This window comes from Paracoccus sp. (in: a-proteobacteria) (assembly GCF_039808215.1).
GTDB lineage: Bacteria > Pseudomonadota > Alphaproteobacteria > Rhodobacterales > Rhodobacteraceae > Paracoccus.
Map to the genome: position 1 here is coordinate 1 of NZ_JBDHSP010000001.1, position 55124 is coordinate 55124.

The window sequence follows — 55124 nt, forward strand, 5'->3', positions numbered from 1 at the left end:
GGGATCGGCCGCTATCTCAGCTTCTACAACAGCCGCCGCCCGCATTCATCGCTTGACGGGAAAACCCCCGATCAGGCTGAATTGGCCCCCGTTTCGACTGGGCACTCAGGCATAGCCATGGAGGCTCAGGGATATGCCTGAGCATGTGCTTATGTCTGAGATCGAGATCATCACGGATGGCGGCCGGTGCCGCCGCTGGAGCGCAGCCGAGAAACGGCAGCCTGCGCGACGAGTGCCTCAACGAGGAGATCTTTGACAGTCTGGCCGATGCCCGCCGCAAGCTGGCCGTCTGGCGTTACGACTACAACCACGTCAGGCCGCATCTCTCGCTGGGCAACAAGACCCCCGTCCGATGCGCGCCGGGCGCTTGAGCAAACTGGGGGCTCCGCGCCCGGCGCGCTTGCCCAACCCGAAAACGACCACTATCAACCCAAAGGACTCTCGTTATGAACGAGGGACGACCGCGGGCAGGTCAGCCGGGCCAGATACTCAGAGTTAAGGATACTCCCCCTGCGAGACGCGAGCCTCCAACGCAACTTGTTGACAAGGGAGTGATTGCATGATCCGCCCCGCCCATATCGCTATCGTCAGTGTCTCGGACCGCGCCGCGCGCGGCGAATATGAGGACAAGGGCGGGCCGGGAGCCGAGGACTGGCTGCGCGCCGCCATCACCAGCCCGATGACCATCACCCGTCGGATCATCCCCGACGGCCGCGACATCGTCGCCGACACCCTGCGCGAACTGGCCGACCGCGAGGGCGCCGACCTGATCCTGATCACCGGCGGCACCGGCCCCGCGCCCCGCGACCTGACCCCCGAGGCCATGGCGGATGTCATGGAAAAGGAGTTGCCCGGCTTTGGCGAGGAAATGCGCCGTGCCAGCCTGCGCGAGGTGCCGACCGCGATCCTGTCGCGCCAGACGGCGGGCATCCGCGGCGGGACGCTGATGATCACCATCCCCGGCAAGCCCTCGGCCATCGCCACCTGCCTTGATGCGGTTTTCGCCGCCGTACCCTATTGCCTCGACCTGATCGGTGCCGCCTGGATCGACACCGATCCCGCGCGCATCAAGGCGTTCCGGCCAAAGAAATAGTCAGGCATCCGCCAGCAGCAGGTCGGCCGGCAACGATTCCCCGGCCACGATGCGGGCATTGGCGAGGTCGTTTTCCAGATGCGCCGCAACCTGATCGGGGGACCGTCCCAGCCCCTGCCAGCGTTCGGTCAGACGGCGGCGCAATTCCGCCTGCCGCACATCCAGCATCACCGACAGATCCCACAGCCCGGCCAGGTCACGCCATTCCGGGCGGTCCAGCAACAGGTAATTGCCCTCGACCAGCACCAGCGCCACATCGGCACCGATGCGGCCGGCGCCTGCGATGGCGAGGTCGCGTTCGCGGTCGAACAGCGGGTGGATCGCCGCGCCCCCGACCTTCAGCCGCCGGATCAGCGCGACAAGGCCGGCGGCGTCGAATGTCTCGGGCGCACCCTTGCGCAGCCGCAACCCGTCTGCATCCAGCAGGCGGTTGTCCAGGTGAAACCCGTCCATCGGCACCAGCGCCGCGCCCGGCAGTGCCGCCACCAGCCGCGCCGCCAGAGTCGATTTTCCCGAACCCGGGGGGCCGGCGACCGCGACCACCCGCCGTCCGGGCGGCAGCGCCGCAATCCGATCCAGTATTTCTTTCATGCACAAATATCCCGGGGGAGTCCGCGAGGACGGGGGCAGAGCCCCCATCCCCTGCAAGGTCAGGCGGCGCTGGCGGCCTCCTCGGGCAGCTTGGCGCCGGTCATGAAGGCCACCGCATCCGACATGGAATGATCGCCGGGCCGGATCACGCACAGCCGGCTACCCAGGCGGTGGATATGGATGCGGTCCGCCACCTCGAACACATGCGGCATGTTGTGCGAGATCAGGATGATCGGGATGCCGCGGGCGCGCACGTCGCGGATCAGCTCCAGCACGCGGCGGCTTTCCTTGACCCCCAGTGCCGCGGTGGGCTCGTCAAGAATCACCACCTTCGAGCCGAAGGCCGCGGCGCGCGCCACCGCGACGCCCTGGCGCTGGCCGCCCGACAGGGTTTCCACCGCCTGGTTGATGTTCTGGATCGTCATCAGCCCCAGCTCGGTCAGCTTCTCGCGGGCGAAAGCCTCCATCGCCGGGCGGTCCAGCATGCGAAACCACTTGCCCAGGATGCCGGGCTTGCGCAGCTCGCGGCCCATGAACATGTTGTCGGCGATGGACAGCGCCGGCGACATGGCCAGGGTCTGGTAGACGCATTCGATGCCATGGCCGCGCGCCTCGAGCGGGCTGGCAAAGCGCACCGGCCGACCTTCCAGCATGATCTCGCCCTCATCGGGATGGATCGCGCCGGACAGCGCCTTGATCAGCGAGGATTTCCCCGCGCCATTGTCGCCGATCACGGCGAGGATCTCGCCCGGCATCAGCTCGAAGTCGCAGTTGTTCAGCGCCGTGACCTTGCCATAGCGCTTGACCAGGCCGCGGGCCTGCAGAAGCGGCGCCTGTGTCATGCCGATGCCTTTCTGATCCACTGGTCCACCGCCACGGCGAGGATGATGAGCAGCCCGATGAGGAAGAAGGTCCATTGCGGATCGGTGCCGACCATCTTCAGCCCCATCTCGAACACGCCGACGATCAACGCGCCAAAGAACATGCCGACGATCGAGCCGCGCCCGCCGAACAGCGAGATCCCCCCGATCACCACCGCGGTGATCGACTGGATGTTGCCCAGCTGCCCCGTCGAGGCCGAGGGCGAGACCGAGCCATAGCGCCCGATCATTACCCAGCCCGCGATGGCGCAGAACAGTCCGGCCAGCGCATAGACCTGGATCAGCACACGGCTGGTGCGCACGCCGGCCAGTTCCGCCGCGTCCGGGTCGTCGCCCACGGCATAGACATGCCGCCCCCAGGCGGTATGGCGCAGTACATAGGACAGCACCATGACCAGCGCGATCATCAGGAACACCGCGTAAAGCACCTTCACCCCGCCGGGCTGGATGGCATGGCCCCAGAACTGCAGCGCCGGCGCCCGCTCCTCGATGGCCGAGGAGCGGATGGTCTCATTGGCGGAAAAGATGTAGTTCGCCGCCAGGATGATCTGCCAGGTCCCCAGCGTGACGATGAAGGGCGGCAGCTTGACCCGCGCCACCAGCCAGCCATTGGCAAAGCCCATGGCGGTGCCCAGCCCCAGGCCCGCGACGATGGCCAGCGGTGCCGGAATGCCGTAGCGAAAGGTGAACTGCCCCATCAGCACCGATGAAAACACCGCGATGGCGCCCACCGACAGGTCGATGCCCGCGGTCAGCACCACCAGCGATTGCGCGCAGCCCAGGATGCCGACGATGGCGATCTGCTGCAGGATGGTCGAGAGCGTCACCGCCTTGAAGAAATTCGGCGAAAGCAGGCCGAAAACGATCAGCGCCGCGACCAGCACGATCATTGGCACCGCCGAGGGCGTCATGTGCAGCCAGTGCTGCAGGCGTTTCAGCGCCGATTTCGGCTCGTGGAATTCGGCGACCTTTTCCGAGGCGCCCTTGAGCCCTTCCTCGAAGCTGCCGGCTGCCTTGCTGTCGGATGACATGAAGGGTCTCCTTGCTGATGCCGGGATCCGGCAGGCGACGGGGGCAGCGCGCGGCGCCGCCCCCGGATGCCAGTCTTTGTCAGCTGCGGGATTCGATCAACGCCGAATCAGCCCCAGCACAGGTCCGTGCCCTTGGCGCTGTCGATGGAATCGACGCCGGCTGCGGGCTTGTCGGTCACCAGCTGGACGCCGGTATCGACAAAGTTCTTGCCCTCGGTCGGGGTGGGCTTGGTGCCGTCCTTGACGAAGGCGGCGATGGCCTCGATGCCCTTTGATGCCATGTCCAGCGGATATTGCTGCGAAGTGGCGCCGATCACGCCTTCCTTGACGTGCTCGACCCCTGGGCAGCCGCCGTCGACCGAAACGATCACCACGTCCTTGTCGCGTCCGGCGGCCTTGAGCGCCTCATAGGCGCCGGCGGCGGCGGGTTCGTTGATCGTATAGACGAGGTTGATCGCCGGATCCTTGGCGAGCAGGGTCTCCATCGCCTTCAGCCCGCCCTCCTCGTTGCCCGAGGTGACCTCATGGCCGACGATGCGCGGGTCGGTCTCGTCGCCCCATTTGGCCGGATCGCCCAGGTCGATGCCGAAACCCTGCAGGAAACCCTGGTCGCGCAGCACGTCGACCGAGGGCTGCGAGATGCCCAGATCCAGCATGGCGATCTTGGCATCCGCCGCCTTGTCGCCCAGCGTGGCCTTGGCCCACTCGCCGATCAGCTCGCCCGCCTTGAAATTGTCGGTGGCAAAGGTCGCGTCGGCGGCATCGACCGGATCCAGCGGCGTATCCAGCGCAATGACCAGGATGCCCGCATCGCGCGCCGGCTTCACCGCATCGACGATGGCCTTGGTGTCCGAGGCAGTGATCAGGATGCCCTTGGCGCCATCGGCGATGCAGGCTTCGACCGCAGCCACCTGCGCCTCGTGGTCGCCGTCGATCTTGCCGGCATAGGCCTTCAGCTCGATCCCCAGCTCCTTGGCCTTGGCCTCGGCGCCTTCCTTCATCTTCACGAAGAAGGGGTTGGTGTCGGTCTTGGTGATCAGGCAGGCGGTATCCGCGGCCTGTGCCATGCCGGCAACCAGGCTCAGGGCAGTTCCCGCCAGCGCCGCGCGCAGCAGTTTCGTCTTGGTCATGGCTTTCCTCCTCCGGGCGGGTCTCGCCGCCGCCTCCGCGCGCAAGGCAGCATATCGGACGGGGGCTTGTCAATAAATCAATCATGTTGATTTATGTGATGACGCAAGGAGGGCGCCATGTCCGATTCCCTTCCCGCCACGGCCGGGGGGCGCAGCCCGAACGAACGTCTGATCCTGTGGCTGGTGCGCCGCCACGGGCCGCTGCCGCGGGCAGCGCTGGCGCAGGCGACCGGGCTTTCGGCGCAGGCGGTCAGCAACATCACCCGCAACCTGATCGCAGCCGGGCTGCTGGATGCCGGGGGCGAGCCGCAGCGCGGCAAGGTCGGCCAGCCGCTGCTGCCGCTGGCGCTGGCGCCGCAAGGCGCGCTGTTTCTGGGGCTGAAGGTCGGGCGGCGGCTGGCGGAACTGGTGCTGGCCGACTTCGCCGGCCAGATCCGCCAGGCGCTGGAACTGCGCTATGACTGGGCGCATCCCGACGCCATCCGTGACTTTGCCATCGCCGGCGTGGCGGAACTGCTGGCGGGGCTTGAGCCCGGGTTGCGGGCGCGGCTCTCGGGCCTGGGCATCGCCAGCCCGTTCTTCCTGTGGGACTGGGCCGAAGAAATGCAGCCCTGGCGCGGCCGCGACCTGCGCGCGGAACTGGCCGCGGCGCTTGCCATGCCGGTCTGGCTGGAAAACGACGGCTCCTGCGCCTGCGGCGCCGAGATGGTCTTTGGCAGTGCGGAACTGCCTGCGGATTTCCTGTATTTCTACATCGCGCATTTCGCCGGCGGCGGCGTGGTTCTGGACGGGCGGCTGCGGCTGGGCCCCTCGGGCAATGCCGGGGCCATGGGCTCAAGCCCGGTGCCGGGCGGCGGGCAGGTGCTGGACATCGCCTCGGTCTCGGTGCTGGAACGCGCGCTGGGCCATGCGCTGCCGCCAGGGGACGCGGGCTGGGACCTGCCGGCAGCGGTCCTGCACGACTGGCTCGAGGCCGCGGCGCAGGCGCTGGCCCATGCGGCGCTGGCGGCGGTGGCGGCGCTGGACGTGCCGCTGGTGGTGATCGACGGCGCGCTGCCGGCGGCGCTGCGCGCGGGTCTGGTGGCGCGGGTGGCGGCGCGGCTGGCGGCCATGCGCCATCACGGCATGGCGCTGCCCGAGCTGCGCGCCGGCACGCTAGGGCGGCGGGCGCGGGCGCTGGGGGCGGCGGCGCTGCCGCTGGCCGACGGCTTTCTGCCCGGCGGCCAGCTTGCCACGCCGCGCCCGATGCGGCAGATGCATGAAACCGCGGCGGTTCCGGCGCGTTCCGCTGGTGTCAGGTGAAAGGAAGCCCGGTCATGGCCGACGATCCATACAAGGCATTGGGGCTGGGCAAGACCGCCAGCCAAGACGAGATCAAGAAAGCCTATCGCCGCATCGCCAAGACCGACCATCCCGATCTGAACACCGACCCCGCCGCGCATGAGCGCTTCAAGGCCGCCGCTGCCGCCTATGACCTGCTGAAGGATCCCGCGCAGCGCGCGCGTTTCGACAAGGGCGAGATCGACGCCGCCGGGCAGGAGCGGCCGCAGCGCCACTACTATCGCGAATATGCCGAACAGGGCGACAATCCCTATCGCCAGAGTCACGGATTCGAGGACCTCTCGGGCGTGTTCTCGGACCTGTTCGGCCGCGGCGGCGGCCGGCGGGGCGGGGCGCATTCCTTCGACATGCGCGGGCCCGACCAGCGTTTCACCCTGGAGATCGATTTCATGACCGCGGCGCGCGGTGGCTCGACGCGCATCACCATGCCCGATGGCAGCGTGCTCGAGGTGAAGATCCCCGAGGGCGCCCGCGACGGCCAGGTGATCCGGCTGCGCGGCAAGGGTGGCCCCGGCATGGGCGAGGGAGAGCCGGGCGACGCGCTTCTGACGCTGATTGTGGCCGAGGATCCGGACTGGCGCCGCGACGGCGACGATGTCGAGACCACGCTGCCCATCAGCCTCGACGAGGCGATCCTCGGCGGCAAGGTCGAGGCGCAGACCATCGACGGGCCGGTCAAGCTCTCGATCCCGCGCGGCGCCAGCTCCGGCCAGAAGCTGCGCCTGAAGGGGCGCGGCATCCGGGGCGAGGCCGGGCGGCGCGGCGACCAGCATCTGGTGCTGAAGATCGTCATGCCGCCCCGCATCGACGACGACCTGGCGCGCTTCATCGAGACCTGGCGCCAGAGCCATGCCTATGACCCAAGGAGGGGGCGATGACCCGGCGCCATTATACCCTGAGCGAGACGCTGCTGGCCGTCGAGGGGCTGACCGAGGCCCAGCTTGAACGCCATATCCTGGCCGGTGTCGTGCTGCCGGTGCAGTCCGAACAGGGGCCGCTGTTTCGCGAACTCGACCTGGCGCGGCTGGGGCTGATGGTCGATCTGGCCGAGGGCTATCAGCTCGAGGAGGACGCGCTGGCGCTGGTGCTGTCGCTGGTCGACCAGCTGCACGGGCTGCGTGGCGACTTGCGCGCCATTCTTGACGCGGTGGCGCGCGAGCCGGCCGAGACCCGGCTGCGGCTGAAGGCGGCGATCCGCGAGATGCGCCTGGTCAGCCGCTGACCGCGCCGCGCCTTGCCGGCAGTTGCGCCATGATCGCCCGGCGCTCGGGCTCGGACATGGTGGACCAGCGGGCGATTTCCTCAAGGCTGCGCAGGCAGCCCCGGCACAGCCGGCTGGCGGGCTCGATGCGGCAGATGCCGGTGCAGGGGCTGGAGGCGCTCATCCCAGATGGCCCAGCCGGTCCAGCGCGCCCTGCAGGATATAGCCCGCCGCCACCTGGTCGATGACCTCGGCCCGGCGCCGGCGCGAGGTGTCGCCCTCGAGCAGCGCGCGTTCGGCGGCCACGGTGGACAGCCGCTCGTCCCAAAAGCCGATCGGCAAGGGCGTCAGCCGTTCCAGATTGCGGGCGAAGGCGCGGGTCGATTGCGCGCGCGGCCCCTCGCTGCCGTCCATGTTGCGCGGCAGGCCCAGCACCAGCCCGACCAGCGCGCGATCGGCCACGATCTTCAGCAGCGCCTGCGCGTCGGTGGTGAACTTGACCCGGCGGATCACTGTCAGCGGCGAGGCGACGCCACGCCGCCCGTCGCTGACCGCGACGCCGATGGTCTTGGTGCCCAGGTCCAGCCCGGCGATGGCGCCGGCACGGGGCAGGGCCTCGGCAAAGGCCTCGATCGTCGGGCAGATCATTCCAGCCCCGCCTGCCGGGCGGCGGCCTCGATCAGATCCGCCGCGGCGGCATTGCTGGCGAAACGCTTGCGCGCCTCGTCCAGGATGCCGGCGGCGCGGTCCTTCTGCCCCAGCACCCCCAGCGAGGCGATCAGCCGCGCCCATTCCTCGGGCGTGCCGCCCTGGGTGGCCAGCCGGTCCTCAATGCCCTGGACCATGCCCTCGATCATCTGCTGGCGCTCGGCCGGGTCCATGTCCTCTGAGGCGGCGACGCTGCCCTCATCGGGCGCGGGCAGGGCGGCGGGTTCGGGCGGGGTATAGCCCGGCTGGCCGGCAAACCAGGCCAGATCCTGGATCGAGGCGCGGATCGGCGCGATCCAGGGCGCGTCCTGCGGCCCCTCGGCCAGAAGCCCGGCCCAGATCGGAAAGGCGCGGTCCGGGCGGCCGTTCTGGATCTGCAAGAGCCCGGCCATGAAGCGCGCCTGCGGATTGCGCGGATCGCGCTGCAGGGCAGAGGCGATGGTGTCCTCGCTTTCGCGGGTGATCAGCCCGCCCGCCGCCTCGATCATCAGCGCCGCCAGTCGCGCAAGATCTGCGCCGCTTGCCTGATCTCCCTTCAGCGCCACCAGCTGCGCCTGCGCCGCGCGCGCGGCGGCCAGATTGCCAAGGCGCTCCTCGTGCTGGGCCAGCAGTTCCAGCCCGCGCGCGTCATTGCCGTTCCCTGCCACAGCCTCGCGCAGCTTGGCGATCAGCGCCACATATTCCGGGTCGGGCGCCGGGCGCTGCGGCTTGGGCGCCGTGGCCTCGGCCTCGGCCTGGCCGGGGCGGGCGTCATAGATCGCCTGTGCCGCGGCGATGCGCGCCGCCATCGGCTCATCCGGGCGGCCCTGCTGGCCGAGGCGGGCATAAAGGCCAAAGGCGCCGGCAAGGGCAAGCACCAGCAAAAGCAGGGCCACGCGCCCGCCGGCGCTGCGCGCGCCGGTGTCGGCGTCGCGTTCCAGCGCCCGGTCGGCAGCCAGCACCTTGCGGCCGATCTCGGCGCGCAGGCGCTCGGCGTCGCCCGCGTCGATGACGCCGCGTTCCAGATCGCGCTCGACCTCGCGCAGCTGGTCGCGATAGATGCGCAGGTCATAGGCGGCGGCCCGCTCGGCGCCCTCGCCACGGCGGCGCAGCAGCGGCAGCGCGATGGCTGCGGCCACGATCCCGGCCAGCGCGGCGCAGATGATCCAGAACATGTCGTCCCCCTGTTGCGTCGCGGCGGTGATAGCGGGTTTCGCCGGGGGGAAAAAGTCAAACCCCTGCGACTCGGACGCCTGCGACAAAGGGCGCTGCCGCCCGCGGCCGCGATCGGCGCAAAGCGACAGTCAGCAGGTCGCAAGCCGGCTTGCCGAAGCGCCGCCGCCACGCCAATCTGGCAACCGACGAGTCGAGGGGGGGCCCGCATGTCCGCATCCGCCAGTTCCAGCACCGGCCGCTATTCGGTCTTTGCCATCGCGCGCGAGGCGATGCGGCTGCACAGCGGCTGGCGGCGCGCCTGGGCCAGCCCCGAGCCGCGGGCGAAATACCAGGTGGTCATCGTCGGGGCCGGCGGCCACGGCCTGGCCACCGCCTATTACCTGGGCCGCAACTTCGGCATCACCGATGTCGCGGTGCTGGACAAGGGCTGGCTGGGCGGCGGCAATACCGGCCGCAACACCACCATCATCCGCTCGAACTACCTGCAGGACCCTTCGGCCGCGATCTATGACAAGGCGCTGAAACTTTATGAGAACCTGTCGCAGGATCTGAACTACAACATCATGTTCAGCCCGCGCGGCCTGGTGATGCTGGCCCAGACCGAACACGAGGTGCGCGGCTATCGGCGCACCGCCATCGCCAACCAGCTGCAGGGCGTCGACACGGAATGGGTCAGCGCCAGGCGCATCAAGGACATGCTGCCGATCATCAATATCGACGGGCCGCGCTATCCGGTGCTGGGCGGGCTTTATCAGGAACGCGGCGGCACCGCACGCCATGACGCCGTGGCCTGGGGCTATGCGCGGGCCTGTTCGGCCATGGGCATGCACATCATCCAGAACTGCGAGGTCACCGGCATCGAGACCGCGAATGGCCAGGTGGCGGCGGTGAACACCGGCCGCGGCCGCATCGCCTGCGACAAGCTGGTGCTGGTCGCCGCCGGGCACAGTTCCGTGCTGGCCGACATGGCGGGGTTCCGCCTGCCGATCGAATCGATCGCCCTGCAGGCGCTGGTCAGCGAGCCGATCAAGCCCTGCTGCGATCTGGTGATCATGGCCAATACCGTGCACGGCTACCTGTCGCAGTCCGACAAGGGCGAGATGGTGATCGGCGGCGGCACCGACGGGTTCAACAATTACACCCAGCGCGGCAGCTGGCACCATGTCGAGGAAACCGTGCGCGCCCTGGTCGAGACCTTTCCCATGCTGTCGCGGCTGAAGATGCTGCGGCAATGGGGCGGCATCGTCGACATGACCGGCGACCGCTCGCCCATCCTGTCGGCAACGCCGGTGGGCAATCTCTTCGTGAACTGCGGCTGGGGCACTGGCGGCTTCAAGGCGATTCCCGGCTCGGGCTGGGCCATGGCGGAACTGGTGGCGCAGGGCAGGCCGGGGCCCCTGGCCGCGGCCTTCGGGCTGAACCGCTTTGCCCAAGGGCGCTTCATCGACGAAAGCGTGGCGGCGGGGGTGGCGCATTGAGGCGGATCGCGACCCGCAGGCCGCCGGCGCTTGCGCGGCTTTCCGCCCATCGCGGCCGGGCGGGGGCAAATTTCGCGCGCGATGCCGGAACTTCTTTCGCATGTCGGGAATTGTCAGGCCATAACCTCACCTCCAAGGAGTTTCATTCATGGCCGAACAGAACAAGAGCAACCTCTGGCTCATTGTTGGTGCCGTGGTCGTTGTGCTGGCCATCGTCTACTGGTTCTTCTCGTCGGGGACCGCGCCGGACGCGACCGCTCCGGCCGAGCAGCCTGCGGCGACCGCCCCGGCACCTGCCGCCGAACCCGCTGCTCCGGCCGCAACCGAGCCTGCCGCAGCCCCCGCGGCGAGCGAGCCCGCAGCCCCGGCCGCAAGCGAGCCGGCTGCCCCTGCGACCGAACCGGCCAGCACCGAACCTGCCGCCCCGGCTGGCAGCACGCCGCCGGCCAGCAACTGAGGCGACGCCTCGGGCGCCCTTGGGCGCCCCTGCACCGGGCCGGAGGGGCGCAGGTCCGTCCGGCCTTGGTGCCTGCCCGCCTTGCCGGGCCTGTGTCCCGATCCCGATCCGCACCGCGCCGGCCCAACCGCCGGCGCGGTCGCGCGCATGCCTGCCCGCCACCCGACAGGCATGCCCGCCCACCGCCCGAGGAGTTGCGCCATGCTGAGCCTGACCTGTCCCTGCTGCGGCATGAACGCCGAGGAAACCGAACTGCAGCCGGGCGGCGAGGCGCATCTGAAGCGCCGCGGCCCCGGGGCAAGCGACGCCGAATTCGAGGCCTATCTCTTTGCCCGCAAGAACCCGCGCGGGGTGCATTTCGAACGCTGGCGCCACGCCTATGGCTGCGGCAAATGGTTCCTGGCGGCGCGCGACACCGCCACGCTGCAGGTCTTTGGCACCTATCCCGCGCAGACCCCGTGCCCGCCGCCGGCGATCACCGCCGCGATCCGCGCCCACCGCCCCGACTGGCAACCTGACTGGCAGCCCGACATCCCAGCCGAAAGCACCGAAGCATGACCGAGTCCGGACCCTTCCGCCTGGCCCAGGGCGGGCGCCTGATCGACCGCGCCTATCCGCTGCCCTTCCGCTTTGACGGTCGCCGCCTGCGCGGGGTGCAGGGCGACACGCTGGCCTCGGCGCTGCTGGCCAATGGCCAGCTGATGCTGGGGCGCAGCTTCAAGTATCACCGCCCGCGCGGCCCCCTGGCCTCGGGCGCCGAAGAGCCGAACGCGCTGCTGGGTCTGGGCCAGGGCGGCAGGTTCGAGCCGAACCAGCGCGCCACCACCACGCCGCTGGTCGCGGGCATGGTCACCACCAGCCAGAACTGCTGGCCGGCGCTGAACGCCGATATCGGCGCGGTGAACGACTGGTTCTACCGCTTTCTGCCGGCGGGGTTCTATTACAAGACCTTCATGCGCCCGCGCGGCTTCTGGAAACATGTGTTCGAGCCCTTCATCCGCCGCTCTGCCGGGCTGGGCCGGGCGCCAAGCGAAGCCGACCCCGACCGCTATGAACAGGCCTATGCCCATGTCGATGTCGTGGTCGTGGGCGGCGGCATCGCCGGGCTTGCGGCGGCGCTGCAGGCAGGGCGGGCGGGCAAATCCGTCTGGCTGCTGGAACAAAGCCCGCATTTCGGCGGCCGTACCCCCACCGACCACGCCGAAGGCCCCGCGCGCGTCGCGGCCCTGCTGGCGGAATTGCGCGGCCTTGCCAATGTCACCCTGCGCCGCGCCACCATGGCGAGCGGGCTTTACGACCACGGCTATCTGCTGGCGCGCGAGGCGCTGGCCGATCACGACCCCAATGCCGGCATCCCGCGCCAGCGGCTGTGGCGCATCCGGGCGGGACATGTGGTCATCGCCACTGGGGCACTGGAACGGCCGCTCAGCTTTGCCGGCAATGACCTGCCGGGGGTGATGCTCGCCTCGGCGGTGCGCGACTATATCTGCGACTATGGCGTGGCGCCGGGGCGCAGCGTCCTTGTCGTCACCAATAATGACGACGCCTATCGCACGGCGCTGGCGGCGCTGGATGCGGGTCTGACGGTTCCCGCGGTGATCGACGCGCGCAGCAAGGCCGATGGCGCGCTGCCGCAGGCGCTGCGCGCGCGCGGCGTGCGCGTGCTGACCAATGCCGCCATCGCCGGCGTCAAGGGCGGCAAGGCGGTCGAGGCGGTGGCGATCTGCGACCAGTCCGGCTCGGGCGAGGTCACCGAGACCATCGCCGCCGATTGCGTCGCCATGTCCGGCGGCTGGTCGCCGGTGGTGCATCTGTGGAGCCATTGCGGCGGCAAGCTGCTCTGGAGCGAGACGCAATCCATGTTCGCCCCGGACCCGGCCCGGCCGCCGACCGGCGCCGACGGAAGGGCCATGGCCAGCTGCACCGGCGCTGCCGCGGGCGATCTGCTGCTGGCCGATGCCACCGGCGCCGGACCCGAGGCGATGACCATGCCGGTCTGGGTCATGCCCCGCCATGCCACGCGCCGGATGAAGTTCAAGATGTGGCTGGATTTCCAGAACGACGTGAAGGTCTCGGATGTCGAACTGGCGGCGCAGGAGGGCTATCACAGCGTCGAGCACACCAAGCGCTATACCACGCTGGGCATGGCCACCGACCAGGGCAAGGTCAGCAATATCAACGGTCTGGCCGTGCTGTCGACTGCGCTGGGCCAGCCGATCCCGCAGACCGGCACCACCACCTTCCGCCCGCCCTATGTGCCGCTGACCTTCGGCGCCATCGCCGGCGAGGCGCGCGGCGAGATTTTCCAGCCGCTGCGCAAGACCCCGATGCATGGCTGGCATGCCCGGCGCGGCGCGCATTGGGAGCCGGTGGGCCTCTGGCGCCGGCCCTATTGCTATCCGGCGCCCGGCGAAACCCATGCCGAGGCCGTGGCGCGCGAGATCCTCGCGGTGCGCGCCGGCGTCGGCACGCTGGACGCCTCGACGCTGGGCAAGATCATCGTCAAGGGCCCGGACGCCGGGAAATTCCTCGACATGATCTATACCGGCATGATGTCCAGCCTGCCGCTTGGCAAATGCCGCTACGGGCTGATCTGCAACGAGAACGGCTTTCTCATCGACGACGGGGTGGTGGCGCGGCTTGGCGAGGATACCTGGCTGGTCCACACCACCACCGGCGGCGCCGAGCGCATCCATGGCCACTTGGAGGACTGGCTGCAATGCGAATGGTGGGACTGGCAGGTCTGGACCGCCAATGTGACCGAGCAATGGGCGCAGATCGCCGTGGTCGGCCCCAAGGCGCGCGAGCTGCTGGCGCGGCTGGGCGGCATGGACCTGTCGGCGGCGGCCCTGCCCTTCATGTCCTGGGCCGAGGGCCGGATCGCCGATATCCCGGCGCGCGTCTATCGCATCAGCTTCTCGGGCGAGCTGTCCTTCGAGGTCGCGGTGCCGGCCGGACGCGGGCTGGAGCTATGGGAAAAACTGCACGAGGCCGGTGCCGATCTGGGCGTCACCCCCTACGGCACCGAGGCCATGCATGTCATGCGCGCCGAAAAGGGCTTCATCATGATCGGCGACGAAACCGACGGCACGGTGATCCCGCAGGACCTTGGCCTCGACTGGGCGATCTCGAAGAAAAAGCCCGACTATCTGGGCAAGCGCGCACAGGAACGCAGCCACATGACCGACCCCGAGCGCTGGCGGCTGGTCGGGCTGGACAGCCTCGACGGGCGTGTGCTGCCCGATGGCGCGCTGGCGGTGGCCGAGGGGGTGAACGCCAATGGCCAGCGCAACACGCAAGGGCGCGTGACCTCAAGCTATCATTCGCCGACGCTGGGGCGGCCCATCGCCATGGGGCTGGTGCTGCACGGCCCGGAACGCATGGGCGAGGAGCTGGAATTCCCGGTGGCGGGCAAGGAAAGCTTCCGGGCGCGCATCGTCGATCCGGTGTTCTATGACAAGGAAGGGGGTCGGGCCAATGGCTGAGGCGCTGGCAAGGATCACGCAGATCGAGGGCCGCGGCATGATCCAGATCCGCGCCGATCTGGCACGCGACGGCCAGGCGATCGCCGCGGCCGCCGGGCTGGACCTGCCGGCGCAGGGCCGCATCACACTGGCTGGCGCCCGCGCTCTGGGCTGGATGTCGCCCGATGAGCTGCTTTTGCTGCTGCCGCGGGCCGAGGTCGCGGCGGCGCTGGCGGCGCTCGGGACGGCGCTGGCCGGCCGCCATGCGCTGGTTCTCGATGTCAGCGACATGCGCGCCAGCTTTCGCATCGAGGGTGCGCGCGCGCTGCAGGTGCTGATGAAGCTGTGCCCCGCCGATCTGGCCGCCATGCCGCCCGACGGCCTGCGCCGTTCGCGCGCCGCCCAGGCCGCCTGCGCCATCTGGCGCGAGGACGGGGCATATGTGCTGACCGGCTTCCGCTCGGTCGCGGATTACCTGCGCGCCATCCTGACCGAGGCCGCCGCCGCCGGCACCGCGCTTGACCCGCGCTAGGGCTTGCCGGCGCCGGGGCAGGGGTTATGCAGGATGCTGACACCAGAAGGTTTCCCGCGCATGCGTCCTGTCCCCGTCCTGCCCTTGCGGATCCTGCCGCTGCTGTTTCTGGCCGGCGCCGCCGTGGCGCAGGAAACGCCGCCCGTGGTGATGCTGTGCCAGATCACTGACGAAAGCGGCACCGGCTGGGTACCCGAGTTCATCATGCTGACGCGCCAGACTTCGGGGCCGCAGCGCGGCCGCATCGAGGTCTTCGACCCGATCCTGCAAAGCCTGGTCGGCCGGCCGATCGAGGCCCGGGTGGTGGCGGACGGCTCTGGCAGCCGCACCTATGGCTGGGCGCTGGCCGGGGTCAGAAACCAGTCCGGCCAGCGCAGCGAAAGGCTGGATTTCCGCCTGACGGTGCAGCGGCCCGAGGGCACGGCCCGCGTCACCGTCACCGCGCTCGGTTATGACAATCTGATGACCGGCAGCGGCGTCTGCGGTGCGCCCCCCGGCGGCTGAGCGCCGGAACCGCCGCCCGCCAGCCCGCGTTCCACCCTCGACAGGGCTTCCCCCCGCCTGGCTTCCATGCCAGAACCCTTGTCCGAAACCGCTGGAAAGGAAACGCAAATGGCCTTCACGCTTCCCGATCTTCCCTATGCCCACGACGCGCTGGCCGCGGGTGGCATGTCGAAAGAGACGCTCGAATTTCACCACGACAAGCACCACAAGGCCTATGTCGACAAGCTGAACGAACTGGTGGCCGGCACCGAATGGGCAGGCAAAAGCCTCGAGGACATCGTCACCGGCACCTACCAGTCCGGCGCCGTGGCCCAGAACGGTATCTTCAACAACGCCAGCCAGCACTGGAACCATGCGCAGTTCTGGCAGATGATGGGCCCGAAATCCGGCGCCATCCCCGGCGCACTGGAGAGTGCACTGGTCGAATCCTTCGGCTCGGTCGAGAAGTTCAAGCAGGATTTCGCCGCCGCCGGCGCCGGCCAGTTCGGCTCGGGCTGGGCCTGGCTGGTCAAGGACAAGGACGGCAGCCTCAAGGTCACCAAGACCGAGAATGGCGTGAACCCGCTTTGCTTCGGCCAGACCGCGCTTCTGGGCTGCGACGTGTGGGAGCACAGCTATTACATCGACTTCCGCAATGCCCGCCCGAAATACCTGGAGAACTTCCTGAACAATCTGGCGAACTGGGACAACGTGGCCTCGCGGCTCTGACCTGGCGCACACGGCCTCGCAGGCCCGCCCTGACCGGCGGGCCTGTGTCTTTCTTGCCCAAATATCCCGGGGGACGCCCTGCCAAGGGCAGGGCGGGGGCAGAACCCCCATTCCCGCTTGCCCCCGGCGCGACAAGGCCCCATTCCTGCCGCACGGAAAAGGAATGACGCATGAGCGAATGGACCAGGGGCTTTGCGGCGGTGATCGGGGTCTGCCTGGTCTGGGGCCTGTCACCGATCTATTACCGCCTGCTGGTCGATGTGCCGGTGGTCGAGGTGCTGGCGCAGCGCACCATCTGGTCGCTGCTGCTGTTTTTGCTCATCCTCGGCCTTCAGGGCCGGCTGGCGCTGTTGCGCGATGCGCTGGCGGGGCCGCAACTGGGCCGCATCGCGCTGGCCGCCACCGCGGTCTCGGTGAACTGGGGCATCTTCATCTGGGCGGTGCAGGCCGGCCATGTCGTGCAAAGCTCGCTGGGTTACTACATCTTTCCGCTGGTCGCGGTGCTGATCGGCCTGGTCCTGTTCGGCGAGCGCCTGTCGCGCGCGCAGGGGCTTGCGGTCGTGCTGGCGGGGCTTGCGGTGACGGTGCTGACCTGGGGCCTGGGCGTGGTGCCCTGGATCAGCCTCGGCCTTGCGCTCAGCATGGGGCTTTACGGTGCCGCCAAGAAGGCGCTGACCATGGACCCGGTGGTTTCGGTGGCGGCCGAGGTGGCGCTGCTGACGCCTTTGGCGCTGGGCTGGCTGGCGCTGCAGGGCGCGGGGCTGATGCCGGCGGCCCTGGCGCATCCGGTGGCCTTCGGTGAAAGCCTGCGGCTGGCGCTGCTTCTGGCCTTTACCGGCCCGATCACGGCGGTGCCGCTGATACTGTTCAGCTATGGCGCGCGGCGGGTGCCGCTGGCGACGCTGGGCCTGACCTTCTATCTGAACCCGACGCTGCAATTCCTGTGCGCGGTGCTGCTCTTTGCCGAGCCGCTGACGCGCTGGCATGTGATCGCCTTTGCGGTGATCTGGGGGGCGCTGGCGCTTTACTCGGCATCGGCGTTGCGGCAGGCGCGTCGCGCCGCGCCATTGGCAAACGGGTGAAAGCCCGTATAAAACGGCGCAAAAGCACATCCGGGGGGCGACATGGCCAATCAGAACGACAGCTTCATCGACGAGGTGACCGAGGACCTGCGCCGCGACCGGCTGTTCGCCTTCTTCCGCCGCTATGGCTGGGTGGCATTGCTGGTGATCCTGGGCATCGTCGCCGGCGCGGCCTGGCGCGAATATTCGCTGTCGCGGGCCGAGGCCCGGGCCGAGGCCTGGGGCGATGCCATCCTGGCCGCGCAACAGGCCGAGGATCCTGCTGCGGCGCTGGCCGCGGTCGATGCCGCGGGCTCGGCCGGGCGCAAGGCGCTGTCCGAAATGCTTGCCGCCGGCGCCGAGGCCGATGCCGGCCGGGGCCAGGCCGCGGCCGAGCGGCTGAAGGCCGCCGCCGCCGGCATCGCCAGCGATCCGGTGCTGCATGACCTGGCGCTGTTGCAGGCGGTGATGGCCGCTGGCGCCGGCATGGACGCGGCCGAGCGCGACCGCCTGCTGTCGGACCTGTCGCGCCCCGGCGCGCCCTATGAGTTGCTGGCGCTGGAGCAGAAGGCGGTGGCGCTGATCGGCGCCGGGCGCAAGGACGATGCGGTGACGCTGATCCGCCAGATCCAGCAGAAGGACGGGCTTTCCGAACCCTTGCGCCGGCGCCTCTCCGAGATGATGATCACGCTGGGCGCCAGCCCCGACCGGCGCGAGGGGCCCGGCCCGCAGACCATGCCGGCCCCGGCCGCGAACTGAAGCCGGCCCGCCGGCAAGCCCGAACACACCCCGCGGCACGCGCATCCCCGCCCGGCCCGGACAAAGGAGAGAGCGATGACGAGGCTGCCCCTGATCGCCGCGATGGTCGGCCTGACCGCCCTTTCGGCCTGCCAGCAGCGCGAGACCATCCTGCCCGGAGAGCGGCTGGACACGCGCGCGGTGCTGTCGCCCGACGCGCCGGTGCCCGAGGCGCCGCCGGCCCCGACCGGCAGCGCCTTGGCGCTGCCGCCGGTGCGCGGCAATGCCGACTGGCCGCAGCGCGCCGGCAGCGCGGCGCATGTCTCGGGCAACATGGCGCTGGGCGCCGGCACGAACCGGGTCTGGGCGGCGAATATCGGCGCGGCATCCGGCAAGCGCCACCGTATCACCGCCGATCCGGTGGTGGCGGCGGGGCTGGTCTTTACCCTTGACAGCCAGTCCACCGTCACGGCGACCAGCACCGGCGGCGGCCGGGTCTGGAGCGTGGACCTGCGCCCCGCGGGCGAGGGCGACCGCAGCGTTTCCGGCGGCGGCCTGGCCTATGAGGGCGGCCGCGTCTTCGCCACCACCGGCTATGGCGAGCTGGTGGCGCTGGACGCGCGCAGCGGCGGCGTCGCCTGGCGCCAGCGCGTCGATGCCCCGATCAGCGGCGCGCCCACGGTGCAGAACGGCATCGTCTATGTGCTGGGCCGCGACGCCACCGGCTGGGCGGTGCGCGCCAGTGACGGCCGCGTGCTGTGGCGCAGCTTCGACAATGACGCCATGGCCGGGGTCATGGGCGCCTCGGCCCCCGCCGTTTCCGGGGACACCGCGGTCTTTCCCTCGGCGACCGGCGCGCTGGTGGCGGTCGAGACCGGCAGCGGCAACCGCATCTGGACCGCCGATGTCGCGGGCTCGCGGCTGGGGCGGGCGATCACGCTGTTTCGCGACATGACCGGCGATCCGGTCATCGCCGGGACCACGGTCTATGCCGGCACCAGCTCGGGTCGCGTCGGCGCCTATGACCTGGCCAGCGGCGCGATGAAATGGGAGGCGCGTGAGGGGGCCTCAAGCCCGGTGCTGCCGGTCGGCAATTCGGTGTTCCTGGTGAACGACCAGGCGCAGCTGCTGCGGCTGGACGCGGCGAATGGCGCCCGGGTCTGGGCCGAGAAACTGCCGCTGTTCACCCGCCAGATCGTGCGCAAGCAGGACAAGGTCTGGAACCATTACGGCCCGGTGCTGGCCGGAAACCGGCTTTACCTTGCCAGTTCGGACGGCTATCTGCGCGTCTTCGATCCCGCCACGGGCGTCCTGACCGGCCAGGCCGCGATCCCGGGCGGCGCCGCGGCGGCCCCGGCCGTCGCGGGCCAGACCCTTTACGTCGTCACCCATGACGGCCAGCTGATAGCATACAGATGAGCTTTACCCTCGCCATTGTCGGGCGCCCGAACGTCGGCAAGTCCACGCTGTTCAACCGCCTCGTCGGCAAGCGGCTGGCGCTGGTGGACGACCAGCCCGGCGTCACCCGCGACCTGCGCGAGGGCCAGGGCCGGCTGGGCGACCTGCGCTTCATCGTCGTCGATTCGGCGGGGCTGGAAATGGCCGATGACGACAGCCTGCAGGGGCGCATGCGCCGCCTGACCGAACGCGCCGTCGATGAGGCCGATGTCTGCCTGTTCGTGGTCGATGCCCGCGCCGGGATCACCGCGGCGGATGAATATTTCGCCGACATCCTGCGCCGGCGCGCCAGGCACGTCATCCTGGCCGCCAACAAGGCCGAGGGCCGCGCCGGCGAATCGGGGGTGCTGGAAGCCTATGCCCTGGGCCTCGGCGAGCCGCTGCGCCTCTCGGCCGAGCATGGCGAGGGCATGGACGATCTCTATCGCGCGCTGCTGCCGCTTTCCGAGGAATTCGCCGCCCGCAACGTGCAGCAGGCACCCGAGACCGATGTCGAGATCCCCGAGGATGGCGGCGAGGAGGAGGGCGACGAAAGCTGGCGCCCCTCGGCCGCAAGGCCGCTGCAGATCGCGGTGATCGGCCGTCCGAATGCCGGGAAATCGACCCTCATCAACAAGATCCTCGGCGAGGAACGGCTGCTGACCGGCCCCGAGGCCGGCATCACCCGCGATTCGATCAGCGTCGGCGCCGATTTCATGGGCACGCCGGTGCGCATCTTCGACACCGCCGGCATGCGCAAGAAGGCGCGGGTGACCGACAAGGTGGAAAAGCTGTCCGTGGCCGACGGGCTGCGCGCCGTGCGCTTTGCCGAGGTGGTGGTGGTGCTGCTGGACGTGGACATTCCGTTCGAACAGCAGGACCTGCGCATCGCCGATTTCGCCGAGACCGAGGGCCGCGCCGTGGTCGTCGCCGCGAACAAATGGGATCTGGAAGAGGACAAGCCCGCCAAGCTGAACGAGCTGCGCGAGGCCTTCGAGCGCCTCTTGCCGCAGCTCAAGGGCGCGCCGCTGGTCACCGTCTCGGCCCGCACCGGCAAGGGGCTGGAGCGGCTGCACAACGCCATCCTCAAGGCACATGAGGTGTGGAACCGCCGCGTGCCGACCGCGCGGCTGAACCAGTGGCTGGGCGCCATGACCGAGGCCCATCCGCCGCCCGCGCCGGGCGGGCGCCGCATCCGGTTGCGCTACATGACCCAGGTCAAGACCCGGCCGCCGGCCTTCGTGGTCATGGCCACGCATGTCGACAAGCTGCCCGACAGCTACCAGCGCTATCTGATCAACGGGCTGCGCACGGATTTCGACATGCCGGGCACGCCGATCCGCCTGACCTTCCGCGATCAGGGCACCAAGAACCCCTATCGCGCCAAGGCCGAGAAGATCAGCCAGTCGGGGGCGCTGTCCAAGCACAAGCACCGGCAAAAGCCCAGGGGCGAATAGGCTCAGGTCGTGACGCGCACCAGCGCCACGGCGACGATCGCGATGGCCAGCACCGTCACCGTGGCCAGGGTCGCGTCGCTGGCCACGGTGCTGGCGGCAATGCCGATCAGCCCCCAGATCAGCGCCAGGGAAAAGCCGATGCGCCGGCCCAGCCGCAGCTGCACACTGACCGCGGCCACGGCGCCGACCAGCAAGGCCAGCCCGGCCGCGGCCTGCGGCGGAATGCCCAGCCGGCCCTGCAGGAGCGTCGCCAGCAGGCCAAAGCTGACCTGCAGCGCCCAGCCGGCGGCGAAGCCCAGGGCCGAGCTGCATTCGATCGGCACCGCCGCCTGCCTGCCCTCAAGCGCCCCGACCAGGAATCCCGCCAGCATCAGCGCCGCCAGAATCAGCGCAATCGTCGGCTGGTCGCGCAGCAGCCAGGGCCAGGCTGCCCCGGCCAGCAGGCCCACGATCAGCGGCGCATGACCGCGGCGCCGGGTGCTGGCGCCGTCCTCGATCCAGCAACGCAGCGCGTGATAGGCCAGCGCCGCGCAGGCCAGCAGCATCAGCAGCGCCAGCGCCGGCTCGCGCGGTTGCAGCAGCAGCGCCGAGAGATCGACCACCGCCGTCTCCGGGGCGCCATAGGCCAGCACGGCCAGCGTCCGCGCCTGCGTGCCGGGCTGCGGCAGCGCCGGCAGCAGCGCATGCGCCAGCACACTGCCGACGAAGGCTAGCGTGGCAAGGGTCAGAAACAGGGTGCCTGCACGGGACATGGGCGCAAAACGCCCGGGCCCCGCGCCGGGTTGCATCCCGGGCGGCGCCGGCCCGGGATTTCGCCACTCAGGCCAGCACGCCGTCCGCGCCCAGCCGGGTCTTGCCGCCCAGATAGGGATGCAGCGCCGCGGGCAGTTCGACCGAACCATCCGCCTGCTGGCCGTTCTCCAGCACCGCGATCAGCGTCCTGCCCACCGCCAGACCCGAACCGTTCAGCGTATGCACGAACTCGGGTTTGCCGCCGGCCTGCGGGCGATAGCGCGCGTTCATCCGCCGCGCCTGGAAATCGCCGCAATAGCTGACGCTGGAGATCTCGCGGTATTTGCCCTGGCCGGGCAGCCAGACCTCCAGATCATGGGTGATGCGGGCGCCAAAGCCCATGTCGCCGCCGCACAGCACGATGGTGCGATAGGGCAGACCCAGGTGTTCCAGCACCGTCTCGGCGCAGCGGGTCATGCGGGCGTGTTCGGCCAGACCGTTCTCGGCATCGGTGATCGAGACCATCTCGACCTTCTCGAACTGGTGCTGGCGCAGCATGCCCGAGGTGTCGCGCCCGGCGCTGCCCGCCTCGGAACGAAAGCACTGGCTGTGGGCGACATAGCGGCGCGGCAGGTAGTCGTGCTCGATCAGGCAGCCATTGACGATATTGGTCAGTGTCACCTCGGCGGTGGGGATCAGCCACCAGCCCTCGCGGGTCTGATAGCTGTCCTCGCCGAATTTCGGCAATTGCCCGGTGCCCTCCATCATCTCGGAGAGCACCAGCACCGGAGTCCAGGTCTCGGTCAGCCCATGCTCGGTGGTGTGCAGGTCCAGCATGAATTGCGCCAGCGCCCGGTGGATGCGCGCGACCCCCCCCGAGAGCAGCACGAAACGCGCCCCCGAAAGCTTTGCGGCGGTCTCGAAATCCATGCCGGGCCTCACGCCCGCGATCTCGAAATGCTCGCGGGGGGTGAAATCAAATCTGCCCGGCTCGCCCCAGCGGCGGATCTCCAGGTTGTCATCCTCGTCCTCGCCGGCGGGGACGGCATCGACGGGCAGGTTCGGGATGGTCAGCAGCAGTTCGCGCAGCTTGGCATCCAGCGCCGCGGCCTCGCCCTGGAGGCGCGCGGTCTCGTCCTTCTTGGCGGCCACCAGGGCGCGCAGCCGCTCGAACTCGGTCTCGTCGCCGCGGCCCTTGGCGGCGCCGGCCTCCTTGCTGGCCTTGTTCTGCTCGGCCTGCGCGGTCTCGGCGGCGCTGATGCGGGCGCGGCGGTCGGCATCCAGCGACAGGATATCGGGCGAAACCGGGGCCAGGTTGCGCAGGGCCAGCCCGGCGTCGAAGGCGGCGGGGTTTTCGCGGATGGCGCGGATGTCGTGCATGATCGTCCCTCAGGCAAGGTTGTGGGGTTGCGATAGCGCAAAGCGGCGCCACGCGAAAGCCTCAGCCGGGCGCGCGCGCCAGGGCGATCATGTCGCGCAGCACGGCAAAGAACCGGTCGCGGCCGGGATAGCCCTCAAGGCGCGTGACCTCGATGCCGTCCTGCAGCAGGATGAAGCCCGGCGTCAGCCAGGGCCGGCGCGCCAGGGCCAGCCCGTCTGGAAAGGGCCCGTCGCGATCGACGGCCAGCAACGGTGCCGCGCGCCCCTCGGGGCTTTGCGCGTAAAGCGGGCCGATCTCGCGGTCCCATTGCGCGCAATAGGCGCAGCCGCGGCGGCGCACCATCAGCAGCCGCAGTCCCGGCGCCGCCCGCGCCGGCCCGGCCGCCAGCGCCGCAAGCCCCGCCAGCATGATCCGCCGTGTCAGCATCCCGCCCTCCCGCATTGCGCCGGACCCTAGCGCCGGCCAGGGCGACAGACAAGCGCCCGGCGTTTACTTGTCTTCCTTGTACAAATATCCACGGGGATGCGGGGGCAGTCGGCCCCCGCGTCGCAACGGGGACGCCGGAAACAAGATGGACGATTTGACCACCCCCCTGACGCAAGGCAACCGCCGCGCGCTGTCGCGCGCCATCACGCTGATCGAAAGCACGCGCCCCGACCACCGCGCCCGCGCCGTGGCGCTGCTGGCGGAACTGCCCGAGCGGCGCGCGCTGCGCATCGGCCTGTCGGGCACGCCGGGCGTCGGCAAGTCCACCTTCATCGAGACCTTCGGCAAGCTCCTGACCGGGCAGGGGCTGAAGGTGGCGGTGCTGGCGGTCGATCCCAGTTCGGCGCGTTCGGGCGGTTCGATCCTGGGCGACAAGACGCGGATGGAAACGCTCTCGCGCGATCCGAACGCCTTCATCCGCCCCTCGCCCTCGCGCGCGGAACTGGGCGGCGTGGCCCGGCGCACGCGCGAGACCGTGCGCCTGTGCGAGGCGGCGGGTTTCGACGTGGTGCTGATCGAGACGGTGGGCGTCGGGCAAAGCGAAACCCTGGTCGCGGACATGTCGGACCTCTTCGTGCTGCTGCTGGCCCCGGCCGGCGGGGATGAATTGCAGGGCGTCAAGCGCGGCATCATGGAAATGGCCGACATCATCCTGGTGAACAAGGCCGATGGCGAATTGCGCCCGGTGGCGCTGCGCACAGTGGCGGATTACTCGGGCGCGCTACGGCTGATGCGGCATCGCCCGCATGACCCGCGCGGCTATCCCAAGGCGCTGCCGGTCTCGGCCCAGACCGGTGAGGGGCTGGACAAGGCCTGGGCCGCGATGACGCATCTTTCCGACTGGCGCCGCGACCAGGGGCATTTCGACGCCATCCGGGCCGAGCAGGCGCGGCAGTGGTTCCTGTCGGAACTGCGCGCCGGGCTGCTGGCCCGGCTCGAGCGTCCCGCCACCCGCGCGCGCCTCGAGGCGGTCGGTGCCAGCGTGGCGCGCGGCGAGACCGATCCCGGCAGCGCCGCCGCCGACATGCTGGCCTGGCTGGACGCCGAGGGCGCGCATGTCTGACGGCGCCGCGGGCTTTGCCGAACTGTTTCGCGCCGCGCTGGGCCAGACGGCCATGGCCGGGGCGGCGCTGCAGGCGGGCTGGATCGACACGCCGCTGGGCGGCATGGTGGCGGTCACCGATGCCCATCGCCTGCATCTGCTGGAATTCGCCGATCGCGAGGTGCTGGCCGCCGGCCTGCGGCGCCTGCCGGGGCCGGTGGGTCTGGGCTGGACCGCGCTGACCGCCCGCCTCGAGGCGCAGCTCGATGCCTATTTCGCCGGGCGGCTGCGCGGCTTCGAGCTGCCGCTGGCCATGCGCGGCACGCCCTTTCAATGCCGGGTCTGGCAAGAACTGCTGGTGATCCCCTTTGGCCAGACCATCAGCTATGCGGAACTGGCGCATCGCATCGACCGTCCCCGCGCGGTCAGGGCGGTGGCGCAGGCCAATGGCGCGAACCGCATCAGCCTGGTGATTCCCTGCCACCGGGTGATCGGTGCGAATGGCACGCTGACCGGCTATGGCGGCGGGCTGTGGCGCAAGCGGCGGCTGATCGCGCTGGAATCCGGCCAGATAATGCTGTCGGACAGGCCGCCGGAGGGGCGCGGGGCGGCTGGCCCGGGCGAAAAGGCTTGACGCCGGGCGGCGGTGGCCGTATTTCCCCACAACGGATTTCCGGGCGCTGCCACGCGGCGCCCTTTCATATTGCGGGTCCGCCCGCACGGATCGAATCGAAGGAACAAGATCATGTCGCGCGTTTGCGAACTGACCGGCAAGGGCCCGATGAGCGGCAACAACGTCTCTCATGCCAACAACAAGACGCGTCGCCGGTTTCTGCCGAACCTGAACGATGTCTCGCTGCTGTCGGACAAGCTGGGCCGCAGCTACCAGCTGCGCATCTCGGCGGCGGCGCTGCGCTCGGTCGATCACCGCGGCGGGCTGGATGCCTTTCTGGCCAAGGCCAATGACGCCGAACTGTCGGACCGCGCGCTGAAGATCAAGCGCGACCTGGCGAAAGCCTGACCCACGCCATCCCGAACCGGGCCAGGTCGATTCGAGGCCCGGTCAGGGATGCGATGAACCCCGCCTAGGCGGGGTTTTTGGCGTTTCTGGCGCCGGCTCAGCGTCGCGATTCGGCTTCGGAGATCAGCGCCTCGACCTTGGGGCCAAGCGTCTCGACGATCAGCCCGACGCCCCGGGCCGAGGCATGCAGCCCGTCCGGCTGAAGCATGTCCGCGTAATTCCCGCCCGGGCGGTCATAAAGCGGCTGATACAGATTCGGCAGCAGCAGCGCGTCATGGGCTTTCGCCACCCGCGGCCAGATCGCCGCCCAGTCCGCGCGCCCCGGATCGGCGGCATCGGGCGTGGCGATGCCGACCAGCAGCAACGGTTTGTCGCCCTTGCCGGCCCGGGTCAGGATCGCATTCAGGTTCTTCTCGACCGAGGCCGGGGAAAAGCCCAGCAGCAGGTCATTGGCGCCCAGTTCGACGATCACCGCATCGGGCTTGTGACGGGCCAGCGAAAAGCCGATCCTGACCCGGCCGCCGGCGCTGGTATCGCCCGACAGCCCGCCGTTCAGCACCACCACATCATGGCCGCGCGCCTCCAGCCAGTCCTGCAACTGCGCCACCAGCCCGTCCTTGGGCGGCAGGCCGTAACCTTCGGTCAGGCTGTCGCCAAAGGCCAGGATGCGCAGCGGCGCGGCGCCGGCGGGCAGCGCCACCAGCGCCAGGATCAGGGCAAGGGCGTGCAGCCTCATCCGGCGCGCCGCAGCCGCAGGGCGTTGCTGACCACGAAGACCGAGGACAGCGCCATCGCCCCCGCCCCCAGCATCGGCGACAGCTGCGGCCCGCCGAACGGCACCAGCACCCCCATGGCCACCGGGATCAGCGCCACGTTGTAGCCGAAGGCCCAGAACAGGTTCTGGCGGATATTGCGCATCACCGCCCGCGACAGGCGGATGGCGCGCAAGACGCCGCCGGTGTCGCCGCCGATCAGCACCACCTCGGCCGATTCGATGGCGACATCGGTGCCGGTGCCGATGGCGATGCCGGTCTCCGCCGCGGCCAGCGCCGGGGCGTCGTTGATGCCGTCACCGACAAAGACCGTGCCGGCGCCCATCTCACGGATGGCGGCCAGCTTGCCCTCGGGCAGCACGCCGGCGGTGATGCGGTCGATGCCAAGGCGCGCGCCCACCGCCTGCGCCGTCGCCGGCACGTCGCCCGAGATCATCGCCGTCTGCAGATCCAGCGCGTGCAGCCCGGCGATGGTATCGGCGGCCTCGGGGCGGGGCGGATCGGCCAGCGCCATGGCGGCGACATGGCGGGCGTCCACCGCCAGATGCACCGGCGTCGCGCCGTCCTTCGCCCAAGCCTCGGCCGCGGCCAGCAGCGCTGGGGCCGGGGCAATGCCGGCCTCGCGCAGCGCCGCAGCATTGCCGATCAGCAGCGCATGCCCCTCGACCCGTGCCGTCAGCCCGCGCCCGGCGCTGGCACTGACGCCCTCGGCCGGCGGCAGGTCGAGGCCGCGCTCGTGCGCCGCCCTGACGATCGCGGCTGCGAGCGGGTGTTCGGACCGCGCCTCGGCCGCGGCGGCCAGGCGCAGCGCGTCGTTTTCGCCCATCCCTTCGCTGGCGATGGCGGTCAGCGCCGGCGCCCCTTGCGTCAGCGTGCCGGTCTTGTCAAAGGCGACGATGCGGGCGTCCGCCAGCCGCTGCAGCGCGTCGCCGCGGCGAAACAGCACGCCCAGTTCCGCGCCGCGCCCGGTGCCGACCATGATCGAGACCGGCACCGCCAGCCCCATGGCGCAGGGGCAGGCGATGATCAGCACCGCGATGGCCGCGACCAGCGCCGGGCCCAGCGCCCCGGTCAGGCCCAGCCACAGCGCGAAGGTCAGGATCGCCAGCCCGATCACCACCGGGACAAAGACCGCGGTGATGCGGTCGACCAGCGCCTGCACCGGCAGCTTGCCGGCCTGCGCCTCCTCGACCATGCGGATGATGCGCGCCAGCACCGTATCCGTGCCGGTGGCGGTGACGCGGTAAGCCAGCGCCGAGGCGCCGTTCACCGTGCCGCCGGTCACCTTGTCGCCTGGGAATTTCAGCACCGGCACCGGCTCTCCGGTCAGCATGGATTCGTCGATGGCGCCCGAACCTTCGGTCAGCACGCCGTCCACGGCGACACGCTCGCCCGGGGTCAGGTGCACGACGTCGCCGGGGCGCAGCTCGGCCACGGCGATCTCGCGGATCTGGCCGCCGCGTTCGACGCGGGCATTGGCGGGGGCCAGTTCCACCAGCCGGCGGATGGCGTCGCCGGCATGGCCCTTGGCTCGGGCCTCAAGCCAGCGGCCCAGCAGGATCAGGGTGACGATGACGGCGGCGGCCTCGAAATAGACATGCACCGCGCCCGCGGGCAGCAGCCCGGGGGCAAAGGTCGCGACCGTGGAATAGGCCCAGGCCGCCGAGGCGCCCAGTGCCACCAGGCTGTTCATCTCGGGCGCGCGGCGCATAAGCGCCGGAAAGCCGATGGTCAGGAACATGCGCCCCGGCCCGGCCAGCACCGCGGTGGTCAGCAGGAATTGCATGATCCACAGCGGGCGCTGGCCGATGGCCGTCGCCAGCCAGTGATGCAGCGGCGGGTAAAGATGCCCGCCCATCTCGGCCAGAAAGATCGGCAGCGTCAGCGCCAGCGCGATGAGGAAATTGCGTTTCAGCCCGCGCGCGTCGCCGCCGTGGTCGTGCAGATGCGGGGCCGCGTCGCGGTGGACGTGCGCGGGGTAGCCCGCCGCCGTGACGGTATCGGCCAGCGCCTGCGGGCTGACGGCGGCGCTATGCTGCACCCTGGCGCTGCCGGTGGCAAGGTTCACCTGCGCCGAGGCCACGCCGGGCAGGGCGGCCAGCGCCTTTTCCACCCGGCCGGTGCAGGAGGCGCAACTCATGCCCTCGACGGTCAGCCGCGTTTCCTGCACGGCGGCAGGGTAGCCGGCCCGTTCCAGCGCCGCCACCGCGCGCGGCAGCGCATCCGCGTCCAGCGCCCGGAAATGCGCCCGCCCGGTGGCGAGGTTCACCTGCGGCTGCGCCACGCCCGGCACTGCGGCCAGCGCCTTTTCCACGCGCCCCACGCAAGAGGCGCAGCTCATGCCGGTGACGGTCAGCTCGGCGTCGTGATGATCATGTGTCATGGGATTGTCCTGTCAGAATGGCGGGAAAGACGCAATTCAGACAGGAAGCGGCGGGGCCTGCGGACGGCGGGGCAGGGCGGCGGGCGGCGGAAACAGCGGCTGAAGGTCCAGCGCCGCCGGGCGCCAGCGCAGCGGATGGCCGTCGCCGGCCAGCACCGGACGCGACAGCCGGCGCCGCGCCGTCATGTGACAGCGGCAGCCACGCCCGCCGCGGCCCCGGCACAGATGCGGCGCCCGCGTCGCCGCGCGCCGCGGCGGCGTATCGTGGCATGCAAGGCGGGTCGTGCAGGTCATGGCCGCATCCTTTCGCGATGCAACTTGGGCACGGCGCCGCCGCTTTTCAACCGCGTCACGGTGCTTTGAGTTGATCCGGCCCGCGCAAGCCGCTAGGCGCAAAGGTCAGGACCCTACGATTCAGGACGCAAGATGCACCGCAGACAGATGCTGATGGCCGCGCTGCCGCTGATGGCGGCGCCCTCGCTGCTTTTCGCCCAGGACAAGACACTGCCGCCCGCACCCAAGGTCGAGACCAGGCGCGACCCCTATGCCCCGACCGAGGTCGAGATCCGCCCGGATTTCGAGGTGGGCAGCATCGTCGTCGTGTCCAAGGATTTCTTCCTCTATCACGTCGTGGCGCCGGGCAAGGCGATCCGCTACGGCGTCGCCGTCGGCAAGGACGAGCTGGTCTGGAAGGGCCGCGCCACCGTCGGGCGCAAGACCGAATGGCCCAGCTGGACGCCCACCCCGGCGATGATCAAGCGCAAGCCGCAGCAATATGGCAAATGGGCCGACGGCATGCCGGGCGGCCCGACCAACCCCCTGGGGGCGCGGGCGCTGTATCTTTACGACGCCAAGGGCAATGACACCGCCATCCGCATCCATGGTACGACCGAGCCGAACTCGATCGGCCGCGCCGTTTCGAATGGCTGCATCCGCATGCGCAACGAGGCGGTGATGGACCTTTACGAACAGGTGCCGCCGGGCACGCCGGTCTACGTCTATTGAATTGGACATCCGGCTGAAATCCCTGTCGGATCCGGCGTTGGCCGGGTTCGACGCCATCATCGACACGCGCTCGCCGGCGGAATATGCCGAGGATCACCTGCCGGGCGCGATCAACCTGCCGGTGCTGTCGGATGCGGAACGCGCCCGCGTCGGCACCGTCTACAAGCAGGTTTCCCCCTTTGACGCCCGCAAGCTGGGCGCGGCCCTGGTCGCGGCCAATGCCGCGCGCCATATCGCCGGGCCGCTGTCCGGCCATGGCGGCGGCTGGCGGCCCCTGGTCTATTGCTGGCGTGGCGGCCAGCGCTCGGGCGCCTTTGCCGGCATCCTGGCGCAGATCGGCTGGCGCGTCGGCCGCATCGAGGGCGGCTACAAGGCCTGGCGCGCCATGGTGGTCGAGCGCGTGCAGCAGACCCCGGTCGCGCCGCCGGTCATCGTGCTGGAGGGCAATACCGGCACCGCCAAGACCGAGATCCTGCAGCGGCTGGCGGCGCGCGGCCATCAGGTCATCGACCTCGAGGGGCTCGCCAATCACCGCGGCAGCCTGTTCGGCGCCATGCCCGGCGGCCAGCCGTCCCAAAAGGCATTCGAGGGGCGGCTGGCGCTGGCGCTCGAGGCGCTGGACCCGACGCGGCCCCTGCTGCTGGAATCGGAAAGCTCGCGCATTGGCGATCTGAACCTGCCGCGCGCGGTCTGGCAGGCGATCACCGGCGCGCGCCGCCTGCATCTGGCGGTGCCCCTGGCCGAGCGCGCTACCTATACCGCGCGCGCCTATGACGACGCCTGCGCCGACCCCGGGCGCGTGGCGGAACTCTTGCACCTGCTGCGCCCCCTGCACCCGGCCGAGCGCATCGCGGACTGGCTGGCACTGGCCGGACGCCGCGACTGGGCGTCGCTGGCCGAGGGGCTGATGCGCGACCATTACGACCCGCGCTATGGCAAGCACCGGGCGCGCTACGAGGACAATCGCGACGCCACGCTTGCCCTGCCCGGCCTGAGCGATCTGGACGCCGCCGCATCGGTGGTCGAGGCGGCGCTGGCCCGGCTCTAGCCGCGCAGGAACCGGCGCAGCACCCGCTCCAGCTTGGCGGCGCCCAGCGGCGCCATCGCCTTGGTATGCTCGTGGCTGATCGCCTCGTCCGACAGCCCCGCCCCCATATTGGTGATGACCGAGACCGCGGCGCAGTCCAGCCCCAGAAAGCGCGCGAGGATCACCTCGGGCACGGTGGACATGCCGACGGCATCGGCGCCCAGCACCCGTGCCGCGCGGATCTCGGCCGGGGTCTCGAAACTGGGCCCCGAGAACCAGCAATAGACCCCTTCGGGCAGGGCGATGTGCTCGGCCGTGGCCGCCGCCCGCAGCCCGGCGCGCATCCCGGGGTCATGCGCCGCGGTCATCGGCACGAAACGCGCCTCGGAGGTCTCGCCGATCAGCGGGTTGGTGCCGGCGAAGGCAATGTGGTCCGACAGCAGCATCAGCGAGCCGGGCGGCATCTCGGGGCGCAGGCTGCCGGCGGCATTGGTCAGGATCAGCCGGGCGCAGCCCAGATCGCGCAGCAGTTCCAGCGCCGGGCGCATGACATCGGCGCGCCCCGATTCATAGTAATGCGCCCGACCGCCCAGCACGGCGACGCGCCGCCCCTCAAGCTGGCCGATCACCAGCTGCGGCACATGGCCCGAGACGCCGGCCGGGGGAAAGCCCGGCAGGTCGGCATAGGGGATCGCCACCCCTTCGACCGCCGCCGCCAGATGCCCAAGGCCGGAACCCAGGACCAGCGCATATTCCGGCGCCTCGCTGCCGGCCAGGTTGCGGACCAGCTGGGCAAGCTCAGCGCTCTTTGACATAGGGCTCTCCTCCGGCGCGGGGCGGGACGGCGCGGCCGACAAAGCCGGCCAGGATGATCACCGTCAGGACATAGGGCAGCGCGTTCATGAACATCGAGGGCACGGTGACGATGCCCAGATCAAGGTTCGGAAAGCGGTTCGCGACCGCCTCCAGCAGGCCGAACAGAAAGGTGGCCCCCAGCGCCGCCCAGGGCCGCCATTTGGCGAATATCAGCGCCGCCAGGGCGATGAAGCCGCGTCCGGCGGTCATCTCGCGGACAAAGCCGGCGGCGATGCCGGTGGCCAGATAGGCACCGGCGATGCCGCACAGCACGCCGCAGATCAGCACCGCCTGATAGCGCAGCCGGGTGACCGAGACGCCGGCGGTATCGACCGAGGCGGGGTTTTCCCCCACCGCGCGCAGCCGCAGCCCGAAACGGGTGCGATACAACACCCACCAGGTCAGCGGCACCATGGCGAAGGCCAGATAGACCAGCACCGAATGCCCCGAGACCAGATCGGCATAGATGCGCCCGATCCCCGGCACGGCGCGCAGGCTCTCGGCAAGGGGCAGGGTGATCTCGGGAAAGCGCGCCTCCCCCTGCAGCGAGGGCGTGCGCCCGCCCAGCCCGAAGATCTTCTGCCCCAGAAGCACCGTCAGCCCCGAGGCGAGGAAATTGATCGCCACCCCGGAAATCAGCTGGTTGCCGCGAAAGCTGATCGAGGCCAGCCCGTGCAGCAGGCTCAGCGCCAGCGCGCCGGCGATGCCCGCCGCCAGCCCCAGCCACGCGCTGCCCGTGGCATAGGCGACCGAGGCCGAGGTGAAGGCCGCCATCAGCATCTTGCCCTCAAGCCCGATGTCGAAGACCCCGGCGCGTTCGGAGTAAAGCCCGGCCAGGCAGGCCAGCAGCAAGGGCGTCATCAGCCGCACGGCGGAATCAAGGATCTGCAGGACGGTGGCAAGATCCATCACGCCCCCCTGCGGCCAAGCGCCGCGAACAGCCGCTCCAGCGGCATGCGCACCAGGTTGTCCAGGGCGCCGGTGAACAGGATCACCAGCGCCTGGATGACCACGATCAGCTCGCGCGGAATGCTGGTCCACAGCGCCAGCTCCCCCCCGCCCTGATACAGAAACCCGAACAGCAGCGCCGCCAGGAACACCCCCAGCGGGTGGTTGCGCCCCATCAGCGCCACGGCGATGCCGATGAATCCCGCGCCCTCGACGGCGTTCAGTACCAGCCGCTGTGCCTCGCCCATGACATTGTTCACCGCCATCAGCCCGGCCAGCCCGCCCGAGATCAGCATGGCGATGACGGTGATCCTGACCGGCGATATGCCGGCATAAAGCGCCGCGGGTTCAGACTTGCCCAGCGCGCGGATCTCATAGCCCAGCCGCGTGCGCCAGATCAGCAGCCAGACCGCCAGGCAGGCGGCGACGGCGATCAGGAAGCTGATATTGGCCGGCGTGTTCTTGCCCCAGGTCAGACCCAGCCCCGCGGCCATGCCCGAAAGCGTCGGCAGATGCGTCGCGGGCGGAAAGCTGGCCGAGGCCGGGTCCATGCTGCCCACCGGCCGCAGCAGGTTTACCAGCACATAATTCAGCACCGCCGCGGCGATGAAGTTGAACATGATGGTGGTGATGACGATATGGCTGCCGCGTTTCGCCTGCAGCCAGGCCGGGATCAGCGCCCAGAGCGCACCGAACAGCGCCGCCCCGATCGCCGCCGTCGGCAGTGCCAGCGCCCAATGCGGCCAGGGCAGGGCCAGCACCACCAGCGCCACCCCCAGACCTCCCATGGCGGCCTGACCTTCGCCGCCGATATTGAACAGCCCGGCGTGATAGGCGACCATCACCGCAAGGCCGGTGAAGATGAAATTCGTGCTGTAGTAAAGCGTGAATCCCCAGCCATAGCTCGATCCCAGCGCGCCGGTGACCATGACATTCAGCGCCTCGGCCGGGCTTTCGCCGATCGCCAGAATGACCAGCGCCGAGATCGCAAAGGCCAAGACCAGCGACAGAAGCGGCGTCAGGATCACATCCGCCCATTTCGGCATCCGCCCCATCAGCCGCTCTCCCCCGGCATTCTCTGTTCCCCAAATACTCCCGCCGGAGGCATGCGACATCTCATGTTGCGACCCCGCCCGCATCTTCGGGCTCGATCCCGGCCATCAGGCAGCCCAGATCGGCGGTGCTGGCCTGTTCGGGCCGCCGCTCGCCCATGATGCGGCCGTCGAACATCACCGCGATGCGGTCCGAAAGCGCCATGATCTCGTCCAGCTCGACCGAGACCAGCAGCACCGCCTTGCCGGCGTCGCGCAGGGCGACGATGCGCTTGTGGATGAACTCGATGGCGCCGATGTCGACGCCGCGCGTCGGCTGGCCGATCAGCAGCAGGTCCGGATTGCGCTCGACCTCGCGGGCGACGACGATCTTCTGCTGGTTGCCGCCGGAAAAATTCCGCGCCGCCAGATCTGGGTCGGGCGGGCGGATGTCAAAGCGTTCGATCTTGGCTGCGGCGTCAGTGCGGATCGCGCCCTGGTCCATCAGCGGCCCGTGCCGGAACTCGGGCGCGTCGTGATAGCCGAAGGCCACGTTTTCCCACAGGGTGAAATCCATGATCAGCCCTTCGGCCTGGCGGTCCTCGGGGACATGGCCGATGCCGGCGCGGCGGCGCGCATGGCCTTCGCTGCCCGCGCCTTGCAGGGGCAGGGCCCGGCCGTTCAGCCGGATCTCGCCGGAAATGCGGCTGCCGGGGTCCGGGAATCCGCCAAGGATCTCCAGCAGCTGCGTCTGGCCGTTGCCGGCGACGCCGGCGATGCCCAGGATCTCGCCGGCGCGAATGGAAAGGTCGATGCCGCGCAGCCGCTCCACCCGGTCGCGGTCGACCAGGCGCAGCCCGCGGATTTCCAGCACCGGCGCGCCGGGGCTGGCCGGGTCCTTTTCCACGCGCAACAGCACCTTGCGCCCGACCATCAGCTCGGCCAGCGCCGCCGGGCTGGTGTCGCTGGTCCTGACCGAGGCCACCATCTCGCCCCGGCGCATGACCGAGACATTGTCGGTGATCTCCATGATCTCGCGCAGCTTGTGGGTGATCAGGATGATGGTCTTGCCCTGATCGCGCAGGCCCCGCAGGATGCGGAACAGATGGTCGGCCTCGGCGGGGGTCAGCACGCCGGTGGGTTCGTCGAGGATCAGTATCCGGGCCTCGCGATACAGCGCCTTGAGGATTTCCACCCGCTGCTGATGGCCCACCGACAGGTCCTCGATCAGGGCATCGGGATCGACCTGCAATTCGTATTCCTCGGCCAGGCGCCGCAATTCGTCACGCGCCCGCGCCAGCGAGGGGCGCAGCAGGCCGCCGTCCTCGGCGCCAAGGATGACATTCTCCAGCGCGGTGAAATTCCGCACCAGCTTGAAATGCTGGAACACCATGCCGATGCCGGCGCGGATCGCGGTCTGGCTGTCGCCGATGGCGATGGGCCGGCCGTCGATCAGGATCTCGCCCGCGTCGGGGCGATAGAATCCGTAAAGGATCGACATCAGGGTGGATTTCCCGGCGCCATTCTCGCCGATGATGCCGTGGATGGTGCCGCGCGGCACCCTCAGGTCGATGCCGCGATTGGCCGCGACCGGCCCGAACGCCTTGGAGATCCCGCGCAATTCGATCGCGGGGGGCGGGCCGTCCGGGCCGGCGGGCACCGTCATCACTGCACCGGGCAGGTATTGTCGGTCATGTAGTCATGCACCTTGATCGTGCCCTCGGTGATGCCCTTGCTGGCGGCAGCGACCGCCTCGGCCATCTCGGGGGTGACCAGCGGCTTGTTGTTGTCGTCCATGGCCACCGACACCCCGCCCGAGGCGAGGTCCATCACCTTGATCCCCGGCGCCACCTCGGTCCCGGCCTTGAAGGCCTCGAAGACGGAATTGTCCACGCCCTTGACCATCGAGGTCAGCACCTTGCCCGGGTGCAGGTGGTTCTGGTTGCTGTCCACGCCCACCGACAGGATGCCGGCATCCGCCGCCGCCTGCAGCACGCCGATGCCGGTGCCGCCAGCCGCGGCATAGATCACGTCCGCCCCCTGCGAGACCTGCGCCTTGACCAGTTCGCCCCCTTTCACCGGGTCGTTCCAGGCCGCGGGCGTGGTGCCGGTATAGTTGATGATCAGCTTGCCTTCGGGGTTGGTGGCCTTGAAACCCTGGGCATAGCCGCATTCGAACTTGTGGATCAGCGGGATGTCCATGCCGCCGACAAAGCCCACGGTGCCCGATTTCGACGCCCTGGCCGCCATCACCCCGGCCAGATAGGAGCCCTGCTCTTCGGCGAAGACCACGGATTGCACATTGGGCTGATCCACGGTGGTGTCGATGATGACGAATTTCGTCTCGGGATAGTCGGGGGCGATCTTGTTCAGCACTTCGCCATAGGCAAAGCCGGTCATCACGATGGGATTGGCCCCCGATTGCGCCAGCCGCCGCAGCGCCTGTTCGCGCATGGCCTCGGACTGGATCTCGAGTTCCTTGTAGCTGCCGCCGGTCTCGGCCTTCCAGCGCTCGGCGCCGACGTAGGCCGCCTCGTTGAAGGACTTGTCGAACTTGCCCCCCAGATCGAAGATCAGCGCCGGATCGGCCGCCACCACCACGGGCAGCAGGGTCAGGCAGGCGCCGGACAGCAGCGATTTCATCAGCGACATCACGAACCTCAAAGCGGTTTGCGGGCGAGTCAGCCCAGGATGTGCGGATTAGGGCGCATGGCCCAAATTCCGTCAACAACCTTGTCGCGGGTGTCAGAGGCCGCGGCGCATGACCAGCGCATCGATGCCCGGCGCATAATAGCCGCGCCGCAGCCCGGCCCGGGTCCAGCCGGCGCCGTCGTAAAGCGCGATCGCCGCGGCATTGTCCGCGGCGACCTCGAGAAAACCCGCACACGCCCCGCGCAGGCGCGCCGCGGCGGCAAATTCGGCCAGCAGCGCCGCGGCGATACCCTGGCGCCGCGCCGCGGGGGCGACGACCAGGGTCAGCAGCTCGGCCTCGTCGGCGACGCTGCGGCCCAGCAGAAAGCCCTGCGGGCGCAGCAGCAGAAAGTTCCGCGGCCCGGCCAGCAGATCCGCGAATTCGGCCGCCGTCCATGGACGGGGATGGGCGGGAAAGCAGCAGGCGTGCAGCGCCGCCAGTTCGGCCGGGGTCACGACAGCATGACCGGGCCGCGGTCGCGCGCCGGGGCGGCGTCGGCGGGGCGCAGATAGATCGGTGCCGGGCGCGGCTGGCCGGGCTGCGTGCGGCGCAGCAGCGCGATGCGGGCGATGGCCTCGGCCAGCGGCATGGCCGGTGGCAGGGGGCGCGGGCCGGGCGGCAGGTCCAGCGCCGGCGCCTGCTGTGGCAGGCTCTGCGGGTCGGGGGCGAAATCCTGCCAGATCACCTCGCCCATGCGCAGCGGCACCGCAACCCGGCAGGGGCGCGGCAGGCCGTGCGCCGCGGCCTCGGTCAGGCTGACGCCGATGGCGGGGATCGACAGCGACAGCGCCAGGCCGCGTGCCGCCGCCACCGCGATGCGGATGCCGGTGAAATTCCCCGGCCCGGTGCCGCAGCCGATCACCGCCAGATCGCGCCAGCCTTGGCCGGCCTCGTCGAGAAGTTCGATCAGCAGCGGCATCAGCCGCTCGGCCTGGCCCCTGGCCATTTCCTCGTGGCGCTGGACCAGGACGCGGTCGCCCTGTAGCAAAGCGGCCGCGCAATGCGCGGCCGATGTGTCGAAACCCAGCGAAAGTGGCTCAGCCAATGGGGCGGACCTCGGTCACCTCGGGGATATAGTGGCGCAGCAGGTTCTCGATGCCCATCTTCAGCGTCAGCGTCGAAGAGGGGCAGCCGGCGCAGGCGCCCTGCATGTGCAGATAGACCACGCCGCGGTCAAAGCCGTGAAAGGTGATGTCGCCACCGTCCTGCGCCACGGCCGGGCGTACGCGGGTGTCAAGCAGTTCCTTGATCTGGTTGACGATATCGGCGTCCGGCCCGTCATGGTCGCGATGCGCGCTGGCAGCCGGCGCACCTTCGATCGCCGGGGCGCCGGACTGGAAATGCTCCATGATCGCGCCCAGGACCGAGGGTTTCAGATGGTCCCAGACCGCGGCATCGGTCTTGGTCACGGTGACGAAATCGGCGCCGAGAAATACGCCGGCGACGCCCGGGACGGCAAAGATGCGCCGGGCCAGCGGGCTGGCGCTAGCGGCCTCGGCCTCGGGGAAATCGGCGGTGCCGCCGGCGCCCAGCACGGTCTCGCCCGGCAGGAATTTCAGCGTGGCGGGGTTCGGGGTGGTCTCGGTCTGGATGAACATGGGCGGTGCTCCTTTGTCCGGCGATATGGGGATCGCCATGGGCGCAAGTCAAGCCGCGGCCCGGGAAATGCGACAAAAGCGCTCAGGTCACCTGTTCCAGACGCTCGCGCGAGATATTGCCGGGCACGATGGTGATCGGGCAGGGCAGCGAGGCCATCTCGCGCATCAGCCGCGTCACCAGCGGCCCTGGCCCGGTGCTTTCGGTCGCCGCCGCCAGCACCACCACGCCGATCTGCGGGTCGGCGCTGATCTGCGCCAGCAGTTCGTTGCCCGGTTCGCCCTCGCGCACGACCAGTTCGGGTTCGACTCCGGGGCGGGCGCGCATCCATTTGGCAAAGACCTCGAAATGCGCCTCGATGCGCTCATAGGCCTCGGCGCGCATCAGATCGGCGACGCCGATGCCGTGATGGATGGCCTTGGCGTCGATCACCGCCAGCACCTGCACCCCGCCGCCGGTATTGGCGGCGCGCAGCGCGGCATAGCGGATGGCGTTCAGACATTCGCGCGAATCGTCCAGAACCACCAGGAATTTCCGCATCGGTCCCGTCCCGACTGTTTCGGATGGGCAAAGACTGGCCGAAAGGACACGGTTGCGCAAGTCTTGCGCCGTTTGCGGCCTGCGGACGTTCCAAAACCCTTGACGCCGTGCTAGCCAGAGACATTGAGCAGGTGCACGGGATCCGGGTTGTGACGATTCACCAAGACTGGGAAAAGACCGCTGTGGCCCGTGTCGCCACGCTGACCGGACATGAGATGTCCTGGTTCCGGCGCGAGCAGCACGCCCGCGATGTCAGGCCCATGCCGATCGCCAAGCGCCTGTTCGACTTCACCTTCGCACTGCTGCTGCTGATCCCGCTTTCGGTGGTCATGGCGATCATGGCGCTGGTGCTGCTTTGCGTGCAGGGCCGGCCCATCTTTTACGCCGCGCCGCGGATGTGCGCGCCGGGCCGCAGTTTCATGCATCTCAAGTTCCGCACCATGCTGCAGCAAGACGGCGATTTCGGCGTGACCGGGGCGCACAAGAACTGGCGCATCACGCCCCTGGGCCATTTCATGCGCCGCAGCCGCATCGACGAATTGCCGCAGCTTTTCAATATCCTGAAGGGCGACATGAGCTTTGTCGGGCCGCGCCCGACCATCCGCGAATATGTCGAGCGCTATCCCGAGGTTTACGGCCAGGTGCTGAAGAACCGGCCCGGGGTCACCGGGCTTGCGACGCTGATCTATCACCGGCACGAGGACCGCATCCTGCGCGGCTGCACCAGCGCCGAGACGACCGAGGCCGCCTATGCCCGCCGTTGTCTGCCGACCAAGCTGAAGATCGACCTGATCTATCAGCGCAACCGCACCATGGCGCTGGACCTGTGGATCATCTGGCGCACCGTGCTGATCGTCATGCACAAGGACGAAAGACCCCGCCGCCGCGGCCGCAAATAGGGACAAGGGCGCTTGCCGCGACAGGTTCTGGTGACGGGCGGGGCCGGCTTCATCGGCAGCCATCTGGTCGAGCGGCTGCTGGCCGCCGGCGATGACGTCCTGGTGCTTGACGACCTGTCGACCGGCCGGTGCGACAATCTGCCCCGGGGGGTGCGCCTGGTGCGCGGCGATGTGCGGGACGCGGATCTGCTGGACCGGCTGCTTGCCGATGCCGGGACGGTGTTCCATCTTGCGGCGATGGTTTCGGTGCAGGCCTGCATCGCACATTGGCAGGCTGGGCACGGCGTGAACCTGGGCGGCACCCTCGCGGTGCTTCAGGCGGCGCGGCGCGCCGGCAACCTGCCGGTGATCTATGCCTCGTCGGCGGCGGTCTATGGCGACCAGGGCAGCGACCAATGCCATGAGACCAGCCTGCCGCTGCCGCTTTCGCCCTATGCCGCCGACAAGCTGGCCGGAGAGCATCAGGCGCGGGCCATGGCAGCGGTGCATGGGCTGCCTTCGGTCGGGCTGCGCTTTTTCAATGTCTATGGGCCGCGCCAGGATGCGGCCTCGCCCTATGCCGGGGTGATCTCGCGCTTTTGCGCCAACCGGCGGGCCGACCGGCCGCATCTGGTCTTTGGCGACGGCGGCCAGAGCCGAGACTTCATCCATGTGCGCGACATCGTCGAGGGCCTGCTGGCCGCGCGCCGCTTTCTGGGCAGGGCACCGGGGGCCGAGGTCTTCAACCTGTGCACCGGCACCGGCACCACGCTGCTGGATCTGGTGGCGGCGATCGACGCGGTGGCCGGGCGCGGACCCTCGCGCATCGAACATGCGCCGGCGCGGCAGGGCGACATCCGCAGCTCTTGCGGCAGCCCGGCGGCGGCGCGGGCGCGGCTGGGCTTCAAGGCCGGGGTGGACATGGCGGAGGGTCTGCGCGACCTGTGGCAGGCACCGGGTTGAGCCGTCAGCCGCCCGCGGCGAACGGGTCCTGCGCATAGCCGGCGCCGGTCAGATACAGCCCCTGCGGCGGGCAGACCGGGCCGCAGGCGGCGCGGTCGCGCGCGGCCAGCGCCTCGGCCACGCGGTCGGGCGGCCAGGCACCGGCGCCGACGCGCTCCAGCGTGCCGACGATCGAGCGCACCTGATTGTGCAGGAAGGACCGTGCCCGCAGGGTAAAGCGGTATTCGCGGCCCTGCGGCGCCTCGTGTTCTGTGATGCCGATGTCATCGAGGGTCTTCACCGGGCTGGCCGACTGGCACATGCTTGAGCGGAAGGTGGTGAAATCGTGTTGCCCCAGCAGATGCGCCGCGCCTGCGCGCATCGCCGCAAGGTCAAGCGGGTTCAGCACCTGCCAGACGCGGCCCCGATCATGCGTGACCGGGGCGCGGCGCGCCAGTAGCCGGAACAGGTAGCGCCGCTCGACGGCCGAGAAGCGGGCGTGGAAATCCCCGGCCACCCTTGCTGCGGCGAGGATGGCCACCGGCGCGGGTTTCAGGTGCCAGTTCAGCGCCTCGGACAGGCGGAACGGCTCCCAGTCGCGGGCCAGATCGGCATGGGCCACCTGGCCGGTCGCATGCACGCCGGCATCGGTGCGGCCGGCGGCAGCGATGCGGGCGCCGGCGGCAAAGCCGGGATCAAGCCGCGCCAGGGCCGCCTCGATGGCGCCCTGCACGCTGGGCCGCTCGGCCTGGGCCTGCCAGCCGGAAAACGGGCCGCCGTCATATTCGATGAGCAGGGCAAAGCGTGGCATCAGCGCGGCTGCTTTTCACCCGGGCGTGGCATCAGCAAGTCGTCCATGGTCATCGGCCGCGGCGCGGCTTCGGCGGCGGGCGCCAGCCCCTCGCGCGCCAGACGTTCGCGCAATACGCCGATCTCGATGTCGAGGTCGCTGCGCCCGCCCTCGCGCAGCCGGGCGATGCGGGCGGCGAATTCGCGTTCAAGATCGTCCAGCAGCGATTCATAGTCCTGCCGCGCGCGCGCGTCGCGGCCGCGGGCGTAAAGCTCGGAGAACTTGACCGTCGCCGCGCTTGCGCCCTGCAGATAGACGCCCAGATAGCGGCGCAGGGCCGCGATGCTGTCGGGATCGTCCTCGATATGGGCGAAAAGCTCGCGCGCGGTGGCGGCGAAGACGGCGACGCGCGCCTCGAGCCGGCGGTCGCCGGTATGCAGGATCGCTTGCTGCATCGCGGCAAGATGCGCCTCGCCCTCGCCGACGACGCGCCGGGCGCGGTCCTGCTGCACGCCGTCGAGGCCCGCCATGCCCTTGTCGCGCAGGGGATCGCTGCCGAAGGCCAGCCAGTGCAGCACCGCCCCCGCGACGCCGATCACCGCGGCGCCGGCCAAGGCCCCCGGCACATGGGCGCCAAGCGCCAGCCCCAGCCCGGTCAGCAGGGCGCCGAACAGCTTGCGCGGCACGGCCGGGCGGCGCGCGACGCGGCGGGCATCATAGGCCGCCTCGGCCTGCAGCCCCTCGCGCGTCAGCCACATGCCCGAGGCGATGGCGGCAAAGCCCGCAAACTGCGTCACCAGGCCCGCGGGATCCTGCCAGAAGGCGCTGAGCAGCAGCGGCGCCGCCATCAGCGTGATCCAGCGCGTGCGCGACTGCAGCGGATGCCGGACCTGGTCCGGCGCCAGGCCGCGGTCGCGCCCCTCCTCGCGAGGTTGCGGCGAGAAGCGGCCGCCGAAACGCCTTGCCATGCCTGCCCCCTCAGCCCGCGCCCAGGATCGCGGCGTAAAGCGTCAAGCCCATCAGCAGGAAGAAGGACAGGCGCTGCATGGCTTTGCGGGACATGGGATACCTTTCGAACCGGACCGGCCCGATATAGGACGCGCGGCGCGAGAGCGAAAGGGCGAGGCCAGGCGAAACTGGAGCGGGTGATGGGAATCGAACCCACGTATTCAGCTTGGAAGGCTGCTGCTCTACCATTGAGCTACACCCGCGTCGCGCCCTCTATAGGGGCTGGTCGAGGGGCGCGCAAGCGGCGGCGCGCTTGACGGGTGCGTGGCGCCGGGGCAAGCAGGTCGGCATGATCGATACCCGCCCGGTGGCCAACATAGTCGGCAAGATCGTCGTCACGCTGGGCGCGACGATGGCGCTGCCGATGATCGTCGATCTGTGGCATGGCGACCCGCATTGGCTGGTCTTTCTGGAATGCGGTTTCCTGACCATGCTGGCGGGGGGGCTGGTGGCGCTGGCCACGCGGCGCAGGGAAAGTTCGCTCAACATCCAGCAGGTGTTTCTGCTGACCGCGATGCTGTGGCTGATCGTGCCGGTCGCCGGGGGACTGCCCTTCATGCTGGGGGCGCCGGGGGTGGGCTTTACCGACGCCTATTTCGAGGCGATGTCGGGGGTCACCACCACCGGCACCACGGTGTTTCCCGACCTTGACGGCCTGCCCAGGGGCACGAACCTGTGGCGCGCCTTCCTGAACTGGGCCGGGGGGCTGGGGATCATCGTCGTGGCGATGATCTTTCTGCCGGTGATGAAGGTCGGCGGCATGCAGTTCTTCCGCTCGGAGGGGTTTGACACGCTGGGCAAGATCCTGCCGCGTGCCTTCGACATCGCGCGCGAGATGACCGGCGTCTATATCGCCATGAGCGCGGCCTGCATGATCGTGTTCATCCTGCTGGGCATGACCGGCTATGATGCGCTGGTGCTGGCGCTTTCGACCTGCTCGACCGGCGGGTTTTCCCATCTCAACGCCAGTTTCACGCCCTTTGTCGGCCCGGCGGAATATGCGGCCTCGGTGTTCATGATCCTGGCCTCGATCCCCTTCATCCGCATGGTGCAACTGATCCGCGGCCAGGCGACGCCCTTGTGGCGCGACATCCAGGTGCGTGCCTATCTGCGCTGGACCTTCTACGCCATCCTGGCGATCGTCATCTACCGGCTGCTCTGGCAGGGGGCGGCGCGGCCGTTCGACGTGATCCGCGAGACGACGTTCAACGTGATCTCGACGTTTTCCGGCACCGGTTTCGCCTCGACCGATGTCACGCAATGGGGGCATTTCCCCTTTGCCGTGCTGGTGGTGGTCGGGTTGATCGGCGGCTGCACCGGCTCGACCTCGTGTTCGGTGAAGGTGTTTCGCTATCTGGTGCTGTTCCAGGCGATCAAGGCGCAATTGCGGCGCATGCAGTCGCCGCACCGGGTGTTTCCGCTGCTTTACGACGACCGCCCGCTTGACGAGGATGTGGTGAATTCGGTCATGGCCTTCTTTACCCTGTTCATCCTCAGCTTTGGCCTGCTGATCGTCGGGCTGGCGCTGACCGGGCTGCATCCGCGGACGGCGCTGACCGGGGCATGGACCGCCATCGCCAATGTCGGCGTGGTCTGGGGGCCGGAACTGACCGGGAACGGCTCGGTCTCGGACCTGCCGGCAAGTTCGAAATGGCTGATGATCGCCGGCATGTATGTCGGCCGGCTGGAGCTGCTGTCGGTCTATGTCCTGCTGCTGCCGCGCTTCTGGCGCGGCTAGTCCGCGGCGGGAATGGCGGTACCCACCTCGCCGGCGCCGGGGGCAAATCGCGCCAGCCTGTCCGAGATCTCGGCCGCCAGCCGGCGCTGGCCCTCGGGGTCCGAAAGCGGCCAGATCAGCACGAAGCCCTGCACGCGGCCATCGACCACCGTGCCCTCGGCATGGCCGATATGGGTCTGGTTGCGCCCGTCCAGCAGGATGCTGCCGCGTTCCACCCTGCGTTCGGGCGCCGGCACCCAGCCCAGCGCGGTGACCAGCCCGGCCAGGTCCAGCATCTCCTGCTGGCCGCCGGGTTGCGAGAACAGGATCAGCGCCGCGCCCGAGCCGTTCCGGGGTCCGTAGATCGACAGCGCCCGTTCGGCGCGGTCGAACTGCAGCCTGTCCATCGGCGCTGGCAGGCTGAGCCCGGTGTGGCTGTCACTGAGCGTTGTCAGGCCGATCTCCTGGCGCCAGGCCTCGCGCCGGCGCAGCAGCTCCGCCATCGCCGCCCCCGGTTCGGGCGAGGCGCGCAGGCGCACGATCTCGGCGGCGATCGCCTCGCGCGTCATCGGCCCGTCCTTGCCGTCGATGGCGCCGTCGTAATGGCCGGCCCAGCGCAGCGCCCGCTGCACCTCGGCCAGGTCGGGCATGGCGACGGGCGCGGCGTCCGGATCGGGCGGCGGCGCCAGGTCCGGCCTGGCGCCGATGATTTCAAGCTCGCCCATCTCGGCGCCAGGGGCCAGGAAGGCATCCTCGGGCACCACCCCGGCGGCGCGGAACGCCCTGAGCCAGGCCTTGCCGGTCGTCTCGTCCATGGGGCCGAAGCCGACCGCGTGGTGGCCGTTGGGCAGCGCCCACAGCCCGGCCTCGGGCAGGGTGCGGCGCCATTTCGTCAGCATCTCCTCGGCCTTGAGGCGATCACTGCTGGATTCGATGCGCATGAAGAACTGCGGCGCCGCGGGTAGGGGTGCGGGTTCGGGGGCGGGCACCGCCTCGGGCGCGGGCTCGGGTGCCGATGCGACCTCGGCGCCGTCCTCGCCGGCCAGATCGTCCAGCGCCGCCTCGGCCCCCTCCGGCGTGGGCTGCGACATCTCGCCCGGCCGGAAGGTCGAGCCGGGCGCGGTCGCCGGTTGCGGCGCGCGGGCCGGGGCCGCCGGGGCCGCGCCGGCCAGCGGGGTCAGCACCCGGTTAGCTGCGGGCGAGAGAAAACTGTCGCCTGGCACCTTGCCTTCGGTCTTCAGCGCCGCCAGCCGGGCATCGGCGGCCTCGCGCGGCATCGGCCCCAGCGCGATGGCGAACCAGCCCTCGGCCAGCGGGAAAGTCACCACGTCCGGAAAGGACGCGCCCCAGGCATCGGCGGCGGTCTGCGCGGCCTCGGCGCTGCGCCGCGCCTCGATGCGGATCACCACATCCTCGGCCAAGGCGGGCGCGGCCGCAAAGAGCGGCAGCGCCGCGCCGATGATGAAAGCAAAGCGCATGCAAGTCCCTCTCATTGACCCTGCGCCGCCCTGTGCCTAGAAGGCGGCTGACATTTCCTGCCAGTTTTGCCGAAGGATGCAGAGATGACCAGCCCAAAGGACAATCAGACGGCGAAACCCGTCTGCTTCCAGGACGTGATCCTGCGGCTGCAATCCTATTGGGCGGGGCAGGGCTGCGCGGTGCTGCAACCCTATGACATGGAGGTGGGCGCGGGCACCTTCCATCCGGCCACCACGCTGCGCAGCCTGGGCCAGCGGCCCTGGGCCGCGGCCTATGTCCAGCCCTCGCGCCGGCCGACCGACGGCCGCTATGGCGAGAATCCGAACCGGCTGCAGCATTATTACCAGTATCAGGTCATCATCAAGCCCAGCCCGCCCGATCTGCAGGACCTGTATCTGGGCAGCCTCAAGGCCATCGGCCTCGATCCGCTGGCCCATGACGTGCGCTTTGTCGAGGACGACTGGGAAAGCCCGACGCTTGGCGCCTGGGGCCTGGGCTGGGAGGTCTGGTGCGACGGCATGGAGGTAAGCCAGTTCACCTATTTCCAGCAGGTCGGCGGCCATGACTGCCGTCCCGTCTCGGGCGAACTGACCTACGGGCTGGAACGGCTCGCCATGTATGTGCTGGGCATCGAGCATGTGATGGACATGCCCTTCAACCGCCCCGATGCGCCGATCCCGCTGAGCTATGGCGACATCTTTCGCCAGGCCGAGCGCGAATATTCGCGCTGGAACTTCGACCAGGCCGACACGCAGATGCTGTTCCAGCATTTCGCCGATGCCGAGGCCGAATGCGACCGCACCCTGTCGGCGGCGGAAGACGACGCTGCGGGCCGCCGCATCCCCATGGCGCATCCGGCCTATGACCAGACGATCAAGGCCAGCCATCTGTTCAACCTTCTGGACGCGCGCGGCGTCATCTCGGTGACCGAACGCCAGGCCTATATCGGCCGGGTGCGGGCGCTGGCCAAGCGCTGCGCCGACCTGTTCCTGACCACCGAGGCCGCGGGCCTTGACGAAAAAGGTGTCGCATGACCTCGGGCAAGATCGTCGTTTCCATGCTGGTGCTGATCGCGGTGATGACCGGCATCGTGGTCTGGTATCTGCAGGTCTACGGCTTTTACGAGGACGTGGACGAGATCACCGGCGCGCAGGAAATCGTCATCACCGACACCGCCGGCGCCACGCATCCGGTGGCCATCCAGGGCTTCAAGGCCATCGACGCCAAAAGCTCGCCCATCCGCTATCGCGCCTGCTTCACGCTGGACGTGAAGGAGCTTGCCGATGCCGCGCCCTATCCGGATGCGACGCCGCTGAACGGGCCGCGCTGGTTTCAGTGCTATAACGCCAAGGGGCTGACCCAGGACCTGGCCAGCGGCGCCGCCCGCGCCTTCCTCGGCCAGTCCGAGATTCGGCCCGACGTGGACCGGGTGATCGTCGCCTATCCCGACGGCCGCGCCTTCTCCTGGCACCAATTCAACGACAAGACCCCCGAACGCGGAGTGATGGACTGATGCCCGAACTTCTGATCGAGCTGTTCTCGGAAGAAATTCCGGCGCGCATGCAGGCCCGCGCCCGCGAGGACCTGAAGAAGCTGGTCACCGACGGGCTGGTCGAGGCCGGGCTGACCTATGCATCAGTCGGGGTGTTTTCCACGCCGCGCCGGCTGGTGCTGGCGCTTGAAGGTCTGAGCGCCGAAAGCCCGACCACGCGCGAGGAACGCAAGGGCCCGCGCGTGGACGCCCCCGAGGCGGCGCTGCAGGGATTTCTGCGCGGCGCCGGGCTGACCCGCGACCAGCTTGAGGCCCGCGACGACAAGAAGGGCCAGGTCTGGTTCGCCACCATCACCCGCCCCGGCCGTCCGGCGGCGGAAATCGTCGCCGAGGTGCTTGAGGGCGCGATCCGCAACTTTCCCTGGCCCAAGTCGATGCGCTGGGGTTCTGGGGCCCTGCGCTGGGTCAGGCCGCTGCATTCCATCATCTGCCTGCTTTCGGACGAATCCGGCGCCCATGTGGTGCCGTTCCAGATCGACGGCATCCGCGCCGGCAACATGACCCGCGGCCACCGCTTCATGGCGCCCGGCGCCTTCAGCGTTTCGGGCTTTGACGATTACGCCGCGAAGCTGCGCCGCGCCCGCGTCATGCTGGACCCCGCCGAGCGCGCCGCCGCGATCCGGCAAGAGGCGGAAAACCTCGCCTTCGCCCGCGGCTGGCAGATCGTCCCCGACGAGGGGCTGCTCTCAGAGGTCGCGGGGCTGGTCGAATGGCCGGTGCCGCTGTTGGGCGCGATCGAGGAGCGGTTCCTGACCCTGCCGCCCGAGGTGCTGCAGACCTCGATGAAGGAACACCAGAAGTTCTTCTCGGCGCTGAACCCGAAAACCGGCCGCATCGAGGGCTTCGTCACCGTCGCCAATATCGAGACCCCCGACCACGGCGAGACCATCCTCAAGGGCAACCAGCGCGTGCTTGCCGCGCGCCTGGCGGATGCGGCTTTCTTCTGGGAACTGGACCTGCGTGAGGCGAAAGCCGGCATGGGGACCTGGGCCGAGGGGCTGAAATCCGTCACCTTCCAAAGTGATCTTGGCTCGCAGGCCGACCGGGTAGAGCGCGTTGCTGTGTGGGCGCGTGAGCTTGCACGGCTGGTCGATGCCGGGCCAGATGAGGTCGGGCAGGCGGCGAGGATCGCCAAACTCGACCTGCGCTCGGCCATGGTGGGTGAGTTCCCGGAGCTTCAGGGCGTGATGGGGCGCTACTACGCGCTGGCTGCGGGCCACCCCGCCGAAGTCGCCGATGCCGCCCGCGATCACTATTCGCCGCTCGGGCCGTCCGATGCCGCTCCAACCGAGCTAGTTTCCGTTGTGGTGGCATTAGCCGACAAGCTGGACTTGTTGACCGCGTTCTGGGCCATCGGCGAGAAACCCACGGGAAGCAAGGATCCATTCGCGCTCCGCCGTGCCGCCCTAGGGGTCATACGTCTGCTTTGTGAGAATCAGTTGCGCATCGAGCTGCGTGCTGTCTTTGCTCTCATGCTTTCGCCGTGGGAGACATTTTTTGCTTCCCACCGTGTTCAGCGCCCGGTCTTGGACCTTATCAGCCTTGCCGGCGCCACAGGGGTCAGCCAGCGCAGCTTTGATGCGTTGCTTGAGGAATATGACCACGCCTCCCGCCGTCTGTCCGACATTGATGTTCGGCCTACGGTTCGGACGAAATCGACCGACCTCCTCACCTTCTTCCACGACCGCCTGAAGGTTTTCCTCAAGGACCAGGGCATCCGCCACGACATCATCGACGCCGTGCTGACCATGCCCGGCAACGACGACCTCGTGCTCTTGGTGAACCGCGCCACCGCGCTTACGGACGTGCTGAAGACCGCGGACGGCCCGAACCTGCTGCAAGGGCTGAAACGCGCCGGCAACATCCTTGCGCAGGCCGAGGAAAAGGACGGCGTCGAATACAGCTTCGGGGCCGACCCGAAATTCGCCGAAACCGATCAGGAACGCGCGCTGTTTACGGCACTCGACACCGCCGAACCCGCGATCCGAGCTGCGGTCAAATCCGAGGACTTCCCCGCCGCCATGGCTGCCATCGCCAGCCTGCGCGCCCCCATCGACGCATTCTTTGAGGCGGTGCAGATCAACACCGAGCATCAGGTGGTGCGCCGCAACCGCCTGAACCTGCTCAATCGCATCCGCGAAGCCGGTCGCCTGATCGCCGATTTCGGCAAGATCGAGGGCTGAGCCGCTTTCCGTTTGCCGAGATACCCCGGGGAAGTGCTGCCGCGGCCCCGTCGAGGGGCCGCAGCAGCGCCGGGGGCCAAAGCCCCCGCGCGCCCCGCGGCCAGCTTCTTCGCACTTGCAGCATGGGGCGCGACATGCCTAATCTGGCGCCACCATGACCGCATTGACCGAACCAGGCTCCATCGTCGAGATCACCCCTTCCGAGGGGATCCAGATCGCACGCCACGGCTGGCGCGCGAAATGCCTGCAGCGTCTCATCCGCATGGAACTGCCGGTGCCGCCAAGCTTTGCGCTGTCGGTCGAGGCGGTGCGCGCCATCGCCGCCGGGCAGATGCCCGATCAGGCCCGGCTGGCCGAGATCATCGCGCAGGCCGGCGGGCTGGTCAGCGTGCGACCTTCGGCGGTGGACCCGGCCTGGGGCGGGCCGGGCACGGTGCTGAATGTCGGGATCAACCACGACGCGCATGCCCGCCTGGCCGAAAGCCGCGGCAAGCCCGCGGCCGACGCGATCTATCTGGGCTTCGTGCAGGCCTATGCCATCCATGTGGCGCGACTGGATCCTGACATGTTCTCGGACCCCGACGAGGACCTGGACGCCGCCCTGCGCGCCTATGAGACCGAGACGGACGAGGAATTCCCCCAGGATCCGTCGCGCCAGCTTGCCGAGGTGCTGCGCTCGATGGCGCGCGCCTGGGACGGGCCGACGGCGCGGCTGCTGCGCCAGGCCAAGGGCGCGCCACCCAATGCACCTCTGGGACTGGTGGTGCAGGTCATGGCCCAGGCCATCGGGCCGGGCGTCACCGGCTCGGGCACGCTGCAGCTTGTCGACAGCGTCACCGGCACGGCGCGCATCACCGGGCGCTTTCGCGGCCAGACCCAGGGCCGCACCCGCGGCGAGGGCGCCGAGACGCTGTATCTGACCCGCGACCCGCGCGGCCCCTCGCTTGAGGAGGCGGCGCCCGCGGTCTTTGCCGATCTGGCGCGTTTCGGCGCCGCCGCGCGCGAACGGCTGCGCGACGAGATGCAGATGGAATTCGTCGTCTCGGACAGCCGGCTGTCGATCATCGACGCGACGCGGGTGCAGCGCTCGTCCCGGGCCTGCGTGCGCATCGCGGTGTCGCTGGCGCGCGACGGCATCATCCGCCCCGATGAGGCGGTGATGCGGGTCGAGCCGCGGGCGCTGTCGGACCTGCTGCACCACCAGGTCGATCCGCGCGTCCCGCGCGAGGTGCTCGCGCGCGGCATCAACGCCAGCCCCGGCGCCGCCACCGGGCGCATCGTCTTTTCCGCCGCCGCCGCCCAGGCCGCCGAGGCGCGGGGCGAACGCGCCGTGCTGGTGCGGCGCGAGACCGTGCCCGAGGACATCCGCGGCATGCATGCCGCCGTCGCCGTGCTGACCGAGCGCGGCGGCATGACCAGCCATGCCGCGGTGATCGCGCGCGGCATCGGCCTGCCATGCATCGTCGGCGCCTCGGGCATCGCCATCGACACCCGCGCCCGCACCCTGCTGGCCGGCGGCCGCATCCTGCACGAGGGCGAGGAGATCACCCTCGACGGTACCTCGGGCGAGGTGCTGGCCGGGGCGGCCGAGATGCTCGAGCCGGCGCTCGATGACAGCTTCACCCAGCTTCTGGAATGGGCCGACCAGCATTGCCGCATCAAGGTGCGCGCCAATGCCGACACGCCCGAGGACGCCCGCACCGCGCGCAGGTTCAACGCCCAGGGCATCGGGCTGTGCCGCACCGAGCACATGTTCTTCGACGACGAGCGCCTGCCGGCCATGCGCGAGATGATCTTTGCCGGCCAGCCCGAGGACCGCCGCCTGTCGCTGGAGCGCCTGCTGCCCATGCAGCGCAGCGATTTCGCCAAGCTGTTCGGCATCATGGCGGGGCTGCCGGTCACCATCCGCCTGTTCGACCCGCCGCTGCACGAATTCCTGCCCCATGACCGCGAGGGCATGCGCGAACTGGCGGAATCGCTGGACCTGCCGCTGTCGGACGTGACCCGGCGCGTCGATGCCCTGTCCGAGTTCAACCCGATGCTGGGCATGCGCGGCGTGCGGCTGGGCATCACCGTGCCCGAGATCTATGACATGCAGGCGCGCGCCATCTTCGAGGCCACGATCGAGGCCAGCCGCAATGGCGATCCGGTGGTGCCCGAGATCATGATCCCGCTGGTCAGCGCCCGGCGCGAGGTGGAACTGGTCAAGACCCGCATCGACGCGGTGGCCGCGGCCGTGCGCAACGAGACGCGCAAGGATTTCACCTATCGGCTGGGGGTCATGGTCGAGACGCCGCGCGCGGCGCTGCGCGCCGGCGACATTGCCGAACATGCGGCATTCCTCAGCTTCGGCACCAATGACCTGACGCAGATGACCTACGGGCTGTCGCGCGACGATGCCGGTCGTTTCATGGGCATCTATGTCAGCCAGGGCGTCTATGCCGAGGATCCGTTCCACATTCTCGATCGGGACGGCGTCGGGGAACTGGTCGCCATCGGCACCGAACGCGCCCGCAGCCACAAGCCGGGCATCACCATCTCGGTCTGCGGCGAACATGGCGGCAATCCGGAATCGATCGCCTTCTGCTTGCGCGCTGGGGTGAATTACGTCTCGTGTTCGCCGTTCCGGGTGCCGGTGGCGCGGCTGGCGGCGGCGCAGGAATCGATTCTGATGGCGGCCGACGCGACGGAAACCGACCCGGCGCCGCAGGTCTGACCCCGGCCGGTTTGGCACCTTCCCGCCAGAAGCCGTTTTTCCCGTCGGCGGGTTTTCGCCGGAATCCCCCGATATGCGGCCAATTTGCCACTGCGCGCAACTGCGCACTGGATCGGGGCGGGGGGTTTCTGGCCTGTTGCGCACGCAAGACGGCCCCGAGCGGGGCTGACGACGAAATCCGCCGGGCCTGGCCCGGATCGAAAACAGGACCAACATGTCGATCAACAAGTCATGGCTGGCGCGCGTTTCCGTGTGTGTCGCCGTCGCGCTTTCGCCTGTCCTCGCCGCCTCTGCCAAGGCCGAGAGCCAGGACCGCACAGCCTATGAGACCAAAAGCAAAAGCCAGCGCCAGGCCGAGGCGCGGACCCAGATCAGCACCCGCGATCTGCAATGCCTGTCCGAGGCGCTGTATTTCGAGGCCCGCGGCGAGGGCGTCCAGGGCCAGCGCGCCGTGGCCGAGGTGATCCTGAACCGGGTCGATCATCCGCGCTTTCCGAAATCGGTCTGCGGCGTGGTGAACCAGCGTGGCCAGTTCACCTACAACAAGAACGCCCGCATCCGCGAGAAGGGCACCTTCGCCCGGGTGCAGAAGGTGGCGGTCGCGGCCCTGTCGGGCGAACCCCGCACCCTGACCAATGGCGCCACCTATTTCCACACCAAGGCGGTGCGCCCGTCCTGGTCCAAGCGCTTCGAGCGCACGACCCGCATCGGCAGCCACATCTTCTATCGCTCGGGGCAGCGCGTCGCCTCGAACTGAGGCCGGCGCCGGAAACCTGCGGCCGCGCGCCGGTCCCCGCCTTGCGGCGGGGGCGAAATCCTGAAAAACCGGCGTCATGGACCAGCCCGACCGTATCCACCTGCGCGATTACCTCGTCTCGGCCGAGATCGGCGCCTTTCAGACCGAACGCGGCCACCCGCAGCGGCTGCGCTTCAACCTCGAGGTCGAACTGGCCAGCCATGTCGTCGGCGTCGATGACGAGGTGGACCGCATCCTGTCCTATGACATCCTGACCGGCGCGGTGGCGGCAGGGCTGGCGGACCGCCGCTATGACCTGCTCGAGACCCTGGCCGAAAAGATCGCCGCGCAGGTGCTGGTGCATCCGCGCGCGGCGCAGGTCGCGGTGACGGTGGAAAAGCTCGACCGCATCCCCGGGACGCTGGGCGTGACGCTGGTGCGCCAGCGCGCCCGCGTCGCCGCCGATCCGGTGGCGGCGCCGATGCGGGTGATCTTTCACGGCCGCGATCTGGCCCTGCCCGAGGGCGCGGCGGTGCTGGTCCCCGCCTCTCCCGGCCTGCCGCTGCCGCAGGGCGGCCATGCCCGCGAGATCGAGCTGCTGGCGCTGGACCAGGCGGCCTGGGCGCTGGCCGGGCATCTGGGCCTGACCGTGGCCGACAGCCGCACGGAACTGGACTGGGCCGCGACCGAGGGTCGCGCCGTGGTCTGGGCCCCGGCGCGCATGGTGCGCCATGTTGCGGGCCTTGCGGCCGATCCGCATGCGCTGGCGCTGTGGCTGGCCGAGCGGCTGGGCGCCAGTCGGCTGGACTGGGCGCTGCCCGAAGGCGCGCCACTGCCGGTGGCGCCGGCGGGCTTTGCCGTGCCCTGCGGGCCGCTGTGATCCCGGCCATGTCCGAATATTTCCGCCCCATCCCCTGCGAGACCGGCCGTTGGCCGCTGGCGGGCGGCTGGCTGCGCTTCTCGCGCCTTGAGCTGCTGCGCCGGGGCCACGCGCCCCGCGTGGTCGACAGCGCCCCCGCCGCAGTGCTGGCGACGCTGACCGCGCCGCGCGCGCCGCTGTCGGGGCTGACGCTGGACCGGGTGCGGATCATGGGCATCGTGAACGCGACGCCCGACAGCTTTTCCGACGGCGGCAGCTATGAGCCCGCCCGGCAGGCGCGCCGCCTGGCCGCCGAGGGCGCCGAGATCCTGGACATCGGCGGCGAATCGACCCGCCCCGGCGCGCAGGAGGTGCCGCAACCCGACGAGCTGGCCCGCATCCTGCCGGTGATCGCGGCGGCGCGCGGGCTGGCGACGATCTCGGTCGACACGCGCAAGGCCGGCGTGGCGCGCGCCGCCATCGCCGCCGGCGCCGGCATGGTCAACGATGTCTCGGGCTTTGATTTCGACCCGGTGATGGCCGGGGTGGTGGCGGGCTCGGGCCTGCCGGTCTGCCTGATGCATGCCCAGGGGATTCCGGCGACCATGCAGGACAACCCCAGCTATGGCGATGTGCTGCTGGATGTGCATGACGCGCTGGCCGCCCGCATCGCCCGCGCGGTCTCGGCGGGAATCCCCCGCGAACGCATCGTGATCGATCCGGGGATTGGTTTCGGCAAGACCGAGGCGCATAATCTGGCCATCCTGCGGCGGCTTTCGCTGTTTCACGGGCTGGGTTGCGCCGTGCTGCTGGGGGTGTCGCGCAAGCGCTTCATCGGCAGCATCGGCGGGGCCGAGCGGCCTGCCGACCGCCTGGCCGGCACGCTGGCGGTGACGCTGGCCGGGGTCGCGCAGGGCGCACAGATCCACCGCGTCCATGACGTGGCACAAACAAGACAGGCGCTTGCCCTGTGGCAGGCCGTGAACCGGGGCGAGACATGAGCAGGAAACTTTTCGGCACCGACGGCGTGCGGGGCCGCGCCAATACCCATCCGATGACCGCCGAGATGGCCTTGCGCCTGGGCGCGGCCGCCGGGCGCTATTTCCGTCGCCATGGCGAGGACCACCATCGCGTGGTAATCGGCAAGGACACGCGGCTGTCCGGCTACATGCTGGAAAACGCCCTGACCGCCGGCCTGACCAGCACGGGCATGAACGTGCTGCTGCTGGGGCCGGTGCCGACGCCGGCGGTGGGCTATCTCACGCGCTCGATGCGGGCCGATCTGGGCATCATGATCTCGGCCAGCCACAATCCGGCCGCCGACAACGGCATCAAGTTCTTTGGTCCCGACGGGTTCAAGCTGTCCGACGAGGCCGAAGCCGAGATCGAATCCATCGTCGCCGGTGAGATCCGCCCGGCGCAGCCCCACAACATCGGCCGCGCCAAGCGCATCGACGACGGGCGCGGGCGCTATGTGGAATATGCCAAGACCACCTTCCCCTCGGGCCAGCGGCTGGAAGGGCTGAAGGTCGTGGTCGATTGCGCCAATGGCGCCGCCTATCGCGCCGCGCCGGACGTGCTGTGGGAACTGGGGGCCGAGGTGATCGGGCTGGGCGTCAGCCCGAACGGCCACAATATCAACGACGGCGTGGGCTCGACCCATCCCGAGGCCTGCGCCCGCGCGGTGGCCGAACATGGCGCCGATCTGGGCATCAGTCTCGACGGCGATGCCGACCGGGTGATGATCGTCGACGAAAGGGGCCAGGTGGCCGACGGCGACCAGAT

General features: G+C 69.6%; 56 protein-coding genes, 1 tRNA gene and 1 pseudogene (1 of these 58 running past the window's edge). 32 read left to right on the forward strand and 26 right to left on the reverse strand.

The genetic code is table 11. The features are described 5' to 3' along the window. Positions 1-212: 212 nt before the first annotated feature. Both WMK75_RS00005 and mog read left to right on the forward strand, forming a co-directional pair. Positions 213-450: pseudogene (locus WMK75_RS00005) on the forward strand (transposase); the annotation flags it as partial. Positions 451-559: 109 nt separating this feature from the next. Then, on the forward strand, positions 560-1093 hold the full coding sequence (gene mog, locus WMK75_RS00010; protein WP_347265597.1) for a molybdopterin adenylyltransferase: 534 nt from the start codon (positions 560-562) through the stop codon (positions 1091-1093). Here mog and WMK75_RS00015 read toward each other — a convergent pair whose 3' ends face one another. From WMK75_RS00015 to WMK75_RS00030, 4 genes are all read right to left on the reverse strand, one after another. Further along, on the reverse strand, positions 1094-1684 hold the full coding sequence (locus tag WMK75_RS00015) for a nucleoside/nucleotide kinase family protein (RefSeq protein WP_347265598.1): 591 nt from the start codon (positions 1682-1684) through the stop codon (positions 1094-1096). A 59-nt stretch (positions 1685-1743) separates the two neighbouring features. Further along, on the reverse strand, positions 1744-2526 hold the full coding sequence (locus tag WMK75_RS00020; RefSeq protein WP_347265599.1) for an ATP-binding cassette domain-containing protein: 783 nt from the start codon (positions 2524-2526) through the stop codon (positions 1744-1746). Continuing rightward, positions 2523-3596, reverse strand: coding sequence for an ABC transporter permease (locus WMK75_RS00025; RefSeq protein WP_347265600.1), 1074 nt, complete (start codon positions 3594-3596; stop codon positions 2523-2525). Before WMK75_RS00025 ends, WMK75_RS00020 begins: the two co-directional genes overlap by 4 nt. A 107-nt stretch (positions 3597-3703) precedes the next feature. After that, positions 3704-4726, reverse strand: coding sequence for a sugar ABC transporter substrate-binding protein (locus WMK75_RS00030; RefSeq protein ID WP_347265601.1), 1023 nt, complete (start codon positions 4724-4726; stop codon positions 3704-3706). Positions 4727-4843: 117 nt separating this feature from the next. On the opposite strand from WMK75_RS00030, the gene WMK75_RS00035 reads away from it, so the two are divergent. From WMK75_RS00035 to WMK75_RS00045, 3 genes are read left to right on the forward strand one after another with little or no spacing between them, the layout of a single operon-like run. Beyond that, positions 4844-6028 (forward strand): ROK family transcriptional regulator, encoded by a 1185-nt coding sequence (locus WMK75_RS00035; protein ID WP_347265602.1) that lies wholly within the window; start codon positions 4844-4846, stop codon positions 6026-6028. 14 nt (positions 6029-6042) lie between these two features. Beyond that, on the forward strand, positions 6043-6945 hold the full coding sequence (locus WMK75_RS00040) for a DnaJ C-terminal domain-containing protein (RefSeq protein ID WP_347265603.1): 903 nt from the start codon (positions 6043-6045) through the stop codon (positions 6943-6945). Continuing rightward, positions 6942-7289 (forward strand): hypothetical protein, encoded by a 348-nt coding sequence (locus tag WMK75_RS00045; RefSeq protein WP_347265604.1) that lies wholly within the window; start codon positions 6942-6944, stop codon positions 7287-7289. The genes WMK75_RS00040 and WMK75_RS00045 overlap by 4 nt, the downstream gene beginning before the upstream one ends. On the opposite strand, the gene WMK75_RS00050 is transcribed toward WMK75_RS00045, so the two are convergent. From WMK75_RS00050 to ccmI, 3 genes are read right to left on the reverse strand one after another with little or no spacing between them, the layout of a single operon-like run. Continuing rightward, positions 7279-7452, reverse strand: coding sequence for a DUF1289 domain-containing protein (locus tag WMK75_RS00050; RefSeq protein ID WP_347265605.1), 174 nt, complete (start codon positions 7450-7452; stop codon positions 7279-7281). The genes WMK75_RS00045 and WMK75_RS00050 overlap by 11 nt on opposite strands. Further along, entirely contained in the window at positions 7449-7916 is a 468-nt protein-coding gene (gene ruvX / locus WMK75_RS00055) for a Holliday junction resolvase RuvX (protein WP_347265606.1), read from the reverse strand. Before ruvX ends, WMK75_RS00050 begins: the two co-directional genes overlap by 4 nt. Beyond that, the gene (gene ccmI, locus WMK75_RS00060; protein WP_347265607.1) at positions 7913-9130 is read right to left on the reverse strand and encodes a c-type cytochrome biogenesis protein CcmI; all 1218 of its coding nucleotides are present in this window, start codon (positions 9128-9130) and stop codon (positions 7913-7915) included. The genes ruvX and ccmI overlap by 4 nt, the downstream gene beginning before the upstream one ends. A 207-nt stretch (positions 9131-9337) precedes the next feature. Between ccmI and WMK75_RS00065 the strand changes: the two genes are divergently transcribed. The 11 genes from WMK75_RS00065 (at position 9338) to der (ending at position 20967) form a co-directional block, all read left to right on the forward strand. Continuing rightward, the gene (locus tag WMK75_RS00065) at positions 9338-10609 is read left to right on the forward strand and encodes a sarcosine oxidase subunit beta family protein (RefSeq protein WP_347265608.1); all 1272 of its coding nucleotides are present in this window, start codon (positions 9338-9340) and stop codon (positions 10607-10609) included. A 148-nt stretch (positions 10610-10757) separates the two neighbouring features. After that, entirely contained in the window at positions 10758-11066 is a 309-nt protein-coding gene (locus WMK75_RS00070; protein ID WP_347265609.1) for a hypothetical protein, read from the forward strand. Positions 11067-11267: 201 nt separating this feature from the next. Beyond that, complete coding sequence (locus WMK75_RS00075; RefSeq protein WP_347265610.1) at positions 11268-11624, forward strand: sarcosine oxidase subunit delta; 357 nt, start codon at positions 11268-11270, stop codon at positions 11622-11624. Beyond that, positions 11621-14551: a sarcosine oxidase subunit alpha family protein gene (locus WMK75_RS00080; RefSeq protein ID WP_347265611.1), complete on the forward strand. Its 2931-nt coding sequence runs from the start codon at positions 11621-11623 to the stop codon at positions 14549-14551. The genes WMK75_RS00075 and WMK75_RS00080 overlap by 4 nt, the downstream gene beginning before the upstream one ends. Then, a complete protein-coding gene (locus WMK75_RS00085; RefSeq protein WP_347265612.1) occupies positions 14544-15062 on the forward strand; it encodes a sarcosine oxidase subunit gamma family protein in 519 nt (172 codons plus the stop codon). Before WMK75_RS00080 ends, WMK75_RS00085 begins: the two co-directional genes overlap by 8 nt. 60 nt (positions 15063-15122) lie before the next feature. Next, positions 15123-15566, forward strand: coding sequence for a hypothetical protein (locus WMK75_RS00090; protein WP_347265613.1), 444 nt, complete (start codon positions 15123-15125; stop codon positions 15564-15566). Between the two features lie 108 nt (positions 15567-15674). Further along, complete coding sequence (locus tag WMK75_RS00095; protein WP_347265614.1) at positions 15675-16274, forward strand: superoxide dismutase; 600 nt, start codon at positions 15675-15677, stop codon at positions 16272-16274. Between the two features lie 170 nt (positions 16275-16444). Beyond that, positions 16445-17356, forward strand: a complete 912-nt coding sequence (gene rarD / locus WMK75_RS00100; protein ID WP_347265615.1) for an EamA family transporter RarD — start codon at positions 16445-16447, stop codon at positions 17354-17356. Between the two features lie 42 nt (positions 17357-17398). Then, positions 17399-18094: a hypothetical protein gene (locus WMK75_RS00105; protein WP_347265616.1), complete on the forward strand. Its 696-nt coding sequence runs from the start codon at positions 17399-17401 to the stop codon at positions 18092-18094. Positions 18095-18169: 75 nt separating this feature from the next. After that, a complete protein-coding gene (locus WMK75_RS00110) occupies positions 18170-19492 on the forward strand; it encodes a PQQ-binding-like beta-propeller repeat protein (protein ID WP_347265617.1) in 1323 nt (440 codons plus the stop codon). Beyond that, complete coding sequence (der, locus tag WMK75_RS00115; protein WP_347265618.1) at positions 19489-20967, forward strand: ribosome biogenesis GTPase Der; 1479 nt, start codon at positions 19489-19491, stop codon at positions 20965-20967. The genes WMK75_RS00110 and der overlap by 4 nt, the downstream gene beginning before the upstream one ends. 2 nt (positions 20968-20969) lie before the next feature. On the opposite strand, the gene WMK75_RS00120 is transcribed toward der, so the two are convergent. The 3 genes from WMK75_RS00120 to WMK75_RS00130 all read right to left on the reverse strand — a co-directional run bounded on the left by WMK75_RS00120 (position 20970) and on the right by WMK75_RS00130 (position 23506). Next, entirely contained in the window at positions 20970-21719 is a 750-nt protein-coding gene (locus WMK75_RS00120) for a hypothetical protein (protein ID WP_347265619.1), read from the reverse strand. A 67-nt stretch (positions 21720-21786) separates the two neighbouring features. After that, positions 21787-23079, reverse strand: a complete 1293-nt coding sequence (gene serS / locus WMK75_RS00125) for a serine--tRNA ligase (protein WP_347265620.1) — start codon at positions 23077-23079, stop codon at positions 21787-21789. Positions 23080-23140: 61 nt separating this feature from the next. After that, the gene (locus WMK75_RS00130; protein WP_347265621.1) at positions 23141-23506 is read right to left on the reverse strand and encodes a SoxS protein; all 366 of its coding nucleotides are present in this window, start codon (positions 23504-23506) and stop codon (positions 23141-23143) included. Between the two features lie 145 nt (positions 23507-23651). On the opposite strand from WMK75_RS00130, the gene meaB reads away from it, so the two are divergent. The 3 genes from meaB (at position 23652) to rpmB (ending at position 25629) form a co-directional block, all read left to right on the forward strand. Continuing rightward, complete coding sequence (meaB, locus tag WMK75_RS00135; protein WP_347265622.1) at positions 23652-24629, forward strand: methylmalonyl Co-A mutase-associated GTPase MeaB; 978 nt, start codon at positions 23652-23654, stop codon at positions 24627-24629. Then, positions 24622-25242 carry a methylated-DNA--[protein]-cysteine S-methyltransferase gene (locus WMK75_RS00140; RefSeq protein WP_347265623.1) on the forward strand — a complete coding sequence of 207 codons (621 nt, stop codon included), beginning with the start codon at positions 24622-24624 and terminating at the stop codon, positions 25240-25242. Before meaB ends, WMK75_RS00140 begins: the two co-directional genes overlap by 8 nt. Positions 25243-25353: 111 nt before the next feature. After that, positions 25354-25629, forward strand: a complete 276-nt coding sequence (rpmB, locus tag WMK75_RS00145) for a 50S ribosomal protein L28 (RefSeq protein ID WP_347265624.1) — start codon at positions 25354-25356, stop codon at positions 25627-25629. Between the two features lie 97 nt (positions 25630-25726). Here the strand turns inward: rpmB and WMK75_RS00150 are convergent, their stop codons facing one another. From WMK75_RS00150 to WMK75_RS00160, 3 genes are read right to left on the reverse strand one after another with little or no spacing between them, the layout of a single operon-like run. Further along, entirely contained in the window at positions 25727-26365 is a 639-nt protein-coding gene (locus WMK75_RS00150) for an arylesterase (RefSeq protein ID WP_347265625.1), read from the reverse strand. Next, the gene (locus WMK75_RS00155; RefSeq protein WP_347265626.1) at positions 26362-28785 is read right to left on the reverse strand and encodes a heavy metal translocating P-type ATPase; all 2424 of its coding nucleotides are present in this window, start codon (positions 28783-28785) and stop codon (positions 26362-26364) included. The genes WMK75_RS00150 and WMK75_RS00155 overlap by 4 nt, the downstream gene beginning before the upstream one ends. A 36-nt stretch (positions 28786-28821) precedes the next feature. Beyond that, a complete protein-coding gene (locus WMK75_RS00160) occupies positions 28822-29079 on the reverse strand; it encodes a hypothetical protein (protein WP_347265627.1) in 258 nt (85 codons plus the stop codon). 132 nt (positions 29080-29211) lie between these two features. Between WMK75_RS00160 and WMK75_RS00165 the strand changes: the two genes are divergently transcribed. Both WMK75_RS00165 and mnmH read left to right on the forward strand, forming a co-directional pair. Next, positions 29212-29790 carry a L,D-transpeptidase gene (locus WMK75_RS00165; RefSeq protein WP_347265628.1) on the forward strand — a complete coding sequence of 193 codons (579 nt, stop codon included), beginning with the start codon at positions 29212-29214 and terminating at the stop codon, positions 29788-29790. Between the two features lies 1 nt (position 29791). Continuing rightward, positions 29792-30838, forward strand: a complete 1047-nt coding sequence (gene mnmH, locus WMK75_RS00170; protein WP_347265629.1) for a tRNA 2-selenouridine(34) synthase MnmH — start codon at positions 29792-29794, stop codon at positions 30836-30838. Here mnmH and WMK75_RS00175 read toward each other — a convergent pair. The 9 genes from WMK75_RS00175 to WMK75_RS00215 all read right to left on the reverse strand — a co-directional run bounded on the left by WMK75_RS00175 (position 30835) and on the right by WMK75_RS00215 (position 38479). Then, entirely contained in the window at positions 30835-31632 is a 798-nt protein-coding gene (locus tag WMK75_RS00175; protein ID WP_347265630.1) for a purine-nucleoside phosphorylase, read from the reverse strand. The genes mnmH and WMK75_RS00175 overlap by 4 nt on opposite strands. Then, complete coding sequence (locus tag WMK75_RS00180; protein ID WP_347265631.1) at positions 31616-32581, reverse strand: ABC transporter permease; 966 nt, start codon at positions 32579-32581, stop codon at positions 31616-31618. The genes WMK75_RS00175 and WMK75_RS00180 overlap by 17 nt, the downstream gene beginning before the upstream one ends. Further along, the gene (locus WMK75_RS00185) at positions 32581-33675 is read right to left on the reverse strand and encodes an ABC transporter permease (RefSeq protein ID WP_347265632.1); all 1095 of its coding nucleotides are present in this window, start codon (positions 33673-33675) and stop codon (positions 32581-32583) included. Before WMK75_RS00185 ends, WMK75_RS00180 begins: the two co-directional genes overlap by 1 nt. Positions 33676-33736: 61 nt before the next feature. Further along, complete coding sequence (locus WMK75_RS00190) at positions 33737-35317, reverse strand: ABC transporter ATP-binding protein (RefSeq protein ID WP_347265633.1); 1581 nt, start codon at positions 35315-35317, stop codon at positions 33737-33739. Then, complete coding sequence (locus WMK75_RS00195) at positions 35317-36303, reverse strand: BMP family ABC transporter substrate-binding protein (RefSeq protein WP_347265634.1); 987 nt, start codon at positions 36301-36303, stop codon at positions 35317-35319. The genes WMK75_RS00190 and WMK75_RS00195 overlap by 1 nt, the downstream gene beginning before the upstream one ends. A gap of 93 nt (positions 36304-36396) precedes the next feature. Beyond that, entirely contained in the window at positions 36397-36798 is a 402-nt protein-coding gene (locus WMK75_RS00200; protein WP_347265635.1) for a GNAT family N-acetyltransferase, read from the reverse strand. Continuing rightward, positions 36795-37388, reverse strand: coding sequence for a tRNA (adenosine(37)-N6)-threonylcarbamoyltransferase complex dimerization subunit type 1 TsaB (tsaB, locus tag WMK75_RS00205; protein ID WP_347265636.1), 594 nt, complete (start codon positions 37386-37388; stop codon positions 36795-36797). The genes WMK75_RS00200 and tsaB overlap by 4 nt, the downstream gene beginning before the upstream one ends. Further along, entirely contained in the window at positions 37381-37941 is a 561-nt protein-coding gene (locus WMK75_RS00210; protein ID WP_347265637.1) for a NifU family protein, read from the reverse strand. Before WMK75_RS00210 ends, tsaB begins: the two co-directional genes overlap by 8 nt. Positions 37942-38023: 82 nt before the next feature. Beyond that, on the reverse strand, positions 38024-38479 hold the full coding sequence (locus WMK75_RS00215) for a universal stress protein (protein ID WP_347265638.1): 456 nt from the start codon (positions 38477-38479) through the stop codon (positions 38024-38026). A gap of 149 nt (positions 38480-38628) precedes the next feature. Here WMK75_RS00215 and WMK75_RS00220 point away from each other — a divergent pair, with 149 nt between their 5' ends. Both WMK75_RS00220 and WMK75_RS00225 read left to right on the forward strand, forming a co-directional pair. Further along, entirely contained in the window at positions 38629-39378 is a 750-nt protein-coding gene (locus tag WMK75_RS00220) for a sugar transferase (protein WP_347265639.1), read from the forward strand. Between the two features lie 12 nt (positions 39379-39390). Next, positions 39391-40320, forward strand: coding sequence for an NAD-dependent epimerase/dehydratase family protein (locus WMK75_RS00225; RefSeq protein WP_347265640.1), 930 nt, complete (start codon positions 39391-39393; stop codon positions 40318-40320). 4 nt (positions 40321-40324) lie between these two features. Here WMK75_RS00225 and truA read toward each other — a convergent pair whose 3' ends face one another. The 3 genes from truA to WMK75_RS00240 all read right to left on the reverse strand — a co-directional run bounded on the left by truA (position 40325) and on the right by WMK75_RS00240 (position 42300). Further along, positions 40325-41110 (reverse strand): tRNA pseudouridine(38-40) synthase TruA, encoded by a 786-nt coding sequence (gene truA / locus WMK75_RS00230; protein ID WP_347265641.1) that lies wholly within the window; start codon positions 41108-41110, stop codon positions 40325-40327. Then, positions 41110-42057, reverse strand: a complete 948-nt coding sequence (locus tag WMK75_RS00235) for a 5-bromo-4-chloroindolyl phosphate hydrolysis family protein (protein ID WP_347265642.1) — start codon at positions 42055-42057, stop codon at positions 41110-41112. Before WMK75_RS00235 ends, truA begins: the two co-directional genes overlap by 1 nt. A 169-nt stretch (positions 42058-42226) precedes the next feature. Beyond that, positions 42227-42300, reverse strand: a tRNA-Gly gene (locus WMK75_RS00240). Positions 42301-42386: 86 nt separating this feature from the next. Between WMK75_RS00240 and WMK75_RS00245 the strand changes: the two genes are divergently transcribed. Then, on the forward strand, positions 42387-43835 hold the full coding sequence (locus tag WMK75_RS00245) for a TrkH family potassium uptake protein (RefSeq protein WP_347265643.1): 1449 nt from the start codon (positions 42387-42389) through the stop codon (positions 43833-43835). Here WMK75_RS00245 and WMK75_RS00250 read toward each other — a convergent pair. Beyond that, positions 43832-45292, reverse strand: coding sequence for a peptidoglycan-binding domain-containing protein (locus WMK75_RS00250; protein ID WP_347265644.1), 1461 nt, complete (start codon positions 45290-45292; stop codon positions 43832-43834). The genes WMK75_RS00245 and WMK75_RS00250 overlap by 4 nt on opposite strands. Positions 45293-45376: 84 nt before the next feature. On the opposite strand from WMK75_RS00250, the gene WMK75_RS00255 reads away from it, so the two are divergent. From WMK75_RS00255 to glmM, 8 genes are all read left to right on the forward strand, one after another. After that, on the forward strand, positions 45377-46327 hold the full coding sequence (locus WMK75_RS00255) for a glycine--tRNA ligase subunit alpha (protein ID WP_347265645.1): 951 nt from the start codon (positions 45377-45379) through the stop codon (positions 46325-46327). Further along, positions 46324-46806 (forward strand): DUF6446 family protein, encoded by a 483-nt coding sequence (locus tag WMK75_RS00260; protein WP_347265646.1) that lies wholly within the window; start codon positions 46324-46326, stop codon positions 46804-46806. Before WMK75_RS00255 ends, WMK75_RS00260 begins: the two co-directional genes overlap by 4 nt. Further along, positions 46806-49028: a glycine--tRNA ligase subunit beta gene (gene glyS, locus WMK75_RS00265; protein WP_347265647.1), complete on the forward strand. Its 2223-nt coding sequence runs from the start codon at positions 46806-46808 to the stop codon at positions 49026-49028. The genes WMK75_RS00260 and glyS overlap by 1 nt, the downstream gene beginning before the upstream one ends. A 154-nt stretch (positions 49029-49182) precedes the next feature. Then, positions 49183-51744, forward strand: coding sequence for a putative PEP-binding protein (locus WMK75_RS00270; protein ID WP_347265648.1), 2562 nt, complete (start codon positions 49183-49185; stop codon positions 51742-51744). A gap of 214 nt (positions 51745-51958) precedes the next feature. Continuing rightward, the gene (locus WMK75_RS00275) at positions 51959-52501 is read left to right on the forward strand and encodes a cell wall hydrolase (protein WP_347265649.1); all 543 of its coding nucleotides are present in this window, start codon (positions 51959-51961) and stop codon (positions 52499-52501) included. Between the two features lie 76 nt (positions 52502-52577). Next, the gene (locus WMK75_RS00280) at positions 52578-53360 is read left to right on the forward strand and encodes a dihydroneopterin aldolase (protein ID WP_347265650.1); all 783 of its coding nucleotides are present in this window, start codon (positions 52578-52580) and stop codon (positions 53358-53360) included. Positions 53361-53368: 8 nt separating this feature from the next. Further along, positions 53369-54340, forward strand: coding sequence for a dihydropteroate synthase (gene folP / locus WMK75_RS00285; RefSeq protein ID WP_347265651.1), 972 nt, complete (start codon positions 53369-53371; stop codon positions 54338-54340). After that, on the forward strand, positions 54337-55124 hold the 5' portion of the coding sequence (gene glmM, locus WMK75_RS00290; RefSeq protein ID WP_347265652.1) for a phosphoglucosamine mutase. The gene runs 556 nt beyond the window's last position; only the first 788 of its 1344 coding nucleotides appear in the window; the start codon lies at positions 54337-54339; its stop codon lies off the right edge, out of view. Before folP ends, glmM begins: the two co-directional genes overlap by 4 nt.

What these genes read in the sequence shown, in the direction of transcription:
- WMK75_RS00015 (WP_347265598.1), bottom strand. Translation starts at nt 1,684, where the DNA reads ATGAAAGAAATACTGGATCGGATTGCGGCGCTGCCGCCCGGACGGCGG.
- WMK75_RS00095 (WP_347265614.1), top strand. Translation starts at nt 15,675, where the DNA reads ATGGCCTTCACGCTTCCCGATCTTCCCTATGCCCACGACGCGCTGGCC.
- WMK75_RS00085 (WP_347265612.1), top strand. Translation starts at nt 14,544, where the DNA reads ATGGCTGAGGCGCTGGCAAGGATCACGCAGATCGAGGGCCGCGGCATG.
- rpmB (WP_347265624.1), top strand. Translation starts at nt 25,354, where the DNA reads ATGTCGCGCGTTTGCGAACTGACCGGCAAGGGCCCGATGAGCGGCAAC.
- WMK75_RS00105 (WP_347265616.1), top strand. Translation starts at nt 17,399, where the DNA reads ATGGCCAATCAGAACGACAGCTTCATCGACGAGGTGACCGAGGACCTG.
- WMK75_RS00235 (WP_347265642.1), bottom strand. Translation starts at nt 42,057, where the DNA reads ATGGCAAGGCGTTTCGGCGGCCGCTTCTCGCCGCAACCTCGCGAGGAG.
- WMK75_RS00025 (WP_347265600.1), bottom strand. Translation starts at nt 3,596, where the DNA reads ATGTCATCCGACAGCAAGGCAGCCGGCAGCTTCGAGGAAGGGCTCAAG.
- WMK75_RS00030 (WP_347265601.1), bottom strand. Translation starts at nt 4,726, where the DNA reads ATGACCAAGACGAAACTGCTGCGCGCGGCGCTGGCGGGAACTGCCCTG.
- WMK75_RS00130 (WP_347265621.1), bottom strand. Translation starts at nt 23,506, where the DNA reads ATGCTGACACGGCGGATCATGCTGGCGGGGCTTGCGGCGCTGGCGGCC.
- WMK75_RS00120 (WP_347265619.1), bottom strand. Translation starts at nt 21,719, where the DNA reads ATGTCCCGTGCAGGCACCCTGTTTCTGACCCTTGCCACGCTAGCCTTC.
- WMK75_RS00080 (WP_347265611.1), top strand. Translation starts at nt 11,621, where the DNA reads ATGACCGAGTCCGGACCCTTCCGCCTGGCCCAGGGCGGGCGCCTGATC.
- WMK75_RS00190 (WP_347265633.1), bottom strand. Translation starts at nt 35,317, where the DNA reads ATGACGGTGCCCGCCGGCCCGGACGGCCCGCCCCCCGCGATCGAATTG.
- serS (WP_347265620.1), bottom strand. Translation starts at nt 23,079, where the DNA reads ATGCACGACATCCGCGCCATCCGCGAAAACCCCGCCGCCTTCGACGCC.
- WMK75_RS00050 (WP_347265605.1), bottom strand. Translation starts at nt 7,452, where the DNA reads ATGAGCGCCTCCAGCCCCTGCACCGGCATCTGCCGCATCGAGCCCGCC.
- WMK75_RS00070 (WP_347265609.1), top strand. Translation starts at nt 10,758, where the DNA reads ATGGCCGAACAGAACAAGAGCAACCTCTGGCTCATTGTTGGTGCCGTG.
- WMK75_RS00035 (WP_347265602.1), top strand. Translation starts at nt 4,844, where the DNA reads ATGTCCGATTCCCTTCCCGCCACGGCCGGGGGGCGCAGCCCGAACGAA.
- WMK75_RS00215 (WP_347265638.1), bottom strand. Translation starts at nt 38,479, where the DNA reads ATGCGGAAATTCCTGGTGGTTCTGGACGATTCGCGCGAATGTCTGAAC.
- WMK75_RS00180 (WP_347265631.1), bottom strand. Translation starts at nt 32,581, where the DNA reads ATGGATCTTGCCACCGTCCTGCAGATCCTTGATTCCGCCGTGCGGCTG.
- WMK75_RS00275 (WP_347265649.1), top strand. Translation starts at nt 51,959, where the DNA reads ATGTCGATCAACAAGTCATGGCTGGCGCGCGTTTCCGTGTGTGTCGCC.
- meaB (WP_347265622.1), top strand. Translation starts at nt 23,652, where the DNA reads ATGGACGATTTGACCACCCCCCTGACGCAAGGCAACCGCCGCGCGCTG.
- rarD (WP_347265615.1), top strand. Translation starts at nt 16,445, where the DNA reads ATGAGCGAATGGACCAGGGGCTTTGCGGCGGTGATCGGGGTCTGCCTG.
- WMK75_RS00250 (WP_347265644.1), bottom strand. Translation starts at nt 45,292, where the DNA reads ATGCGCTTTGCTTTCATCATCGGCGCGGCGCTGCCGCTCTTTGCGGCC.
- WMK75_RS00255 (WP_347265645.1), top strand. Translation starts at nt 45,377, where the DNA reads ATGACCAGCCCAAAGGACAATCAGACGGCGAAACCCGTCTGCTTCCAG.
- WMK75_RS00270 (WP_347265648.1), top strand. Translation starts at nt 49,183, where the DNA reads ATGACCGCATTGACCGAACCAGGCTCCATCGTCGAGATCACCCCTTCC.
- WMK75_RS00040 (WP_347265603.1), top strand. Translation starts at nt 6,043, where the DNA reads ATGGCCGACGATCCATACAAGGCATTGGGGCTGGGCAAGACCGCCAGC.
- der (WP_347265618.1), top strand. Translation starts at nt 19,489, where the DNA reads ATGAGCTTTACCCTCGCCATTGTCGGGCGCCCGAACGTCGGCAAGTCC.
- WMK75_RS00065 (WP_347265608.1), top strand. Translation starts at nt 9,338, where the DNA reads ATGTCCGCATCCGCCAGTTCCAGCACCGGCCGCTATTCGGTCTTTGCC.
- WMK75_RS00195 (WP_347265634.1), bottom strand. Translation starts at nt 36,303, where the DNA reads ATGTCGCTGATGAAATCGCTGCTGTCCGGCGCCTGCCTGACCCTGCTG.
- WMK75_RS00185 (WP_347265632.1), bottom strand. Translation starts at nt 33,675, where the DNA reads ATGGGGCGGATGCCGAAATGGGCGGATGTGATCCTGACGCCGCTTCTG.
- WMK75_RS00160 (WP_347265627.1), bottom strand. Translation starts at nt 29,079, where the DNA reads ATGACCTGCACGACCCGCCTTGCATGCCACGATACGCCGCCGCGGCGC.
- WMK75_RS00280 (WP_347265650.1), top strand. Translation starts at nt 52,578, where the DNA reads ATGGACCAGCCCGACCGTATCCACCTGCGCGATTACCTCGTCTCGGCC.
- WMK75_RS00110 (WP_347265617.1), top strand. Translation starts at nt 18,170, where the DNA reads ATGACGAGGCTGCCCCTGATCGCCGCGATGGTCGGCCTGACCGCCCTT.
- glyS (WP_347265647.1), top strand. Translation starts at nt 46,806, where the DNA reads ATGCCCGAACTTCTGATCGAGCTGTTCTCGGAAGAAATTCCGGCGCGC.
- WMK75_RS00140 (WP_347265623.1), top strand. Translation starts at nt 24,622, where the DNA reads ATGTCTGACGGCGCCGCGGGCTTTGCCGAACTGTTTCGCGCCGCGCTG.
- WMK75_RS00150 (WP_347265625.1), bottom strand. Translation starts at nt 26,365, where the DNA reads ATGAGGCTGCACGCCCTTGCCCTGATCCTGGCGCTGGTGGCGCTGCCC.
- truA (WP_347265641.1), bottom strand. Translation starts at nt 41,110, where the DNA reads ATGCCACGCTTTGCCCTGCTCATCGAATATGACGGCGGCCCGTTTTCC.
- mog (WP_347265597.1), top strand. Translation starts at nt 560, where the DNA reads ATGATCCGCCCCGCCCATATCGCTATCGTCAGTGTCTCGGACCGCGCC.
- WMK75_RS00210 (WP_347265637.1), bottom strand. Translation starts at nt 37,941, where the DNA reads ATGTTCATCCAGACCGAGACCACCCCGAACCCCGCCACGCTGAAATTC.
- WMK75_RS00075 (WP_347265610.1), top strand. Translation starts at nt 11,268, where the DNA reads ATGCTGAGCCTGACCTGTCCCTGCTGCGGCATGAACGCCGAGGAAACC.
- WMK75_RS00175 (WP_347265630.1), bottom strand. Translation starts at nt 31,632, where the DNA reads ATGTCAAAGAGCGCTGAGCTTGCCCAGCTGGTCCGCAACCTGGCCGGC.
- WMK75_RS00165 (WP_347265628.1), top strand. Translation starts at nt 29,212, where the DNA reads ATGCACCGCAGACAGATGCTGATGGCCGCGCTGCCGCTGATGGCGGCG.
- WMK75_RS00260 (WP_347265646.1), top strand. Translation starts at nt 46,324, where the DNA reads ATGACCTCGGGCAAGATCGTCGTTTCCATGCTGGTGCTGATCGCGGTG.
- ruvX (WP_347265606.1), bottom strand. Translation starts at nt 7,916, where the DNA reads ATGATCTGCCCGACGATCGAGGCCTTTGCCGAGGCCCTGCCCCGTGCC.
- folP (WP_347265651.1), top strand. Translation starts at nt 53,369, where the DNA reads ATGTCCGAATATTTCCGCCCCATCCCCTGCGAGACCGGCCGTTGGCCG.
- ccmI (WP_347265607.1), bottom strand. Translation starts at nt 9,130, where the DNA reads ATGTTCTGGATCATCTGCGCCGCGCTGGCCGGGATCGTGGCCGCAGCC.
- WMK75_RS00045 (WP_347265604.1), top strand. Translation starts at nt 6,942, where the DNA reads ATGACCCGGCGCCATTATACCCTGAGCGAGACGCTGCTGGCCGTCGAG.
- WMK75_RS00155 (WP_347265626.1), bottom strand. Translation starts at nt 28,785, where the DNA reads ATGACACATGATCATCACGACGCCGAGCTGACCGTCACCGGCATGAGC.
- WMK75_RS00020 (WP_347265599.1), bottom strand. Translation starts at nt 2,526, where the DNA reads ATGACACAGGCGCCGCTTCTGCAGGCCCGCGGCCTGGTCAAGCGCTAT.
- WMK75_RS00090 (WP_347265613.1), top strand. Translation starts at nt 15,123, where the DNA reads ATGCGTCCTGTCCCCGTCCTGCCCTTGCGGATCCTGCCGCTGCTGTTT.
- WMK75_RS00245 (WP_347265643.1), top strand. Translation starts at nt 42,387, where the DNA reads ATGATCGATACCCGCCCGGTGGCCAACATAGTCGGCAAGATCGTCGTC.